A 57,671-nucleotide genomic window follows, 5' to 3' on the forward strand; every position below is an offset into this window, starting at 1 on the left:
ATCGAGATCGCGATGGAAAACACCAGCCGTGAACAGGAACACGTTGAGAAGCATTTAGAGAAAGGATTTGACGCGGTCTGGGTATTCTGCCGAAATCCTCGGGTCCGCGAAGGACTGGAAACTCGAATCGATGAAGCAGGCCTGGACACCGAACACGTCGTGCTTCGTGAGGTCAAGGACCTCGAACAGAACCGGGGCCAGATATTCTGAACCCTGTATACAACCGCAACAAGGACTCACCTCTTCCCAGTCCAGTATCAACAGGTTTGCAACTGAAGCCAGGTCAAAAGCCTGGTATAGACGCCTTGAGCTCTCCTGAGTAATGATAGAAATAGGAATGCCGGTGAATTACGGTTCTTCCATCTATTCCCAGTGTTCTGCATCCAAAGCCGAGGGATGTTACGGATATTCCGGAAATCGGAACATAGTAGCTGGTAACTCGCTTGCCAATCCATCAGACAAGATAGATGTATCTGAAACATGGTCGACTCAATTAGTGGCTTAGTTCAGTTGCTGAGTCAAGGTTAGCTACGTGGGAAGTATCCGAAGTAGACTCCGAGGGCTGCGCGAGTTACCAGTCCTTCACACCGCAGTTATCGTGGAAACAGCCGGGAAAATCCTGTTGTTAGATTTTGGTGTTGCCTTTGACTCGGTTGTGGTGCTGGCAGAGCAGCTGGGCGTTTTCGATATCCGTGTTGCCTCCTTTTGAATGTGGGATTACGTGGTCGGCTTCGTAGTCCTCCCATGAGACTTCTGCTTCTTTCTCTGGTTTGTCCTCGTTCAGGCATTCTTGGCAGAGACCGTTGTCCTGTCGGTATATCTTGATTCGCTCGGCCTCGTTGAAGCTTCGGCGATCATCTACAGCAGTCAGCTCGACTTCTTCGTCTTGGATGTATTCGAAGAATGCCTGGCGGATGATCCGGTCTCGGACTTCGATTTCACCGCCGCTCTGTTGACGGTTGTCGGAGAACATGATGATATCTTGATCGTCGTCATCTCGGTCTTTCCAGCGTTCGTGGAATTGGACTACGAAGTCATGGATGGCTTGCTTGGTGTCTTCGTCGAGGACGTAGTATTTGTTGAGGTGACGAATTAGCAGCCATACTGAGATGGTAAAGTACTCTGTTTTGAATTCCTGCATTCCGGAGCCGTCGCTCACCATCGGATCGTCTTTGAAGATGTCGTAGAAGATGTTCATGGTCTGGATGACATTCTCTGCCTCTGTTTTGTCGTCGAAGGACCAGTCGGAGATTCCGTCTTCCTCCAAGTGTTCATCAATAAAGTCTTTCACCTCGGTTTCCTTGATGTCGGTAGGCCTACCGTTTTCTTCGAGTATCAAGAACCGTGTGAGAAGAGCCAGGTGCTGCATCCGGCTGTTGTCCCGTTCAAGAACCTCGAAGAACGAATGCTTGTCTGGGTTACTGCTGATAGGCTTATAGGCATCGTAGTTGAACCGTTGGTCGTCCGCGTATTTCACGACGAAGTTCCGTGCTGTACTGGAGAGCCGGGAATGGGCGACCTCCATGTAGTTGAGTGTTTCACCCTGTTGAAGCCGCCAGAAAATCTCGGTTGCGATCCGGAGGTGTTCCGGGTTACGTGGATCATCGATATCTTGGACTATGTCGGCGTCATAGACCAGTTTGTCGACAAACCGTCGGAGATCAGAGGAGAGTTCCGAGTAGGTTGAGCCGGGAAGATCTTCGTGTACGTCCTCTAGTGTATCCGGCAGCTTGAGCTCGTTATCGATGAATTTCTGGGCGGTGGTAATTCTTTGTTGTCCGTCGATGACTTCGTAGACTGTGCTGTCATCATCGAGTCGGACTTCTCGGAGAACGATTCTCGGAATGTAGTATCGTCGGAATATACTGTCAAGCAGGTCCTTCTGCTTTTGAGGTGACCAGACGTTCTTTCTCTGGTATGGCGGTCGGGCTACGAACTCTTCCGAGTAGTCGCTGAACTCCTTTATCCGGAATTCTTTAGAAATAAGATTGTATTTGGTCTTCGGATCGAAGCTTGGCATAGGTAAGCTGTCTTGCTACACTAATAAATAACTGGTGAGCGTGATACGCCTCAAGGAACACGGTATTAGCTGTTGAGTGCTCGCCGAACGTGTTTTCTCTTCACGGTTTGGTAGCCGTCTTCCTGGGCAACCGCAATGGCCTCCTCAGCGATGTCGCCAGCAAATCTCTCGAGAGTCTTTGCCAGTTTATCAGCCGCTGATTTAGATACCCGTTTACTGGTTTGGTCGTGGATTAGATGATGCAGTGACCGTGTTGAGAACTCCATAACATTGGTTTTGAGGATAGAAGGTATTTAAATATTGAACACTATACTTCGCTTGGAAACTCAAACGAAGGAAGGAGAGGGATCGTGGAACACTAAACGGACTGGAGCAAGCCCCATCCGAACCACCCCAGGAGGGTGCCTCGTCCTCCAACCGCACTGAGGCCTGAAACGGCCAAGAGAAACACCGAGTACCCGGACAGTTAACGGAAGGTTCAAAGCTCTTTCAGAACACCTAATCCATTTGAAACCGGGTGTCACCTCTCCTTCCTTCAAACCTTAGAGGTGAACTAGATTATGTCTACTAAAAAATACGTTAACGTACCCAAACAGCTTCAAAACCTGGAAGACACGGAACTCTCAAGGGAGAACGTCGACGCTATACACCGGTTTATCGATGAATGCGCCGCAGAAGGCCTAAGCGAAGTACGTCAAAGCCGTTTGATCACCGCGTTGAAATCACTGGTGCTCAACTTCTCACCCCAAGACTTCCAACTAGAGAATGCAACAGAACAGGAACTTAAGAAGGTGATCGCCTCGTTGAACCGGAGTGACTACGCCGACTCCACGAAGCATACGATGCGAGCCACAGTAAAGAAGTTCTACAAAATCGAGAACGGTGGAAACGAACACCCGGAGAAAGTAGACTTCTTCAAGGCCTCAACCAGCAAGACCTCCACGGTTTCCCGGGACGACCTATTCACCAAAAAAGAATTGAAACAGTTGTTCCAGGGCTTCATCAACAGTCGTGACCGCGCCTTCACAATGGTTCTATACGAGACCGCGGCAAGACCCGGAGAACTTCTTACCCGTAACATCGGTGACTTTACCAGTAACGAGAAAGGCGACTTCATCTTCCTCGAAGGAATCAAAGGAACTCCAGACAGGACTAACCAACTCGTAAGAAGCGGTAGACCCTTGCGTGAATGGATTAGTCAGCATCCGCTTGGCGGTGAACTAGGGAATATAGACGACCCCGGTGTTCCGTTATGGGTGAAGACACAGCAGCAACAATGCAAAAAATGCGGGAAAATGCCCCGGAAACATTCTGACTCCCAGTGTGTCTACCAACCTGATAAACAGGACCGTTGGAAGTACGCCAGTTTCCTCAGGCGTTTCCAGGATGCGTGTGAACGCGCCAGTATTCCGGAGAACAAACGTCGACCATACAATTTACGGCATACTCGTTTGACCGAGGTGGCGACCTTCATGGGCTACGAACAGTTGAACAAGTTCGCCGGCTGGAAACCCGGTTCAGATCGTGCGAAGGTCTACGTCCATTTGAACAACGACGACGTCAACAAAGCCATCAGAGACGAATACGGACTCGACGTCGAGGAAGACCAAGACTCCATGACTCCATGCTCGTTTTGCGGAACCGAGAACCAGGACGTGCATACAGAGTGCCGGAACTGCGGACGACCACTCAACCTCGAACAAGAAACCCAGAAAGAGGAAAAACAGGAAGTTCTCGAACGGTTGGCCGAACTCGAAGAAGAAGGCGTCCTGGAGAAACTGAGACAGCTTGACCAACTAGATTGACTTCTTCTGGCTATCCAAAATACAGTAGGTACCTGAAGAAAGGGAATTCGCGACTCCTCATGTCTATAGAGAAAATTTATTAATCTCAGAGAAGGTTGTGAAACCATGGACGAAGCCGATCTGATTGCAGAGTTATTTGAGGAATTCACCACGGTATACGATGCTGATAATGTGCAATCAGATTATAGGCTTAGTACGGATTCCCGGCCAGATATTGCTGTTTTCGATGAAGACGACAATCCGTTATTGATTGCGGAAGCGAAGACCCATTCCAATAAAAAGAGCCAGTGGAAAGCATTTGACCGATTAAGGCATTACCAGTCTCAAGCCAATCCTCCTTTTCTGGGCTTCTTAACCGGCGATATCAACTATATCTACAAGGAGTATAATGTAGATGGTTTCAAACTTCAGATAAGCTCTGGAACCCCGCCGCAAAGTCCTGCCGATTTAGAAGACCGGCGAGGGTTCAAGACTAATACTGAACTCCGTTTCTGTTACGAACAATCAAACCGTCTGTGTAAAGAAGAATTGGGGGAAGAGATCTCTATAGCAGATTTCCTTCGAGAAACTCAGCGTATAGCAATCGCTGAAGAACACCAGCAGGAGATAACGGCATGGGAACAACGTTTCATTCAACAGATTGACGAGATAGATCAGAACATCCGGGAGAAGTATCCGTTTTACAACTCCGCTTCTGAGAACAGCTTAGATCAATCTCGGATCATTCAAGGAGTTCTCAACGGATATAGCATACGCCAAACGGACGACACAGTAATATCAGAGTTTGTCGCTCAGATTCCGTCTCTCCTTAAGGACCAATCCTCACATGGGACGCCTATCCCTTCTGCTAAATATATCTCGGAACAGTTGGATATTAGCTCAGATGATCGGATACTTGACCCCGCTATGGGCTGGGGAAATATACTGCGAGAAATTGCCCAGGCAAATCCTGAAGCTGACAGCCAAGGGATCGAACTCAACCAGAAAATCGCTCAAACTGCGAGCTCGCTCAACACCTTAACAAAGTCCGATATCTCGATCAAGGTTGCAGATGGTATAAAGACTGCCTGGAGAGATGACTCGTTCCACTCCGAATTTGACCACGTTGTACTTGATCCGCCGATCGGACTGAAGCTCTCAGAAGAGGAACTTATCGAAGAACTAAGCAACTGGGAAAACGCCAATATTGAAGATGTCTTCCTCGACTCCTCTCTAAACTATCTCAAAGAAGATGGTTTACTCACCGCGATAGTCCCTCTTGGCATACTATCGCGTAATCATTCAGCAAGACTCCGAGACAAACTCAAGAAAGAGTACTGTATTGAGTCAATCATTGAGGTTGAGAATGGTTCGTTCTATGACTCAGTTCGTTCAGATCTAGCGGTCATCCAGATCAGGAACCGAGAGCCAGAGGTTTCGGATACAACCGAGTTCTTAGTATTAGATCGGCTAAAAGATTCAAACATAGAGAACTTTGAGCCAGATATCCAACAGCGGTTGGAGCTCCCGGTATCTGAGATTCCGGATAAGGTATTAATCCCAAGCAAGGTTATTTCCCAGCAAGAGGTTCACAGCAGGCTAAACGAGATATACTCTGATTTTGTATCTCTCAATTCAATCAGTTCAGGATTCCGTCGAGGGGTCAGATTGTCATCAGAGCAGGTAACTCCTGAAGGGGACATCCAGTATCTGAAAATTTCGGATGTTACCGGTGAATCTGAATCACGCCGATTTATCGATGAAAACGAAATCGAAGATGCCGCTACTGCAGGTCCAACAGACCTGTTGATTAGTGCAGCAGGAACCATAGATATCGCATATGTCCCAGAAAGAGAGGTTGTCCCTCACTCAAACTGGGTTGTTGTCCGCTTTGAATCCGAGTCCTTGGCTCGGGCCTTCCAAGGGTTCTTCAACACTCCTGTGGGTGGCGATCTGCTGAACTCACTTGCAACAGGCACAACCATCCCTCATCTCTCAATATCTGTTCTAAACGATATCCAGGTCCCTGATTTCCGGAACCACAACTCAGTAGACGAGGTTGTCTCTGAATTAGCCAAAATTGAACAGCTAAACCAAGGCCGTGTAAACCACAACATCGCGGTTCGGATTGAGGAACTCCTTCGGGAGGGGATGTAAGATGGGGGCCGCAGATCTTGGAGAAACGTTCTATTCGAACAAACTCCAGATTCAAACTGATAGGTGTAAATCAATTATAAGAGAGGTCAGGGAAACTGTTCTGAAACAAGGGATTACAGGAGACAAGCTAGATTTAGTCGGTGATATAGAGCGCGAAATCGAGACAATGGAAGACAATACTCAGGAACTGTTTGACAACCCGGATCGGATTAACGATATCAACCGGCATCTCCGTCGAATTCTCCTCGATATCGCTAAGGACTTCGACTATGAGCAGAAGCTTTTCAATGAGAACAACAACCTGCAAGACGATATCTCGACCCTATTCCATTGGTTTGAGCTGATTGTGAAGCCGAATCTGGGCTCAGACTATCATGAAGTAACCCATGACTACGCGATACATGAATGTCGTAGCAAACGAAACGATGTGGAGCACGGACCATCAGGAGATAGGATTCGTCCAGATTTAATCAGCATCGGGATTCTATCTTGGTATGCCCTACATGAAATATTGATGAACTGGGAGAGAGCGCAGCGTCAGGCAATGCACGGACACCTGACCCGGATCGACCAAGATACTGAAAATGAATACGGCTTCATCTGCAAACTGAACCACCACGATGGCGCAGGATCCCCCCGTTCCATCACTCAATACGAAGAAGGGGAAGAAGGTAACAAAATCTCATTTGAACCGGACGACGTGACTTCTATTCCTACAGTCGGTGACATTGTAACCTTCTCTCAAACAGATCGAGATGGTACGCCAATAGCAACAGATATCTCCATTTTATAGAGAGTAACCTATATTCAAATGTACTGAGAAATAACCGGTTGTATGACAAGAGAACTGCACCATATCTCCGAAGAGACCCATAACCCAATAGGAACTCTGTGGGGGCGGATCCGATGAGCGGTGAGTGGCCGAAAGAGTTCGACCTCAACATGGAGGAAGAGTTGCTGGAGGCCTGGGAGGCCAGCGACGGAATACGGGAGCTAATCGCTAACGCCTTGGACGAGAGCGCGTTGTCAAACACAGAGGAACCGGAGATCTTCGAGGACAAACAGGGCCGGTGGCATATCCGTGACTACGGACGTGGGCTTACCCACCAAGACTTGACACAGGGAGAGGACGAAGAGAAGCTGAACAATCCCGACAAGGTGATCGGAAAGTTCGGCGTCGGACTCAAAGACGCATTAGCAGTTCTCTACCGTCAGGACGTCGATGTCACCGTTCACTCCCCGTACATTTCGTTTAGTGTCGAACAGGCTTCGAAGGCCGGGTTCGACGATGTGGAAACGCTTCACGCAGTGATACGGAAGACCGAGCATCCGGATCTTGACGGAACCGAAGTAATCCTTGACGGCTGCACCAAACAGGATATCGAGGAAGCGAAGCAGAACTTCCTGACCTATACTGACGCAAAACTACTGGAGAAGACACGGTTCGGAGAGATCTACGAGCCAGCAACCGATGAAGCCCAGATCTACGTAACCGGTTTGAAGGTGGCTACGGAGCAAGACTTCCTGTTCAGCTACAACATCACAAATACTATGAAGAAGATCCGGGACGCGTTGAACCGTGAACGCTCGAACGTCGGAAGAACAGCCTACACCTCCCGTGTCAAAAGGATTCTCCAAGACTGTGAGTCGGGCGACGTTGCGGAACGATTGGTGGACGACCTCGAAAAAGTCCAGGAAGGAACCAACCATGATGAGCTCTCATGGAAACCGGTCCAGGTCCACGCAGCAAAGGTACTGAACGCACGTGACGAGGCCATGTTCGTTACCGCAGAAGAACAGGGCCAGCTCAAAGACCTGGTAGACCGGGCACGAGGCGACGGCAAACGGATTGTAACAGTTCCCGACAGTACTAGAAGGGAGCTTCACTCTACTTCAGATATTGAAGGAGGAGAAATACGAGATGTCGATGTCTTCCAGGACGAATGGCAGGACAGCTTCGAGTTCGAATGGGTAGACGAAACCGATCTCACAGAGCAAGAAGCACAGGTCTGGGAGCTCAAGGACAAAGTGCTCTCACTCGTCCAGTTAGAGGACAAGATCGACGAGGTCCGGATCTCTGAAACCATGCGAAGCCTTGACTCCGGATGGAAGGCACAAGGACTTTGGGAGCCTCAGGAGCGGCGCATCGTAGTCAAGCGGAATGTCTTAGACAGTAAACCAGGTTTTGTAGGACTGCTGCTTCATGAGGCAGCACATGCCAAGAGAGGAGCTTCTGACCAGACACGGGAGTTCGAGGGGGACCTCACTGATCTTCTCGGAATCACAGCAACCGCCGCCATCGAAGCACAACCCGCTTCCGACGAGGAGGATATGAGTCCTGTCTCAGATCTGGATTGAAACAGGTTCTTAGGGACGAGATCCCCAATCATTTCCGACCCCCGTGGATAAGTTGGGAGCTTATCCAACCGGTATTTCATAGTAGAAACTCAGAGCGTAATTTCCTTTGGATGCTGGTGTCATCCGTCACAGTACCTGTTCTCCCCAATTTACTCAAATCTATTATTTCTCTGGATGAGCAGTGTACACCAAGACTGTGCGTCCCGATGATAGGAAATTCTGGTTTTTGTTGAATAACCGTGGTTCTAATCCTGATTTTCTCACTGTAACTGAACTCGGGCTAAGCGAATAAGCTGGGAGTTCACGGTGTGGGTCTTTATAAAATAGCAGATAGTACTACGAGCCGAGGAGCTCGGAACCGCCAGCGAACGAGAATGCCAGACGGAGACGCGTTGGGGTGAAGGTTGCGTGTGAAATTATGCTGGATGGATGAGGGTTTGCGGGGTGTGTGACAGGAAATTTCGCACGTTTGACATGGTTGCCTTCCCAAGCTCATAGCCCGGGTTCGACTCCCGGTCGGCGCATCTCTCCGTATCTCCCGTTCGTAATTTCACCCACCGAGAGCGCGGCGTCAATTCACGAGAGGCGGTGCAGGACGTCCGTCTCGTTCATCGCAGAGTGAAGATCGGACACGTCCTCGAAGGTGAAGAAGTCGACGCGGTCGCGAATCGGTTCGAAGCCGGTCTGGTCGATGCGTTTTTCGAACTGACCCTTTCGGGTTTCGTCGGCGACGATGACGAAGTTGGCGTGGTAGTCCTGAAGGTCCAAGAACTTGTGCAGCGAGTTCTGGAAGTCGGTGGAGAACTCAACCTCGAAGAGGCTGTCGGGCATCCGCCGGTCGTTGAACCACAGAACGTCGACCGTGCGGGCGCGCCGCAGTAACTCCGGATAGCCGAACTCGGGAAAGTTCCCCAGACTCCGCACGTCGTCCAACCTCCGGTCCAGAAACGCCCTGTTCTTGTCCTGGGAGGGCACCCACGTCTCGACGCGCCGCGCGTTTCCGGCCTCCGCCAGCAGGCCCTGGAAGTACCAGTGGTCGTACTGCTCTCGCTCCTTCGCCGGGACGGATTCGGTGTAGACGTGTTCGGGCAACTCGTCCCGGCAGTCGCTCAATGCCCAGAGGCCGGGGCGAATCTTGAAGAACCGGTCGCGGTTCTGTACGATTCGACGGATGCTGGCGTTCGGCGTCTTGGTCCCCCACTCGCTTCCGTCGACGCGCGGGGCGCGCTGATACAGGTGTTTCAGCGTCGCGTACCCCCCGTTCTCCCGCATCACCCGTTCGACGGCCTCGTACTGATACATGGTCGCGACTCCTACCGACGACGGATAAACGTTTGCGAGCCGAGATGTGGCGCGGAGTTCGAAGCCGGACGGAGAACGTCACCTCCGAAACCTGGTAGTTCGGTCCACGCGACGATTCGGCCGACGGACGAGCGCAGACTCCTCGCCTCGGCGAACACGATTATGGTCGCTCCGACCGACCCACGACCATGCAGAAGGAGGAGGGTGCACGGGACGACCTGCCGGAGGAAGACGTTCCGCGCGACCGGTTCGAGACGAGGCTTCCGGCGCGGACCGCGTTCGGCCGCTGGTTCTTCTTCGAGGCGAACCGCGGCGTGATCACGGCCATCGTCCTGCTCGGCGTCCTCGTCTCGTTTCTCGGGGCCGGGTCGACGGGCCTGGTCACCTTCCGGAACGAGGACAGCGTCGTCCTCCTGTTGAGCGTGCTCATCGGCGGCAACTTCACGCTCATCACCATCAACCAACTCGTCCTCTCCCGGGAGTTCGGCAAACCCCACGTACTCCGCGAGCGCAACGAGGGAATCGCGGAGTTCCGTCGGGACGTCCAGCGACTGGCCGGCGTGAGGAACAACCCGATAGACCCCTTCGAGTTCGTGCGGACGATTCTGGCGGCGATAGACGAGCGAGCGCGGGTCATCGAGAGCGTCGGAGTCGAAGCGACCGACCCGAGGTTGCGCGAAGACGCCCGGGAGTACGCCGAGGCGGTGACCGAAGACGTGGCGATGGTCGACACCGTCCTCGCCGAGGAGAAGTTCGGGACCTTCCGCCCGCTGGTCACGATGCTCTACTACCGCACCGCGTGGCAGCTACACGGCGCGAAGCGAATCCAGTACGAACACGGCGGCGCGCTCCCCGACCGCGCCGCCGCGGCGGTCGACGACCTCGGAGACCTCCTCCAGACGTACAACGTCGCCCGGGAGTACCTCCAGACGGTGTACCTCCAGGACCAACTAGCGAAGCTCTCGCGGTTCCTGCTCTACGTGGGCGTTCCGACGCTGCTCGCCATAGGCCTGGTCATGCTCGTCTACACACGGGGCGGCGGAGTCACCGTCCCGCCCGACGCCCTGCCGATGGTGATCAGCGTGACCGCGACGCTGGCGTTCGCACCGCTGACCATCGTGCTCGCGTACGTGATCAGGGTCCCGACCATCGTGAGTCGGATGCCGATGCTCAACCCGTTCATCACGGACGGGTGAGCGCCCGTCACCGAATCTCGGCGCGTTCGAGTAGTTCGGCCGTCTCCGCCTCGCCGAACTTCATGGGCCGGCGCCACCACGGTCCCTTGCCCGAGTCGCTCGACAGTTCCGTGACGACCGCGTTAGCTGTCGACCCGCGCTCGGGCGAACTCAGCGGCACCGCCGTCTCGTACAGTCCCGACTCGGCCTCGTCGCCGACCAGCAACACCGCGGCGTCGAACTCCTCGCGCTTGACGTGGGCGTTACTGGCGAACGCTTCGCGCTCGTCCGCGGGCAGGTCGGCGTACGCCTCGCCGGAGACGGGGTCGCGGGCGAGGCGGAACTGCCCCACGATGTAGGCGCCCCAGTCGGGGGCGATCCACTCCTCCTCGGGGTCGCCGCGGGTCGTGAGCGTCGCGTAGAAGAGCGCGTAGTCACCCGCCTCTAGTTCTAGCAGGGGCCGGGCCTTCACGCCGTAGGGGTCGCCGTAGGTGTAGCCGTCGCACTGGGGGTACTCGGCGAACTCGGGGTCGAGGTGGACCGGCGTCTCGGCCGCGCCCGCGGGGAGTTCGGTCTCTAGACCGAGGTCGGCGTACGTCGGCACCGCGACGCCGGTCGGCGCGTCCTCGGGAATCGGAACGAACTCGAAGCTTCCGTCCGGGTAGATGGGGCCTCGAACGCCGGGGGCGTTGGTGTTGGCCCCGACGTTGATGGCGACTGCGCGCGGCATACCGACACCTCCGGGGCGGAGCGAGAAATGACTTTCACACCGGCGCGGGCGGCGGAGTCCGGTCGGCGGAACCGGAAGCGTCGGGACTCACCGCGCGGTTATCGGCCTGACGCAGCTTCGGCAGTACGTGTACCCCGTCTCGTTCTCCTCGCCGCAGTTCGGACAGACCAGCGTCCCCGGGTCGTCGGTCCGGCGCTCGTCGAACTCCGTGACCTCTTCGAGCGCGACCCGGTCGGCGTTCGGCGGCGTCGAGCGGAACAGCGGCGCGTCGTCGTCGCTCCGCAGGTACCGGTAGAGGAGCAACTGGACGAGCGAGAACAGCAGCACGTACAGGACGATCCAACCCCAGACGCCCATATCGTGCCATACGTTCTCATGGTACTTTGGTCTTCTGACGGCGGACCGTCAGGGCTTAACCCCGTCGGCCGACACTCCACCGCATGAAGCGACGGAGGCGGATGCGGTATCTGGCATGGGTGGCGTTGCTGCTCGGGGTGGCGTTCGGCGCGCAAGGACTGGCGGCCGACCGCGGGCTCTCGGCGTCCTCGGCCGCGGGCGGTCCGTACGAGGGCCACACCCTCATCGGCGTGCAGAGCTACGGCACCGACGGGCGGGCGGTGGTAGTGAACGATGACGGCGATGTCGTCTGGGAGTACGCGCCCGAGGACTCGCGGGTGTTCGACGTCGAGGAGTTGGCGAACGGCAACCGCCTCGTCGCGGTGACGACGAAGCTTCCGCCGGCCGAGTGCCCCGCCGAACACTTGGACCAGCGGTCCGACCACTGCATCGAGGCGAAGGTCCAGGAACTCGACCCCGAGACGAAGCAAGTCGTCTGGGAGTACTCGTGGTTCGACGAGAAGATTACCCACCACGAGGTTCACGACGTCGACCGACTCGACGGCGGGAAGACCGCGGTCGTGGACATGGGCAACGACCGGGCGTTCGTCGTGAACCGCTCGGGCGACATCACCTGGGAGTGGCACGCCGAGCGACATCTCGGCGCGGGGACCGCGTTCCGCGAGCGGTACGGCGGCCCCACGAACCCCGGCGGCGAGGCCGACTGGACGCACGTCAACGACATCGACGAACTGGCCAACGGGAACTTCCAGCTCTCGATCCGGAACTTCGACGCGGTGATCGAGGTCGACCGCGAGACGAAGCGAATCGTGAACGTCACCGGCGCGCCCGGCGACCACGGCGTGCTCCACCGCCAACACAACCCCTACATGCTCCGGAACGGGACGCTACTGGTCGCCGACAGCGAGAACGACCGCGTGGTCGAACTCGACCCCCAGACGGAGGAGGTCGTCTGGCAGTACGGCGGTCGGGGCCTGCTCCACTGGCCGCGGGACGCCGACCGCCTGCCGAACGGCAACACGCTCATCGTCGACACCTTCAACAACCGAATCGTGGAGATAAACGGACGCGGCGAGGTCGTCTGGGAGTACGAGGGCGTGATGATGCCCTACACCGCCGACCGCCTCTCGGTTCCGGAGGAGGACCACGAAACCGTCCCCGGGTCCCAACTCCAGAGTCGCTACGTCGGCACGGGGGGCGTCGAGAGCCTCCTCAAACAGGCCGAGGCCTACGCCGCGTTCGTCTTCCCGGCGTGGGTGAAGTTGCCCGAACTGCTGACGCTGGCCGCGGCGGTCCTCTCGGTCCTGGGACTGTTCGCGGACGGCGCGCTCGGCCTCGTGCGCAGGCGATGAGCGAATCGCGAGAGAACACTCGGCGGAATCCGCGAGAGAACACTCGACCGGGTCCACGTGAGAACGCTCAGGCCGGCCGAATCCGCAGGATGCGGTCGTCCTGGGGCGCGGGGGTCCCCCGTCCGTCGCGGTTGCTCGTCGTGAGATAGAGGTCGCCGCCCGGGCCGGCGAAGGCGGTCCGGAGACGGCCGTACTTCCCGTCCAGCAGGCGCTGCTGTTCGACCACGTTCCCCCGGTCGTCGATTCGCACCCGGCGGAGGTGCTGGCCCGCCAGCGTCCCGAAGAAGAAGTCTCCCCGCCAGTCGCCGATAGGGCCGTCGTAGAACGTCGCACCGCCGGGCGCGACGGTCGGCGTGTAGGACGTCAGGGGGTCGGTGAACCGCTTGCGGTCGCTCGCTCCGGTCACCTTCGGCCAGCCGTAGTTCTCGCCCGCCCGGAGGACGTTGATTTCGTCGGCCTCGTCGGGCCCGTGTTCGGTGGCGTACAGGGTTCCGTTGCGCCACGCTAACCCCTGCGGGTTCCGGTGGCCGTAGGTGTACACCGCAGTCCCGAAGGGGTTGTCCGGATGCGGCTTCCCGTCGGGCGTGAGTCGCAACACCTTCCCGGCCAGCGAGTCGCGGTCCTGGGCCTGGCTCCCGTGGCCGGCGTCGCCGGTCGTGACGTAGAGCGCGCCGTCGGGACCGAACGCGATGCGGCCGCCGTCGTGGTTGTACGCGCCGGGGATGCCATCGAACACCACCGACTCGCGGGCGAAGTCCTCCGAGACGCGGTGTCGGACCACCCGGTTTCTGAGGCCGTCGGCCGACTCGTAGGTCTGGTAGGTGTACGCGAGGTCCGACTTTTCGGGGTGGAACGCCAGGCCCAGCAAGCCGCCCTCGCCCCGGTGGGCGACGACGTCGGTGAGGTCGGCCAGCAACTCCTTGCGGTAGTTCTCCCGCGTGACGCGCTGTATCCGGCCGGGACGCTCGGTGACGTAGAGGTCGCCGTCGGGGCCGAACGCGACGCCCCACGGAATCTCCAGTTCCATCGTCACCGTCTGGATGCGGAACTGGGTGGCCTCGGTCGTGGTGGTGGCCGATTGACTCCGCGCGGGCTTCAGACAGCCAGCGGCACCGGCGAGGGCGGCCAGGGACCCCAGATACGCGCGTCGCTTCATGCCCGAACAAGAGGGCGCGGCCAGAAAAAAGTAGCGCGGTTCGGGCCGCGAGTGGTCGGGCGACGGTCGGAGAATCGCAATCGGTCGTACGGATGCGGACGACCGGTTATGCAAATGGGGACGACCGGCGACGGTGCCCGTCGCCGGTCGTCGTTACCTGCGCGAAAAGGGGAATATGAACGGAAACGGAAGGGACCATCCGGGGACCACCGGACGGCGTGGTACGCGTTCTGGACGCTACGCGGGCGACGTTACGCGGAACAGACCCGCCAGGTCGTCGCGCTCGTGTACGACCACTTCTCGATCTCCAGGTCGACGGCGGAGTCCTTGAGCTTGACCATCAGGGCGCCGATCTCCTTGGCGGAGAGACCGACTTCGTCGGCGATGAACTTGCTCTTGAAGTACATCTCGCCGTCGGCGGCTTCACGCGCGAGGAACGCCTTGAGCCGCTGTTCCTTCGACTGCGGTTCGGGGGCTTCGGAGGGCTTCGTGGTTGCGCTCATGCCTCACTCCCCGCTTTGACCGGAGGGGTGTTATAAAGGGCAGATGATTAGTGTCGTTTTCCGAGCGTTCACCTCAATCGGAAAACACGTGGGCGGAAAATGAGGTGAAAGCCACTTTTTACGACGTTTTCTTCGCGCCTTAGATAGTTCAAAAGTCCCTCTGGGACTTCGTTTCACTTCCTTCGAGACTGTCGTCCATCGTCTTGCGGATGGATGACAATCGACACGGTCGTGCGGCGCTCCGGCGGAATTCGAACCGGAAATCGCGGGCAGTTCGAGACGGCGCGCGCGGTCGCCGGGTCGGTCGAAACCACCTGCGCCACCGACCGGGAGCGACCTACGACCGCTCGTGGACCCAGAACTGCTCGTCGGTCGTGACCTCCTTCTTGAAGATCGGCACCTCGTCCTTCAGCCGATTGATGCCGTCCTCGACCGTCCGGAACGCCTCCTCGCGGTGGCCCGCCAGCACGACCACGAACACGATGTCCTCGCCGTACTCGATGACGCCCGTCCGATGGTGCATCACCACCTCGAAGACGCCCTCGCGCTCCTCGAGTTCGGCGGCGATGGCGGCCATTCGCTCCTCGGCGACCCCCTCGTACTTCTCGAACTCCAAGAACTCGGTCGATTCGTCCTCGGGGTCCTCCTTCGCGCGTACCCGGCCGGTGAAGGTGGCGATGGCGCCCGAGTACGGCGCGGCCTCCGAGTCCTTCGCGCGGGCGACCAGCGACTCTAGCGTCTCGTAGGGTTCGATAGCCTCGAGTTTCGCGAGGACCTCCTCGGGGTCGACGTCGCTCGCTTCCACGGCTTTCACGAGCGTCTCGCCCCGGCACTCGGCGCCGTCGAGGGTCACAGTCGGCACGTCGGCATCCGGGAATCCGACCAGCAACGCGTAGTCGTGGTCGGGTGCGAGGTCTTCGAGCACGCTCGTCAGCGTCCGGCCGTCGCCGGAGGCCGACCACTCGTTTTCGGAGAGCCGGTACTTCGCGCTCGCGGGTGTTTCGCCCGCGCCGACGTCAGTTTCGCGGCGCTCGACCTCCGCGACGCGAGCGGTTTCGCCGAGTCGGGAAGCCAGCCTGTCGGCGACCGCCCGAGACGCCGAGTCGGGGCCGACGACGCCCAGCACGTACATAGCCGAACCATGGGCCGGGGCGCGCAAGTAGGCTTCGGTGACCCGAGCGCGCCCGGCAGTTGGCAACCCTTAAGGCCGCGTCCGGGCTACTCGGCGACAGAATGAAAGTAGTCGTCTCCATCGGCGGGAGCGTGCTCGCGCCCGACCTCGGGTCCGAGCGGGTGCAGGCGCACGCGAACGTCATCGAGGACCTCGCCGCCGAAGGGTGCACCGTCGGAACCGTCGTCGGCGGGGGCGGTGTCGCCCGCGAGTACATCGGCGCGGCCCGCGACCTCGGCGCGAACGAGATCGAACTCGACGACATCGGCATCGACGTGACGCGGCTGAACGCCCGGCTTCTCATCGCCGCGCTCTCCGAGCAGGCCGCGCCCAGTCCGCCCAAGGACTACGAGGCGGCCGGCCGCGCGATGCACCGCGGCGACATCACCGTGATGGGCGGGGTGACCCCCGGCCAGACCACCGACGCCGTCAGCGCCGCCCTCGCGGAGTACGTCAACGCCGACTTGCTCGTGTACGCGACCAGCGTCAACGGCGTGTTCAGCGACGACCCCAACGAGAACGCCGACGCTCAGAAATTCGACGAACTCGACGCCGGCGAACTGGTCGACGTCATCGCCGGCATCGAGATGACCGCCGGCAGTTCCGCGCCGGTCGACCTGCTGGCGGCCAAACTCATCGAGCGATCGGGCGTCCGAACCATCGTCCTCGACGGCACCGAACCCGAGCGGGTCGCCGACGCGGTCCGATTCGGCGAGCACGACGGCACCGACATCATCCCCGAGGGCACCGACGACCAGATGACCTACTGGGTGAGCGACGAGCGATGAGCGACGACGCGGAAGACCGGGCGATGCACCCCGACGACGACCCCTACGTGCTCCAGGGACCCCAGCCCCACGCCTTCTGGGCCGAATCGGTCGCCGAGAAGGTGCTTGACCGCGTGCGCGAGGACCCCGACCGCGACCCCGACGACCCCATCGTCATCAAGGGCGGCATCTCGCCCTCCGGGGTCCCGCACCTCGGCAACATGAACGAGATCGTCCGGGGCTACTTCGTGGCCGAAGCTCTGCGCGACCGGGGCCACGAGGTCCGACAGGTGTTCACCGCCGACGACCGCGACCCCCTGCGGGGCCTCCCGCGAAAGCTCGCCGACCTCGACGGCGAGGTCGTGGACCTCGGGGACGTGAACGCCGGCGCGCTCGGGCGGAACCTCGGCAAGCCCTACACCGCGATTCCGGACCCCTTCGGATGCTGTGACTCCTACGGCGACCACTTCGCGAACCTCATCCAGCGGAGCGCCGAACTGCTCGGCATCCCGGTCGAGATGGTCTCGAACACCGACCTCTACGAGTCGGGCGAGTTCGAGGACGCGACCCACTACCTGCTGGAGAACCGCGAGACGGCCCGCGAGGTGCTCGCCCACTACCAGGACAAGGTCGACGAGGACTACGTCCCGTTCAACCCCGTCTGCGAGGAGTGCGGCAAGATAACCGAGACGGTGACGGCCGTGAACCTCGGCGAATCTCCCGAAGAAACCACCGTCGAGTACGTCTGCACCGACATGGAGGCCGGCGACCAGACCATCGACGGCTGCGGCCACGAGGGCACCGCCTCGCTTCGAGAGGGCAAACTCCCGTGGCGCTTCGAGTGGCCCGCCCAGTGGCAGGTGCTCGGCGTCGACCACGAGCCGTTCGGCAAGGACCACGCCGAGGGCTCGTGGCCCAGCGGGTCGGACGTGGCCCGGAACGTGCTCGGAATCGATCCGCCGGTCCCGATGGCCTACGAGTGGTTCACCCTCGACGGCGAGCCATTCTCCTCGTCGTCAGGTCACGTCGTGATGGTTCAGGACGTTCTGGAGACGATAGAGCCGGAGGTGTTGCGGTACTTCTTCACCAAGAACCCCAGCAAGGCCCGGGACTTCAACGTCGAGCACCTCGACTTCCTCGTCGACGACTTCGACGAACTGGAGGCGACGTTCTACGACGAGCGCGAGGCCGAGGAGAAGGAAGTCGAGATAGCCGACGCGTCGTACCCGCCGGTGATTCGCCCCTCCGTGGCCGCCCGATTCGACGCCGACGGCGAGCCAATTTCGGACCGCGAGCGCGACAGCGTCCCCGTCACCGACCCCGACCGCCGCGCCCGACTCGGCGACGTCATCACCGACACCTTCCGCGAGCGAGTGCGACTACCCTACACCTTCGCAGCCGTGCTCGGGATGACCGACGACCCCGAGCTTCGAGAGGAAATCGCCCGCCGGGAGGGCCACGTCGCCGACGACGCGCCGGAGTGGGCCGTCGAGATGGCGCTGGGCCGAGTCAAGCGCGCCCGCGAGTGGGCCCGCCGGACCGAAAACGAGTTCGACTACGACCTGAAGCGGACCGAGATGCCCGCCGTGGACCTCGACGCCGAAACCGAGGCCGCGCTCGACGAACTCGCCGACTTCGTCGAAACCCACGACGACCCCGACGAGATACAGGGCGAGATATACGAAACCGCGAAGCGTCACGACATCGACATCGGCGAGTTCTTCTCGGTCGGTTACCGGCTCTTTTTCGACGACGAGCAGGGACCGAAACTCGGCCCGTTCCTCGCGAAACTCGACCGCGAGTTCGTGCTAACCCGGCTCCGACGGCGGGGTTAGGCTGTTCCTACGGAGTCGTAACGACTGCATAACAAAGTGACTCGTCGCCGTTAATTTACGTTGAAGTCGGCCGACGCGGTACAGTCGGTCCGATAGATAGGAGATACTTATGTCCCTGATCGAACTCAACTTGGAGAAACCGGCGCTCAAGCGCGTCGAGGCAGCGGAACCGAAACAGATCGAATCGTCGCAGGGCTCGTCGGGCACGTCGAGCAGTCACCAGTCGACCGACAAGCAATCGAGCGGTCAGCAGCAGTCCCAGTCCGAGAGTTCGCAGTCGCAGTCGAGCGACCAGCAGTCCCAGTCGGGAAGCTCTCAGTCCGGCGGCAAGAGCCGCATCCGAAAGTACGGCCGCCGGTTCGCCGTCCTCGGTGGCACCGCCGCGGGCGTCGCCGCCGCCCGAAAGATCCGCCAGCGCCAGAAGAAGAAGGGCTCTGAGCAGCAGAACCTCGAAGAGGACTGGCAGACCGCAGACTCCCCGTCCGGGTCGCAGTCCTCCTCGTCCAAGTAGCGTCGACGGCGTTCCCAAACGCATTTGACCGCCGCGTCCTTTTTTCCGTGCGATGAACGACACCCTCGTGTGGGTACTCGTCGGGATCGCGCTGTACTGGCTCGGAGCGCTGTATCTCGACTCACAGGGGCTGCTTCCGGCGTACGTCGGAACCCAGGGGCCGATTCTGACGATTCACACCAAGCGCGGCAAGCAGCTGTTGAACTTGCTCGCGCGCCCGAAGCGCTTCTGGCGGGCGTGGGGGAACTTCGGCCTCGGCATCGCGCTCGTCGTGATGGTCGGGACGTTCCTCCTGCTCGTGGTTCAGGCGGTTTCGGTCATCCAGAATCCCCCCGCGCCGTCGGTCGCCACCCAGCCGCGTAACGTCCTAGTCATCCCCGGCGTCAACCAGTTCCTCCCGCTGTCGGTCGCGCCCGAAATCATGTTCGGCCTGCTCGTCGGCCTCGTCGTCCACGAAGGTGGTCACGCCATCATGTGCAGGGTCGAGGACATCGAGATCGAGTCGATGGGCATCGCGGCGCTCGCCATCCTCCCGGTCGGCGCGTTCGTCGAACCGGACGAAGAGAGCAGGCGGGAGGCCGACCGCGGGAGCCAGAGCCGGATGTTCGCCGCGGGCGTGACGAACAACTTCGCGATTGTGCTGGTTTCGTTCTTGCTACTCTTCGGTCCCGTCGTCGGTTCCATCGCGGTCGCGCCCGGCGCGGCCGTCGGGGGCGTCATGCCGGGGTCGGCCGCCGACGGAAAGCTCCAGGCCGGCGACCGCATCGTCGCGGTGAACGGGCAGGCGGTCGAGAGCAACGAGGACCTCGGTCGGACGCTCTCGACCGTCGAGGGCCGGACGGTTTCGGTCGAACTGGCGGGCGGCGGAACCGCGAGCATTCGGCGCTCGTTGCTGATCGCCGGCATCTACACGAACTCGCCGTTCGCCGGCACGCTCGACAAGGGCGACACCATCGCCGCCGTCAACGGGACGAACGTCCACACCGAAGAGGGCTTCTACGACGCCGTCGCCGACCGGAAGGTGGCGACGCTCCGGACCGAGAACGGAACGACCGCGACCGGACCCGTCGGCGCGCTCGTGACCGTCCAGTCGAGCGGCCCGAGCGCGAAGGCGGGCCTGCCGACCTCGGGGACGGTGGTCGTGACCGAGATAGACGGCGAGCGCATCACCAACTCGTCGGACCTGAGCGCCACGCTCGACCGACGTCGGCCGGAACAGACGGTCACCGTCGAGGCCTACGTCAACGGCACGCCCCGGACCTACGACGTGACGCTCGGCCAGAACGCCAACGGCGAGGCCATCATGGGCGTCTACGTCATGCAGGGGACCAGCGGCATCACCCTCAGCAGTTTCGGCGTCCAACTCTACCCGGCCGCGCAGTACCTCTCGCTGTTGGGCGGGCAGTTTGGTAACTTCGCTGGCGGGAGCCTCGGCCCCGTGGCCTCGTTCCTCTCGGGCATGCTCGGCGTCCTGTTGTTGCCGTTTGCCAGCGTCTCGCTCCAGACCACGTACAACTTCGCCGGCTTCGTGGCGTGGAACGGCGGCTTCTACACCGCCGCGGGCGGGCCGCTGTCGTTCCTCGGCGACTGGGGGCTGTTCCTGTTCGCCAACGTTCTGTTCTGGACCGGGTGGGTCAACCTCAACCTCGGGTTCTTCAATTGCATCCCGGCGTTCCCGCTCGACGGCGGCCACATCCTCCGGATGAGCACGGAGGCCATCGTCTCGCGGCTCCCGACGAACCAGGGCCGCGAACTCACGACGATGGTCACGACGACCATCGGCCTCGTGATGCTGGTGAGCCTGTTGCTGATGGTGTTCGGGCCGCAGTTGTTGTCCGGGTGAGCGGGTTCGGGGACCCGGCCTTCGTCGGAAAACGTTTATATACTCGTTGAAATGTCGTTGATTGAGATAGTCGCACGCACAGCACCAACTTTTTGACTCCCTGAACTCTATCGAGGGCAATGAGCCAAGGGACCGACCCCGAGGAGCGGTCCGACGCGTCGCGGGTACAGAGCGGAATCGAGGGACTACGCTGGAGTCCCGCGCTCCGCGGACCGGTCGAACCTCCCCAACACCACGACCACGACGACGAGGTGGCGAACGACCATCTCGCGTCCATCTACACCGACCGGCGCGAGCAGTTCGCGGCGGCCGTGCCGTTCATCGAACAGGGACTCGAACGCGGCGAGCGATGCCTCTACGTCGCAGACGAGAACTCCGAAGAGGCGGTGCTGGCGGCGATGCGAAACCGCGGCGTCGACGTGGACGCCGCCATCGATTCCGGACAGCTCTCCATCCATACGAAGGCGGACACGTACCTCAGAACCGGTGACTTCGACAGGGGCGCGATGGTCGAGTTCTGGGAGGATACCCTCCGGCGAGCGAAGGACGAAGAGGGGTACGCGGGCGTCAGGGCGGCGGCGGAGATGACGTGGGCGCTGGACGGCGACGCGAGCCTCGACGAACTGACCGAGTACGAGGCGATACTCAACACCGTCTACTCCGGCGAGGACTACGCCGTCCTCTGTCAGTACAACCGCGAGCGGTTTCCCCCGGAAGTCGTCCGCGACGTCGTCCGGACCCACCCGCACCTCATCGCCGACAGCACGGTGTACCACAACGTCTACTACACGCCGCCGGAGGAGTACTTCGGTCCCGACGACGCGGCCCGGGAGGTCGACCGGATGATGGGGACGCTCCGGGAGCGGACCGAAGTGAAGACGGAGTTGAAGGAGCGCCAGCGGTACCTGCGCAAGCAGAACGAAATCACGGCCAGTCCGGACCGCACGTTCGAGGAGAAGCTTCAGGCGCTGTTCGAACTCGGCTGCGAGCGCTTCGACCTCGAACTCGGCGCGATGGCCACGGTCGACCCGGAAACCGACCGCTTCGAAATCGAGTACACCAGCGGCGACCACGAGCACTTCGAGCCGGGATTCGAACTCCCGCTGTCGGAAACCTACTGCACCGCCGCCACCGAGGCGAAGGGGCCGGCGAGCGTCTCCGACCCGCGGGCGGACGGGTACGACGACGTCACCGTCAACCGAAAGTTCGGGCTGAAAGCGTACCTCGGCACCTACGTCGAGGTCGACGGCGACTTCGACCGGACGTTCTTCTTCGTCTCCTCGCAGTCCCGTAGCGAACCGTTCTCCGACGAGGAGCGGTCGTTCAACCGACTGTTGGGCCAGTGGGTGAAGTACGAACTCGAACGCCGTCAGCGCGAGCGCCACCAGCGGGCCCTGTACGAGATCACGGCCGACGCCGACCGGACGTTCGAGGAGAAACTCCAGGCGCTGTTCGAACTCGGCTGCGAGCGCTTCGACCTCGAACTCGGCGGACTGGCCCGAATCGACCCGGAGTCCGACCACTTCGAGGTCGAGACCATCAGCGGCGACCACGAGCACCTGGTGCCGGGCGCACAGGTCGCGCTCTCGGAGACGTACTGTCGCGTCTTCGTCGACGAAACCGACGTGAAGGGCATCACCGACCCGCTCGACAGCGGCTTCCAGGGGACGCTGGCGTACGAGGAGTTCGGCGTGAAAGCATACCTCGGGACCCGCCTCGAACTCGACGATGGCCCCGACCGGACGCTCTTTTTCGTCTCGACGGAGCCGCGCGAACGAGGGTTCTCGGAGGCCGAGCGGACGTTCCACCACCTGATGGGCCAGTGGGTGCAGTACGAACTCGAACGCTCAAACCGAGAGGAGCAACTCGAATCCAAGAACGAGCGCCTCGAATCGTTCGCGAGCATGCTCGCCCACGAACTGCGCAACCCCGTCACCATTGGCCAGATTTACGGCCAGCAGTTGCCGGACGAGGCCGACTCAACGGCCGTCGAGCACGTCACGGATGCGTTCGACCGCATCGAGAACATCATCGACGTGATGCTGGTGCTGACCCGCGACCGCGAGGCGATCGACGAGTGTTCGTCGGTCCGACTCGCCGACGCCGCTCGAGAGGCCTGGGACGACGTGGATACCCCCGACGCGACCCTCGACGTCGGGGTCGGGTGCGCGATACCGACCGACGAAACCTACGTCCGCCACCTGTTCCGGAATCTGTTCGAAAACTCCGTCGAACACGGCGGGTCGGACGTCACCGTCACGGTCGGCGACCTGCCGGACGGCTTCTACGTCGAGGACGACGGGGTCGGCATCCCCGAGTCAGACCGCGAGGACGTGTTCGAAGCGGGCTACACGACCGCCTCGAACGGCGGTGGGACCGGACTCGGACTGGCGTTCGTCCGCGAACTCGCCGACACCTACGGCTGGAGTTGCGGCGTGACCGAAAGCGAAGCGGGCGGCGTGCGCTTCGAGTTCCGGAACGTGGACGCCGACACCTCCGACGCGTAGTCGCTCCCCCCTGCTCCTCGCGGGCGAACCGAACGGCTCACTCCTCGCCGTCGAGTCCCATCCGCTCGTAGAACTCCTCCGGCGTGTCCGGAACGCGCTCGAAGTCGCCGAAGTCGCGCTCGTAGTGGCGAATTAGCTGTTCGACGATCCAGGCGCTGAACTCCTCGTCGAAGCGCCACTCGTCGTCGCGGTCCTCGACCTCGAAGCGGTCGTCGGTGGCGAACGCCGCGAAGACGTGGTAGAAACCCAGGATGACGTCGGCGAAGTCGCGGGCCTTCCCGCCGCTCTCGCGGCGCTTCTCGGCGAGTTCCTCGCGGCCCGCGTCGGTGAGTTCGAAGTACTTGCGGTCGGGTTCGTCCGCGCGCTCGATGCGCTCGGCCCAGCCCTTCTCCTCGAACTTGTAGAGAATCGGGTAGACCGACCCGTAGGAGGGCTCCCAGTGCCCGCCGCTTATCTCGCGTATCTCCTTGAGTATCTCGTACCCGTATCGCGGCTTCTCGTCGAGCAGTTCGAGCACGAGGTACGAGATGAGCCCTTTCGGCGGGCCGCTCTTCCGCATTGGTGGGGTATTTAAATCGCGGTTTTGAAAGACTTTCGGTCGGGGGGACGCCCGCCGCGAACGACCGGGTCGGTCCGGAGGCTGGAACCCGCGAGTGCGACTCAAAAACTCCTTAGGCCGTCGGTACCGAGGACGAACCATGACGAGAAAGCCACCGGCGACGAACGAAGGCTGGTACGCGCTACACGACTTCCGGACCGTGGACTGGGACGCGTGGCGCGACGCCCCCGAGCGAGTTCGGGAGCGCGCGCTCGGAGAGGGGACGGGATTCCTCCGGGCGCACGAGGACGTGACCGACGCCGAGGACGGCTCCTCGGCAGTCTTCACCGTCTTGGGCCACAAGGCCGACCTGCTCGTCCTGCACTTCCGGCCGGAGGTCTCGCAACTCGACACGGCCGAGCGGGCCTTCGAGGACACCGCGTTCGCGGAGTTCACCGAGCGCACCGGCTCGTACGTCTCGGTGACGGAGGTCGGCGGCTACAACTCCGAGGAGATGACCAAGGAACCCTCGGAGATAGAGGACACCGGGCTGGCCCGGTACGCCGAGAGCAAGCTCTACCCCCAGATCCCGGACGCCGAGTTCGTCTGCTTCTACCCGATGAACAAGCGCCGCCAGCCGGACCAGAACTGGTACGACCTGCCGTTCGACGAGCGCGCCGACATGCTCGACACCCACGGCGAGATCGGCAAGACCTACGCCGGCAAGGTCAAGCAGATAATCACCGGCTCCATCGGGATGGACGACTTCGAGTGGGGCGTCGACCTGTTCGGCGACGACCCGACCGATATCAAGGAACTGCTGTACGAACTCCGGTTCGACGAGAGCAGTTCGAAGTACGCCGAGTTCGGCACGTTCTACTTCGGCCGGCGGTTCCCGCCCGAGGACCTTCCGGCGTTCATGGCCGGCGAGACGGTGCCCGCCGAGGCGGGCGGAGCGGGCGGCCACCCCCACGGCGAGTCCGAGAGTCACCACGCCCACGGCGAGGGCGAGGGGAGCCACCACGGCTCCGGCGGCCATCACGGCGACTCGGGTGGTCACCACGGAGAGTCGGGACACGGCGCGGACGACGACTCCGACTCGGGGAGCATCCGCGGCGAACTCGAAGACCTCGACATCTACGCCGGTCAGCCCCACGGTGAGGACGTGTACGCGATGGTGCTGTACTCCGAAGCCGACCCCGAGGAACTGTTCGAGGAGGTTTCGGGCCTGCGGAAGAACTTCGACCACTACGACACCCACGTCAAGACCGCCGTCTACCAGAGTGAAACCGACCCCGAAGACGGCCGGGCGGCCGTCGTGAGCATCTGGGAGACCCAGAGCGCCGCCGACACCGCCGGCGGCTTCCTCGCGGACCTCCCCGGAATCGTCGCCAGAGCGGGCGAAGAGAGCGGCTTCGGCACGATGGGGATGTTCTACACCACCAAGCCCGAACACCGCGAGGACTTCGTCGAGAAGTTCGAAACCGTCGGCGGCGTGCTCGCCGACACCGAGGGCCACGTCGATACCGACCTGCTGGTCAACCGCGAGGAGGAGAACGACATGTTCATCGCCAGCCAGTGGGAGTCGAAGGAGGACGCGATGGGCTTCTTCCGGAGCGACGCCTTCAGCGACACCGTCTCGTGGGGCCGGGACGTGCTGGCCGACCGGCCGCGCCACGTCTTCTTGGCCTGAGCGTCCTCACTCGCGAAGCCGAATCGACTCTTCTACGCGGATTTCCACTGCTCCTACGAGGCGCGCTCGAAGCGGTCGGCGACCGCTTCGAGCGCGCGCCAGCCCAGGCCGGCCGCGAGCGCGAGCACCGCCGCGGCCAGCAGGCCGAGCCAGAGCCACACGACCGCGCTCACCGACGCGTCCGGCGACACCCCCGGCGCGGCCAGCACCGGCAGGGCGAACAGCGGCGCGAGGACGCTCCCGACCGCGGCCGCGGCCGACGCGACGAACAGGCCCCGCTGTCGGCGGGAGAACCGGACGCCGACGTTATCGCCGGGCGGGATGGCGAGTCCGAGCGCGGTGGTCGTGAGTCCGACCAGCGCGACGACGTAGAGGAACAGCAACGCCAGCCCCTCGACGAAGCCGTCGCTGCCGGGCGGCGACGGCGGAAGCGTTGCATACCGGACGACGGCGGAGCCGAGGAGCGCGACGCCGACGCCGGCGACCGGGAGTTGGAGGACGCCGAGACGGGAACGGAGTGTCACGAGCGGAGATTCGACAGCGATGAGATAAGTTTTGTGCGACCGCTCGGGTGCCAACGGCGGTGATTTTCGGCGTTCGACGCGTTCGCCTTCGTCTATCGTCGCGTCCGGTTTCGGCTATCGACGCGTACCGCCGCAACCAAAACCCCCATCAAGACAGAACGAGAAGGATTCGATAACGAGGCGACGGAGGCCCCCTGTATGACCAAACGACACGTAACTCTCCCGGACGAGATGGAGGCCGGACTCGAAGCGTTCCTCGGCGAGGTCGACGAGCGCCTGTCGAACGCGGGCCCGGACGAACCCGAGCGGACGTGCGAAGTGGTCGAGGAGGTGCTGGTCGACCTCCACGGCGACCGCGACGCCTACGACCGCTGGCAGGCCGGCGAGTCGGTTTCGCCCGCCGAGCGCGTGCGCCTCCAGAGCTACGACCCCTGCAACGCCACGCTGGAGAGCGAGTACTACGCCGAGAAGAACGAGGAGAAGTTCCGGCGCTCGAAGCACCTCCAGTGGCTCTGGCGGCAGTTCGACGCCACGCCGATGGCCGACAACGTCGAGTTCGCCCTGCGCTTCCGCCGGATGCTCGCCGACCACCTCTTCGCCGACTGCGGGGACAACTGCCGGTTCTTCAAGGGCATCTCGTTTACCTACGGCCACAACATCGAGGTCGGGGACAACACGGTCATCCACGACGACGTCCATCTGGACGACCGCGGAAAACTCACCATCGGCGACCGGGTGTCCATCTCCGACGACGCCCACGTCTACAGCCACGACCACGACGTAATCGACCAGACCGCCATCGAGAACTACCACACCGTCATCGAGGACGACGTGCGCCTGACCTACGACACGATGGTCCGGGCGGGCGTGAAACTCGGTGAGAACTCGGTGGTCGGCGCGAAGTCGGTCGTCCAGAACGACGTGCCCGCCCACCACATCGCCGTCGGGTCGCCCGCCAAGAGCGTCAAGATAAAGCCCGGGTGGGAGGACGTCGCCGAACCGCTGGACGCGGAGGTCGAAACCGACAAGGAGGCCCGGAAGATCGAGTACGAACTCCCGGACGACCTGGACGTCTTCGACGAGTTCGGACGCGATTTGCGTCCGCCGGAGTAGGACGTCCGTCCGTTCTGATTCTCGACTGAGTTCGACGATTAACAGCCGCAAGTGCCGGTACGGACGAGAGTGGGTCTGCGGGCGATTCGGTAACTTAGTGATTGAAGACTAATTCGGTGATTGGGTGATCGAAGTGTCCCGCTTGCACGATACAAATGAAACTGCAGCCACACGCCTCCCCAGCCGATTCCCTCGTTCGCTGGCGCTCACTCAGTCATCCACCGGAGGACAAACCGCGTCCTCCGAGCCTGCACTCGCTCCGCTCGCGCAGACCTCGCGCGAATTGTCGGCTCACGAGGCGCCGGGAGAGCTTCGCTCTCCCGAGCCTGCGCTCACTGCGTTCGCGCAGAAGCCGACAGCGCGCGCCGTGACCAAAGGACGACGTTTCGAATCTTCCCTTCTGCCGTGGCGCGTGTAGGCCCGTCGGACCGACGGTCCGACGGTGCCTCGCGCGAGGGACGACTGAGCGACTGCAAGGAGCGAAGGAGTCGGCTGGGGAGGGGTGTGGCCTGCGGTGGCGGTGCACTACTCATTTGAGTCGTGTGAGTGGCGGTCTGCGGTGCGGTTGCAGTCGAATTTCGGTCGTGGTCGAAGGAGTAACGGTCTGCGGTACGGTTGCAGGTCAAATCCGGTCGTAGTCGAAGAAGTAGCGGTCTGCGGTGCGGTTGCAGTCGAAGTTCGGTTTTGGCCGAAGTGCTATCGAAGCGTAACGACTCGCGACTACGTTCCAATTTTCCATCACGTCGAAACGACTCGGTCGACCGTGAACAACGCCCGAAGAAAAACCACCACAGGCTGGCCGCCTTCGACACGTTTGTAACCGCGAACCGATACCGTTCGAGACGTGTCACTCCTCTCGGCGCTGACGACGGCCATCCTCCCCGTCCTCACCGTCGCGGCGGTCGGCTACGCCCTCGGCCGAGCCCGCGAGATCGAGGTCGAAGCGCTGGGGACCGTCACCATCTACGTGCTGACGCCCGCGCTGGTGTTCCACAGCCTCGCCACCTCGTCGCTGTCCGGGGCGGTGGCGGCGAAACTGCTCGTCGGCGTCGGCCTCTTCACCGTCGCGATGGCCGGGGTGGCGGAGGGCGTCGGCCGCCTGCTCGGCGAGGACGAACCGGTGCTGGGCGCGCTGGTGCTCTCCTCTGCGTTCCCCAACGCGGGCAACTACGGCATCCCGCTGTCGGCGTTCGCGTTCCCCGTGGTGGGGCGCTCGACAGCCGTGCTGTTCATCGCGGGCCAGTCGGTGCTGATGTACACCGTCGGGGTCTACCTCGCGTCCCGCGGCGAGGACACCGACTTCCGCGCCTCGGTCGCGGAGGTGTTCCGCCTGCCGCTTGTGTACGCCGTCCTGGCCGCCGGCCTCGCCCGCTGGTTCGGCGTCGTCCCGGCGACCGACACCGCCGCGATGGAGACGCTGAAACTGGTCGGCGACTCCGCCATCCCCGTGATGCTGCTCGTGCTCGGCATCCAGTTGGCCAACACTCGCCAGGGCGCGGGGCTGTCGCGGGTCGGCGTCTCGAACGGACTCAAACTGGTCGTCGCGCCGCTGGTCGGGGTCGCCGTGGCAGTCGTCCTCGGCCTCGCCGCCAACAACTCGGCGGTCGCGCGGGTGTTCGTCCTCGAATGCGGGATGCCCGCCGCGGTCACCCCGCTCATCCTCGCCATCGAGTACGACGACCCGGTCGACGGCCTCTCCGGGCCCGAGTACATCAGCACCGCCATCTTCGCCAGCACCCTCGCCAGCGTCGTCACGCTGACCGGCCTCATCGCCGTGCTGAAGTCGGGCGCGCTGGTCTGAGCGGTCCGAGCGGACGCGGGCGGGCCGACGCCGCGCCGCGGCGTCGGCCCGCCGCCGAAACCACCGAGGACGGAAGCGCGAGTGAGAGCGCACCGCCACGCTCAGGTGGCCCGCCGCCGTGCGCCGAACCATGAGCGAAGAGACCGTGCGGGCCTACTACGACGCCATCGACGCGAAGGACTTCGAGACGTTCGCCGACTGCTTCGCGCCCGACGTGGTCCACGAGCGCCCCGACCGCACCATCGAGGGTCGCGAGACGCTGGTCGGATTTATGCGCGACGACCGGCCGCAGAAGGACACGTCCCACGAGGTCCGGCGCGTGTTCGCGGGCGCAGGCAGCAGCGGAGCAGGCGGGACCGACGGCGACGAAATCGACGGCGACGGCGGTGCCGTCGCCGTCGAGGGACGACTGCTCGACTCCGGGGGCGAACCGCTGTTCTCGTTCGCCGACGTCTTCGACCTCGAAGACGGTCGAATCGTCCGGATTCGAACCTACACGCACTAAGCGACCGCTCTCACTCCAGTTCCCCGGCGAGCACCTTCGCGGCGGTGAGCACCGAGTCCCACACCGGACCGAACGGCGGCGTGTACGAGAGGTCGAGGTTCTGGACCGCTTCGACGGTCATCCCTGCGTGGAGGGCGGTCGCGACGGTGTCGATGCGCTTGGCGACGCCCTCCTCGCCGACCATGCTCGCGCCGAGCAGGCGACCCGTCTCGCGGTCGCCGACCATCTCGACGGTGATGGGCTTGCCGCCGGGGTAGTAGTCGGCGCGCGACTCCTCGGTGATTACCTTCGAGACGGGGTCGTAGCCGGCCTCCGCCGCAACCTCGGGGTCGAGGACGCCCGTCCGGGCGACTTCGAGGTCGAACACCTTCACCGCCGCCGTGCCGACGACGTCGCCGACCTCGGTGGGGTCGTCCGCGACGGTCCGGCCGACGGCGCGCCCGGCGCGGTTCGCGGTGAGCGCCAGCGGCACCCAGTCGGCCGCGTCGGTGACCGCGTTGTGGGCCTCCGCGCAGTCGCCCGCCGCGAAGACGTCCTCGGCGCTCGTCCGGCCGTATTCATCGGTTACGATGGCGCCGGTTTCGCCCGTCTCGATGTCCGCCGATTCGGCGAGTTCGGCGTTCGGTTCGACCCCCGTCGCGAGCAACACCAGTTCGGCGTCGTGGGACTCGCCCGCCGCACGGAGGCCCGCGACGCGACCCGCCTCGTCGGTCGCGATCTCGTCGACCACCGCGTCGAGGTGGAGGTCGACGCCCTGCTCGCGGAGATGGTCCTCGACCACCTCCGCCACGGCCTCGCCGAACGGCGCGAGGACGTGGGGCAGCATCTCGAAGACGGTCACGTCCAGGCCGCGGGCGTCGAACGCCTCGGCCATCTCCAGGCCGACGTAGCCGCCGCCGATGATGGCGACCGACTCGGGGCGCTCGTCTCGGAGGTACTCGCCCGCCTCGGTGCCGTAGCCGTCGTCGGCGGCGGTTTCCCGGGCCGCGGCACTGCCGCGGCCCGGAGATGCGTCTCCCTCGACAGGACCGTCTCCCCCGACCGGACCGCCGCCCGCGACGTAGTTGCGGACGGCGCGGGCGGTGTCCATGTCGTGGAACGTGAACGCGCCGTCGGCGTCGACGCCGTCGATGGGCGGGACGACCGCCCGCGCGCCGGTCGCGACGAGGAGGTCGTCGTACGCCTGTTCGTAGGTTCCCTCGTCGGTGCTGACGGTCACCGTCCGCGCCGCGGTGTCGATGGAGACGACTTCGCTCCGGGTCCGGAGGTCGATGTCGCGCTCTTCGCGGAACTCCTCGGGCGTGACGGCGACGAGGTCCGCCAGTTCCGCGACGTCGCCCTTGACGTAGTAGGGCAGGCCGCACGCGCCGTAGGACACCCACTCGCCCTTCTCGAAGACGACCACCTCGCGGTCGGGGTCGTCTCGCTTGGCCTTGCTCGCCGCGCTCATCCCGGCCGCGTCGCCGCCGACGACGACGAACGTCTCTCCCATGTGCGGGCTACGGGGTCAGCACGTAAAACGGGGTTGTGCGATTCTCGCGAGACGGAGACGGAGACGGACCGGAAAACATACGCTACCGCACTGACACCTTACCGCCGGTTACCGATGCCCTCCGGACGACCCGACGACCGCCCTGCGCTTCGCCCGACCGAACGACCATGAGACGCCGCCGAATCGTCGCGGCGCTGGCCTGCGGTGTCGGCGCGCTGGCCGGTTGCTCGACCACGCCTCGCTCCGTCCGAGAGACGACGCCGGAGCCGACGCCGTCGCCGAACGTGACGACGATCACAGAGACAAAGTCGCTCCCTACCCCGAGTGGCGTATCCGGCCGCACGGCCGCCCGGTCGTTCGTCGAAACCCACGAACGGCGGTACGTGTACAACGAACTCGTCGGCGGGTTCGCCGGTTCGCACCCCGCCATAGACATCGCCGTCGAACCGGCCCGAGTCGCCGTCGCCCACGCCACCGAACGCGGCTACTACTTGCTGTCGACATGCCGCGGGTCGGCACGGTACTACGACCCGGACGGCTCGCCGAGCACTGCGACTCGGAACGCGTCGAGCGTCGCCCACTTCGTCGGCCCGAACGTCCACCGGCGGATTCCGTTCAACGCCTATCGGTGTCGAGAACCGGTCGTGGCGGCGTCCGGCACGGACGGAACCGACGCGCCCGCGGCGCGGTTTCAGCTCTACGACTTCGACTCGCCGCCCGACTACGACCAGCCGGAGAAGGGTGGCCGCACGGTCGACGTGACCGTCGCCGACGGCGACGGAGCGACGGTACTGAGCCGGGAGTACCGGACCTCGTTGCCGCTCACCATCCAGCCGCACGTCACCGCGACGCCGGGCACGTACACGATTTCGGCGTCGCTCACGGACGGCGGGAGCGTCGAACGCGAGTGGTCGCTGTCCGAGTCGGTCGACCCGTCGTGGTGGGCGCTCGCCGTTCTCGTCACGAACGGGGGGAGCCTGACCGTCCGGACGCTGTACCCGAACGACGCGGTCGGGTTGCCTTCGAGTACGCTGTGCGAGCGCTCGGACGGTCGGTAGGAGCGAAGCGGATTTAGCGGACGACCGTCGGTCTCCGGAACCGCCGAATCCGTCCGCTTCGGCCCGAACGCACCGGTCGCCGGCCATCAGTTATAAATTCCTGATATGACATGTGTTCCGTCATGCAGTCGAGTGGGCTCGGGGTCCTGAAGCTCACGCTGTTCTTCCTCGTCGTGCTGTTCGTCGTGTTCGTCGGCGGTGTGCTCGTCGCGGCGGTTTCGCTCCCGATTCTGTTGGCCTTCCCGACGGTTCGGCGGCAGTTCGTCGCGTTCACCGAGGACGTGGGTGGGACTCGGGTCGAATCGACGCTCGACTGGCGGTTCGTCGGCGTCTACGTGTTGTTCGTCGAAATCTACGGGCTGGCGCTGATCGTCGTGGCCGCCACGCTCGCGGAGTGGGTCGAAAGATACGGCCGGTTCGTGTCCACGGGAACGGTCGACCCGCTCCTCGCACTCGTCGTTGTCGCGCTCGTCGGACTCGGAGTCGCAGTGGCGGCCCGCCGAGTCGCGTCGAGAGAGCAACTGCGAGTCGTCGGCGAATGGACCGCCTTTCTTTGTCTACTCGCTGGACTCGCCCTCGTCGTCGCGGTCGTGGTTCCGTGGCTCCTCTTCGACCTGATCGGTGCGCTTCTCTGGTGAGAGAGGGCCGAAGCTACTCCTTCTCGCCCGACCCGAGCGCGCTCTCGCCGACCTTCTCGTGGCCCTCGATGCGCTCTTTGCCGCCCATGTAGGGCCGCAGCGCCTCGGGAACCGTGACGGTGCCGTCGTCGTTCTGGTAGTACTCCAGAACGGCGACCATCACGCGGGGCAGCGCCAGTCCCGAGGCGTTGAGCGTGTGGAGGTACTCGGCCGACTCGTGGCGCTCGGGGCGGTAGCGCAGGCCCGCGCGCCGGGCCTGGAAGTCCTCGAAGTTCGAGGCGGTCGAGACTTCGAGCCAGCGGCCGCCCTCCTCGGGACCGTCGTCCATGTCGTCGCCGGGCGCCCACACTTCGAGGTCGATCTGCTTGGCGGCCTTGAACCCGAGGTCGCCCGTGCAGAGTTCGAGGACGCGGTAGGGGAGTTCGAGTCGCCGAAGGACCTCCTCGGCTTCGTCGAGCAGCGCGTCGAGGCGGTCGTAGCTCGTCTCGGGTTCGACGAAGTTGACCATCTCGACCTTGTTGAACTGGTGGACCCGGACGATGCCCCGGGTTTCGGTGCCGTGCTCGCCCGCCTCGCGCCGGAAGTTCGGCGTGTAGGCCTGGTGCTTCAGCGGGAGGTCCTCCTTCAGGAGGATGTCGTCGGCGTACATGTTGGTCACCGGCACCTCCGCGGTGGGACAGAGCCAGAGGTCCTCGTCTTCGATCTTGTAGGCGTCCTCGGCGAACTTCGGCAGTTGGCCCGTCCCGGTCATCGACTCGCTGTCGATGGGGATGGGCGGGAATATCTCCTGGTAGCCCTGCTCGCGGTGGACGTCCATCATGAACTGCATCAGGGCGTGTTCGAGCCGACAGCCCTCGCCCTTGAGGAAGTAGTAGCCGCTCCCGGTGGTCTTGGCCGCTCGGCGCTCGTCGATGATGTCGAGTTCCTCGCCGAGTTCGTAGTGGGGCGTCACCGCCGCGGGCAGTTCTCGGAGGTCGTCGAAGCCCTCCCGGCGGAGTTCGACGTTGTCGTCCTCGTCGTCGCCCTCGGGGACGCTCTCGTGGGGGACCTGGGGCACTTCGAGGAGGATAGCTTCGAGTTTCGACTCCAGTTCGGCCGCGCGCTCCTCGACCTCCTCTATCTCGTCCTTGAGCGCGCCCGAGCGCTCGATGGCCTCCTGGGCCTCCTCGTCCTTCCCGGCCTGTTTGAGTTCGCCGATCTGCTGGCTTACCTCGTTTCGCTCGTGGCGCAGGTCGTCGCCCCGCGCCTTGAGTTGCCGCCACTCGTCGTCCATCTCCAGGATTCCGTCGAGGTCCACGTCGTCGGTTCCGCGCTTCCTGAGTCCCTCGCGGACCGCCTCCGGATGGTCTCGAATGTAGTTCCGGTCGAGCATTCCTACTCTCCACATCCCGCTCCCGGCAAAAAATCGTATCGTTCGTGGGACAGCCACTGGCAAGGCGTGTCGGGCGGGCGAATCGGCCGGCGGCGACCGAGCGACGCGGCTCCCGCGGCCCGCCGCGTCGACCCGGCGAAAGCGGCTCAGCCGACGAATCCGTCGTACCGCAGCGTCACCCAGTACGACTGACCTCGGTAGTCGACGATCCACCTCCCCGAGTACTCGTCCTCCTTGTACGCCTTGTGTCGCCGGAATCGCTCGACCACCGAGCGAAACGCCTCGTCGTCGTCGCTCTCGGCGTAGTAGGTGTCGTTCGTCGCGCTCTTCACGACCTTCCGTTCGGCGTCGGTGAGTCCCGTCAGTTCGAACAGATAGGTCTGCTTCAGTCGGTCGCCGAACGCCGCCGCGCTTTCGGCGACCTCGGTGGCGGTGTACCGATAGCGCTCGATGGTCACGTTCCGGGTTCGGGCGGCGTCGACGAGGTATCGCTCGCCCTCGTAGACGACGGCGTCGTACTCCGAGTCGGACGCGAGCACGGACGCCTCGAACTCCGCGGGCGTGTGGGTCACGCCGACGCCGAAGTCGTACCCCTCGGTCCGGCGGTCGGAGCGCGGCGGTAACAGGTCGTCGAGCGCGCGCCGGTCGGGGGCCGGCAGGCGCTCGTACTCGACCGCGCGCCCGCTCGCAGTCGACTCGGTCGCGTTGTAGTCGATCTCGTAGCTCACGTGGACGGCCTGCCGGGTTCCCGTGACCTCCGAAGACAGTTCGTAGAAGCGGCCGTCGTACCGGTATATCTGCTCGACGTCGACGGATGGCCTTCTCCCCTCGCCGGTCGCCGACCCGTTCTCGATGGCGCTCCGCACGATGGCGTCGGCCGCCCTCGGTTTCGCGGCCTCGGACGGAGCGACGGAATGGCTCGCGTAGCGGGCGAGTTCCGTCTCGTTCACGGGTCGCATCTCCAGCGACCCGACGGACGAACAGCCGGCGAGGAGCGCGAGCGCGAGGAGGAGGCCGCTGGCGAGGACCAATCGTCGGTTCATACCCGCCGGATGCGCCGTCGTGGCAAGTGTTTTATGGAACCTGCGACGGAGAACCGACGAAACCGACGAGGTAGATTTCCCCGAACGAACCACTTTTCTCCCGGCCCGACCACCCACGGGATATGCACGCAGGCGACTTGGCCGAGGTCACGCAGGGCGACTGCTCGGACCTCTACTACCTCGACACCGGGATGTACGACACCGACGAGTACGGCGCGGTCTACATCTACGACGCCGAGCGCCCGGCCGTGGTCGAAACCGGCATCGGCACCCACGTCGACTACATCTTCGACGCGCTTGACGAACTCGACATCGCGCGGGAGGACGTGGAGGTCATCGCGCCCACGCACGTCCACCTCGACCACGCCGGCGGCGCGGGCTTCCTCGCGGAGGCCTGCCCGAACGCCGACGTCTACGTCCACGAAATCGGCGCGCCCCACCTGGTCGACCCCTCCCGGCTGGTCGAGGGGACCAAGGCGGCGGTCGGCGACCAGTGGGAGTACTACGTCGAACCCGAACCCGTCCCCGAGGACCGCATCGTCGAACTCACCGACGGCGACAGCATCGACCTCGGCGACCACAACCTCGACGTTCACTACGCGCCGGGCCACGCGCCCCACCAGGTCGTCTTCCACGACACCGACGACGACGCGCTGGTCGCCGGGGACGCCGCGGGCATCTGGGTCCCCTCCGAGGAGATGATCCGCCAGACCTCGCCGCCGTCGAACTTCGACCTCGAACGGTGCATCGAGGACGCCGAGATGATTCGCGACCTGGACCCCGAGGTGTTGCTGTACACCCACTTCGGTCCGCGCGAGAACGAACCGGGCGCGATGGACGAGTACGTCACGGTGCTGTCGGGGTGGGTCGAGCGCGTCGAGGCCAAGCGCGAGGAACTGGGCGACGACGAGGCGGTCGTCTCGTTCTTCGCCGACGAGACCCAGATGATAGACACGTGGGGCGAACGGAAGGCGGCCGAGGAGGAGAAACTCAACACTCGCGGCGTGCTGGCGTATCTCGACTACCGCGAGGAGTAGGCGTTCCGCGGCGGTCGTCGGGGAGAAAGCGTCGCTCGCAGGAAGCCGACGGCTGTCCGTGCGGTCTATCCGGAAAGGCAAAAGAGCAGAAGGAAACCGCGAGCGGGACGGCTCGCGGCTCTCCTGCCGAAGCCCTCAGCCGTGATGGCCTCATCGGGCGGCGTCGTTGTCACTACTTCTGGCTCTCCGACCAAGTATCTTCGGACCCGCGCCGGTCGACCGACCGCCCGGACGACCCCTCGGAGTGCAGGAGCGACTGGGTCGACTGGAGTTTCAGTCGAATCTCGCCGTCGCGCCGCCGGGTGGCCCAGACGATGGCGTCGACGGCGGCGGCGAGTTCGTTCAGCGTCGCCTCGTCGTGGGCCGTGTAGTCGAACCCGAAGAGGGCGAGTCCGCTCTCGGTGCGGAGCCCCGCAATTCGCTCCAGCACCGTCGACACCCGACTCGCGGGCGTCGATTCCAGGAGGGGACCGAGCGACCGGACGACGAGGTGGCGGCGACCGGCCGACGGGACGCTCGCGTCGGTCAGGTCCGACAGCGCGAGCACGAGGCGTTCGAGGTCGTCGGCTCTCGGGAGCGATACCGTCGGGACGTCCCGGTAGAGCGCGGAGACGTACTGCTGGGACGCCGCGTCCACGAGTCTGAGTTCCGGGGTGCCTTCAGGCGGATACGCACGCCGATACCTCCGGACGGTCTCGGCCGCGCCTTCGGTCGTCGTGACGACGACCGCGGTCCCGTCGCCGTCGTCGCACTGTGATAACGCGCGCAAGCAGAGGCCGCTGGTCGCCGGGTCGACCGTGCCGGCCAGCAGCACCACCGCACCGTCGGCTATCGCGTCCGGGAAGTCGTCGATCTGTGGGTCCGTCGCATCCTCGCGGTCCGTGTCAGGGAGGTCTGTTTTAGGTGTCATGGGTTCTCCGGGGGCGCCGGCCGTCCGTCGAGGTACCCAGCGTTCGCTGGGGACGGGGCCACCTGCGGCACGGCGCGTCTCAGAGCAGTGCCATCGGCGGACGCCCCCGGTGGGTGGCGAACCGATGGGTGAGCGGAGAAAGGACGGGACGGAACCCCGAGTACGGTTTCGGGTTCTACCGTCCGCGGTAAATAGGTTTCGTCGGCAGGTTTCCGAAACGGCGGACTCGCGGTCGAACGACCCGCGACCGTCAGCGATTTACCCGCCCGTACCGACACGTATTCTCGATTCTCGAATGGGGGACAAGGTAAGCGAGACTGTCAGAATCGGCATCGTAGGTGCAGGAAACAGAGGACAGAACCACGCCGCACGATACGAGAAGATACCGGGCGCGGACATCGTCGCGGTCGCGGACGTCGACGTGCCGAAGGCGCGGGCGCTCGCCGAGGTCGAGGGCGCCGAGAGCTACGCCGACCACCGGTCGATGCTCGACGAGGCCGACCTCGACGCGGTGAACCTCTGCGTCCACGCGAGCCTCCACGAGTCCATCGCGGTCGACGCGCTGGAGGCCGGCACCGACGTCTTCTGCGAGAAGCCGATGGCCGACGGGTACGCGGCCGCCCGGGGGATGTACGAGGCCGCCGAGCGCACCGGCAACCGCCTCGCGGTCCAGAACCAGTTGCTCTACACCAAGGAAACCCGCGCGGCGAAGGCGCTCGTCGAGGCGGGCGAACTCGGCGACATCTATCACGGCGTCGCCGCCAGGTCCCGAGGGTGGGCGTTCGGCGACGACCCCGAGGAGATCGCGCTGGGTGCGCGCCAACGCGGGACACCCTACGTGGACGGCTACGGCACGCCGGCGTTCGTCCGCGAGGAGAGCGCGGGCGGCGGCGCGGTCTACGACCTCGGGAGCTACACGGTCGGTCAACTGCTCTACCTGCTGGGGTCGCCGACCGTCGAGCGCGTGCGCGGGGCGACCTTCGACACGACCGGCGACCGCTACCGACCCGGCGACCCGGCCGGCGAGGAGTACCGCCGCCGGGTCGAGGAGAGCGGCTTCGACGTCGAGGACGTGGGCGTCGGCTTCGTCACCTTCGAGGACGGGACGGTGCTGTCGGTCCGCGCCAGTTGGTCGCGCTACCTCGACGAGGAGGGGAGCGCGCTCGTCGGCACGCGGGGCGGCGTCCGCCTCGACCCCTTCGAGTTCTTCACGACGATAGCCGACGTCGAGATGCGCGCGAGCCCCGACCTGGAGGAGTACCTCTTCCGGCGGCAGTACCTCGACGGCGAGCGCGGAGAGGCGGCCTACGAGGCCGGTATCACGGCCGACCCGCTCTACCACTGGGTCGAGGAACTGCTGGGCCGGGCCGAACCGACGCCGACCGCGGAACTCGCCTTGGAGGCGATGGCCGTCGCCGACGGCATTGCGCTGTCGTCGGAACTCGGCCGCGAGGTCACCCGCGACGAGGTGGTCGAATCCGACGAGTTCGAAGCCGAGGAAGCTGTCGACTCGGCGGCGGAGCAGTCGGAGTAGCAGGGCGGAGAGCGGTCCGGGTAGGCCGACGGCCGAGCGGTCCGGATAGCCAGATGTCGAGCGACCCGGCGGCGCATCGCGCCGCCGGGTCGCTCGGTCGCGTTTCGATGAACGCTTTCAATGAACGTGTTCGAGGAACGCGGACGAACCTCCGCGGCCGCGATAAACGCGGATGAACCGCCGCGGCGTTCTACAGTAGCTTAATGCCGCGGGACCCTCATTCGGTGGTATGGAGTGGCGTGACGCGGAGCGGGCCTACGACGACCCGGTCATCGGCCGGTCGACGGTGCCCCGAATGTTCGAGGAGAGCGCGGCCCGGCACGCGAACCGCCCGGCCCAGCAGTACAAGGGCGGCGTGTACGACCGCTCGCTCGCCGGGAGTGCCGTCGCCGCGGCCCCCGACGGCGAGTTCCGGGCCATCGCCTACGCCGAGATGCGCGACGTCGTGCGCTCGCTGGCGGCCGGGTTCCGCGAACTGGGCGTCGGCGCGGGCGACCGCGTCGGCATCTTCGCCGACACCCGGATGGAGTGGGCCCAGTGCGACTTCGGCGTGCTGGCGGCCGGCGGCGTCGTCACCACCGTCTACCGCGGGTCGTCGCCGAGTCAGGTCGAGTACCTGCTAGGCGACCCCGACGCCGACGGCGTGGTCGTCGAGAACGCCGAACTGCTCGACCGGGTACTGTCGGTGGCCGACGGCCTCGACCTGGAGTTCGCCGTCGTGATGGACGAACTCGCCGAGGAACCCGAGGCCCCCTTCGACGTGCTGACGCTGGGTGAACTGTACGAGCGCGGGAGCGAGGCCTACGACGACGAGTCCTACGAGTCGTGGCTCGACTCCCGCGACCCCGAGGACCTGGCGACGCTCATCTACACCTCCGGGACGACCGGCAGGCCGAAGGGCGTCGAACTCACCCACGCGAACTTCCGGGCGAACGTCAACCAGTGTTACCGGCGGTTCGGTCCCCGGCCGGACAAAGGCGGCCTGCCGGTCATCGACGAGCACTCCCGGACCGTCTCGTTCCTGCCGCTGGCCCACGTGCTCGAGCGACTCGCGGGACACTTCCTGATGTTCGCGGCCGGCGCGACGGTCGCGTACGCCGAGAGCCCCGAGACGCTCCAGGAGGACTTCGGGAAGGTGCGGCCGACCACCGGCACCAGCGTCCCCCGGGTGTACGAGCGCATGTACGACGCCATCCGCGAGCAGGCCGAATCCTCGCCCGCCAGGGAGCGGTTGTTCAACTGGGCGACCGAGGTCGGCCGGGAGTACTTCGAAGCCGACTCGCCCGGCCCCGCGCTCCGGGCCAAATGCGCGGTCGCCGACAGACTCGTCTTCCGGAAGGTTCGTGAGGGACTCGGCGGCAACATCGACTTCCTCATCAGCGGGGGCGGTAGCCTCTCGCCCGACCTCTGTGCGCTCTACCACGGCATGGGGATGCCCATCCTGGAGGGCTACGGCCTCACCGAAACCGCGCCGGTCGTCTCGGTCAACCCCATCGAAGAGCCGAAGGTCGGCACCATCGGCCCGCCGGTCGAGGACGAGGAGGTGCGGGTCGACGAGTCGATGGTCTCCCAGGAAACCTTCGCCGACGCCGAGGGCGATGTGGGCGAACTCCTCGTGCGCGGGCCGAACGTCACCGCCGGCTACTGGAACATGCCGGAGGCGACCGAGAACGCGTTCGTCGAGGCCGACGACGGGGGCGACCCGTGGTTCCGCACGGGCGACATCGTCGAGATTCGGCCGGACGGCTACATCCGCTTCCGCGAGCGCGCCAAGGAACTGCTGGTACTGTCGACGGGCAAGAACGTCCCGCCCGGACCCATCGAGGACGCCTTCGCCGCCAGCGAGGTGGTCGAGCAGTGCGTCGTCATCGGCGACGGCCACAAGTTCGTCTCGGCGCTCCTCGTCCCTAACTTCGAGGAGGTGCGCCGCCGGGCCGACCGGGAGGGTATCGACCTGCCCGACGACGACCGCGAACTCTGCCGGAACGACCGCGTCCGCGAGTGGCTGGAGGCGGAGGTCGAGGCGGTGAACGAGCGCTTCGAGTCCTACGAGCGCATCAAGCAGTTCCGGGTCGTGCCCGAGGAGTTCACCGAGGACAACGACCTGTTGACCCCGACGATGAAGAAGAAGCGCCGGAACATCCTGGAGCGGTTCGCCGACGACATAGACGAGATATACGAGCGCGAGTACGAGGCTGCCTGACGGGACCCGCCTTCTGACGCCGTCACCCAACTCTCGCGTCGATTTCGTCGGATACCCCTTCGACGTCGGGGAGGTGTGCGAGCGTGAACGTCCGGTCGACGCGCATCTTCCTCTCCTCTCTCGCACCCCTACAAGTATCGCCCGGTCGCGCAGAACGATTCGGCGGCCGTCAGTCGACCTGTCAGCCGACGGCCGGCACCCTTATCCGACCGGTCGTACCCCGCTCGAACGATGCCGGACGAATCGACTCGACGGCGGTTCCTCGCGGCCGGCGCGACCGGACTCCTCGGATTCGCGGCCGGGTGTACCACCGACCTCCCCGTGCGAATCCGCGAGGGCGAACCCGCGCCCGAGACGTCCCGGAGTTCGTCGAACTCCGGGGCGTCTCGGCCGACCGGCGAGAGCGCGTCGCAGGGGTCGTCGGGCGGCGACTTCTCGGCGAGCGTCCGCGAGCGCGCCCGAAAGACCGGCGCCGAAACCCAGCGGTCGGTGGTGAAACTCCGGCGCGGAAACCGCGGCGGCACCGGGTGGGTCGTCGACGAGGGGTACGTGGTCACGAACTCCCACGTCGTCCGGGGCGGCGATACCTTCGAGGTCGAAACCTACGACGGGCAAACCGCGACCGCGACCCGAGTCGGCTACCACCGGGACCTCCGCCCCGACGTGGCGCTGCTCCGGGCCGACCTGCCCGACGTCCCGGCGCTCTCGCTCGGGTCGGTCGACGCCCTCGACGCCGACCAGCCGGTCGTAACGGTCGGTCACCCCGCGCGGTTGGGCGACTGGGTCATCAGCCTCGGCCGGTTCGCGGGCTACCGCGAGTCCGTCGACTGGGTGCTCTCGACCGTCCCGGCCGACAATGGCAACAGCGGCGGCCCGCTGGTCACGCTGGACGGCGAGGTGGTCGCCTGCGTCAGCGGGACGACCAGGCGCGCGAGCAGCCGTCTCGACCGACCGGAGAAGGTGTTCACGTCGTTCCCGCGACCTGACGACCTCACGGCCGGCGCGCCCGCCGGCACGGTCGAGCGGTGGGTCCGAGAGTGGCGGTCCGAGTGACGCCGGTCGTCGCGATGCGGCGGTCGTCGTCGCTCGGACCGCAAAGAGGCAACTCCTGCCCCGACCGCCGGCCAGCAACCGACCGGTTTTAAATCCCCCAGCCCCATGCAAACGCACGTGGAGGAACACGGAACATGAGCGCAGCGGGAAGCGGTGGAGCGGAGCTCGTCACGCTCGTAGCCGCGATTATCGGCCTGGGCGTCGCCGCGCAGGTGCTCGCCGACCGGTTCCAGGTGCCGAGCGTGCTGTTTCTCATCCTCGCGGGCATCCTGTTCGGCCCCGAGGGCATCGGCCGCTGGCTCCCGTACGTCGACCCGCTCATCCGCCCGAACTCCTTCGGCGGCGCGCTGGGGGCCATCGTCGGCCTCTCGGTCGCCATCATCGTCTTCGAGGGTGCGTTCCACCTCACCGCCGAGAAACTCAGGGAAGCGCCGGCGGCGACGTTACGACTCGTCACCGTCGGGGCGCTGATAGCGTTAGTCGGCACCGCGGTGACGGTGCGGTACGCCCTCGACCAGCCGTGGGACGTCTCGGTGCTCGTCGGGTCGCTGCTGGTCGCCACCGGCCCGACGGTCATCACGCCCATCCTGGAGGTCGTCCCGGTCCGCGACCGGGTCGAGGCAGCCCTCGAAACCGAGGGCGTCGTGAACGACGTGACCGCCGCCATCCTGGCGGTCGTCGCGTTCGAAGTGGTTCAGACGCCGAACCCGACGCTCAACTTCGTCATCACCGACTTCTCACGCCGACTCGGTATCGGCGTCGTCATCGGCATGGCGGTCGCGGGCGTCGTCTGGTACCTGCTGCACCACGTCGACCTCTCGCCGGACAACGCACCCCAGAACGCTCGACTCATCACCCTCGCGGGCGCGCTCATCTCCTACGGCTTCGCCAACGCGCTCGCCTCGGAGTCGGGCATCGCGGCGGTCGCGACCGCCGGCATCCTGCTCGGCAACGGCGACCTGCCCTACGAGGATGAGATCACCGCGTTCAAGGGCGACATCACCCTGCTGGTGCTGTCGTTCGTCTTCATCGCGCTGGCGGCGCTGCTCCGGTTCGAGGACCTGCTCGCGTTGGGCATCGGCGGCATCGTCGTTGTGGTCGCGGTGGCGCTCCTGATTCGACCGCTCGGCGTGCTCATCGCGACTCGGGGCGACCGCTACACCTTCAACGAGCGGTTGTTCATCAGCGCGGTCGGGCCGCGCGGAATCATCCCGGCGTCGGTCGCCACGCTGTTCGCGGTGCAGTTGCAGGCCGACTTCCCCGAAGCGGCGAACGTGCTCGTGGGGACCGTCTTCCTGGTCATCCTCACGACCGTCGTGTTCGAAGGCGGGTTCGCCCGTCACATCGCGGAGTACCTGGAAGTGATACCCATGCGTGTAATCGTCATCGGAGGCGGGAAGGTGGGCCGCGCGCTCGCCGAGCGCCTCGAAGACCGCGGCGAGAACGTGGTACTGGTCGAGAAGGAAACCGAGATGGTGAAGCTCACCCGCGACGCGGGCTTCACCGTCCGGAAGGGCGACGGGACCGACACCGAAGTCCTGCGGAAGGCGGGCGCCGACAACGCCAAAATCGTCGTGGCCGCGACCGGCGACGACGACGTGAACCTGCTGGTCGCCCAGTTGGCCGAGTCGAAGTTCGACGTCGACACCATCATCGCCCGGGCGAACAACCCGGACAACGTCGACGCCTTCGAGGACCTCGGGGTTCGGACCATCGACGCCTCGATGGCGACGGCGTGGGCCATCGACAACGTCATCGAGCGGCCCGCGCTCTCGAACTGGATGACCGAACTCGGCCGGACCGGCGACGTCCAGGAGATAGAGGTGACCGCCGAGGACCTTGTGGGCAAGACCATCGAGGAACTCGACGACGAACTCCCGAACGGCGTCCTCATCGCACTGGTGGGCCGCGACGGCAACAGCGAGGTCCCCAACGAGGATTTCACCCTGCAGGACGGCGACCACATCACCTTCCTCGGCCGGACCGAGGCGGTCCGGGAGGCCATCAACCGCTGTCATCCGCACGCCTGAGTCGCCCCAACGTCACCCGTCGCGACCCGCGACGGGCCGGACGGCGACCGTCCCGTCGGCCTCCACCCGAATCCGGTAGCCGGCGTAGTCGAACTCGACTCGACCGACGACTTCGCGTCGAGTCCCGTCGAACGACGGTCCAAAGAGACGGTCCAGTGCGTCCGGGTCGACGAAGCGCGCGAGGGGCGGGAGTTTTAGCGGGTCCGTGTCTTCGAGTTCGGCGACCGTCTCGACCACCGATCGGCTCACCGACTCGGCCTCCGGGTCGCCGGCAGCGTCGCGGTGGTTCTCGTTCGTACGGGTGCGGTTCCGGTTCGTATCGCTATTCGGTTTTGACATGGTTCGAGATTTCAGCGTAGCGTGAACGTTCGGCGTGCGATCGGGAACCCGGGCGACGGCCGGTCGAAACGGCCGCTGCTTAGTCGCCCGCGCTGATGCTCCGGAACTCGAAGTCGGGCGACCGCGATTCGAAGCGGTCGAGCGCGAAGGCGTCCAGCGGGAACGGCGCCGGCTCACCGTCGACCAGCGCTCGAACCGCCGTCGCCGCGACCGGCGCGGTCATCACGCCCCGGCCGTGGAACCCCGTGGCGACGACGAGCCCCTCCGGACCCGCTTCCGGGCGGTCGATTATCGGGCGGGTGTCGGGCGTCGCACCGTCGACGCCCGCCCACCCGTTGACGAAGCGGGCGCGGTCGAACCGACGGAGGAACGACGGGACGAGTTGCGCGACGTGGTCGCGGAACGCCTCGTCTTCGCTCCCGCTCGCAGATTCGGGGTCGTCCTCGGCGAACGACCAGCCGCCGACCAGCAGGTCGCCGTTGTGCTCGGGTCGGAAGTAGACGTGCTCGCCGGGGACCCAGCCCATCGGGAAATCGGCCGCCAGTGCGTCGCCGGGGTCGAGGACGACGCACTGGGTCCGGTAGGGTCGCACGGGGAGCCGGACGCGCTCGCGGAGGAAACGCTCGGTCCGCCAGCCGGCGGCGACCACGACGTGCGGCGCGTCGAAGTCCCCGGCGTCGGTTCGGACGCCGGCGATTCGACCGTCGTCGACCCGTAACCCGGTCACTTCAGTGTCGGTCAGCACGGTCGCGCCGCGGTCCTCGGCGTCGTCCTTCAGCGTCACCGCGAAGGTGTAGGGGTCGACGAATCCGGTGTCGTCGTGGCGCACCGCGCCCGCGAACGCCGAGCAGTCGAACCGGGGGTGACGGTCCTCGACCGCGTCCGGGTCGAGGAACGAGACGGAGACGCCCTCGCCGTCGAGTCGCTCGACCCGCCGGCGGGCCTCGCCCTCGCGCTCCGACGGGACGAGTTCGAGGCTCTCGCGCTCGGCGTACGAGAAGTCGCCGGTGCCGTCGTACTCCCGGAAGAACTCGTTGGCGTGGTCGGCTATCGACGGTTCGTCGCTGTACGACGGCGACATCGTCACCTCGCCCGCCGCGAGCGCCGTCGCTTCCGCGGCGACCCGCCCGCGCTCGACGACCAGCACGTCCCGGTCGGCGGCCAGTTCCCGCGCGACGGCGCAGCCGACGACGCCGCCGCCGACGACTATCGCGTCGTAGGCTTCCCCGACCGGGGAGTCCGGTCTGGCCGCGGCGGTCGCATCCGCGTCGGTCATCGCGACTCGATCGCCCGAATGCCATCTTCGAGCGCGTCGACCGCCCGTTCGAGTTCCTCGTAGGTGATGGTCAGCGGCGGCTGGAACCGAATCACGTTCTTGTAGAAACCGCCGACCCCGACGAGCACGCCGTGTTCCTCGCGGGCGTGGTCCTTGACCGCGTCGGCGACCTTCTTCGCGGGTTCACCCTCCGCGGTACCGGCGTCGCGGTCGCTCGCGTCGGTCTCCTCGTCGGCCATCGGGCCGACCAGTTCGACGCCGTACATCAGCCCGAGGCCGCGCGTCTCGCCCACGAGGTCGTACCGGTCTTCGAGTTCGGCGAGGCGGTCGCCGAGCCACGCGCCCTGTTCGGCGGCGTTGTCGACGATGCCGTCCTCCAGGGCGTCGATGTTCGCGAGCGCGGCGGCGCAGCAGACCGGATTGCCGCCGAACGTCGAGAGGTGGTCGCCCGCCTCGAAGCTGTCGGCGACCTCGGCGGGCGCGGTGAACGCCCCGAGCGGCAGGCCGTCGGCGATGCCCTTCGCCTGCGTGAGGATGTCCGGCTTCACGTCGAACTGCTCGCACGCGAACATCGTCCCGGTCCGGCCGTAACCGGTCTGGACCTCGTCGAGCACCAGGAGCGCGCCGTGGTCGTAGGCGATGTCCCGCACGCGTTCGAGGTAGCCTTCCGGCGGGACGACGATACCGCCCTCGCCCATCACGGGTTCGACCACGACGGCCGCGACGTCGTCGGACGTCTGGGTGGCAATGACCCGTTCGAGTTCCGCGGCGGCCGCCTCGGCGAACTCCGCCTCGGGGAGGTCGCAGTACGGCGACCGATATCGGTAGGGCGCGGGCGCGTGGACCACGTCGTTGATGGTCGGGGCCATCCCGTCCTTGTACGCTTTGTTGCCGGTGAGCGCGAGGCTGCCGAGCGTCCGGCCGTGGAACGACATCTCCAGGGCGACGACCTCTTTGCTCCCGGTATGTTTCCGCGCGAGTTTTATCGCGCCCTCGACCGCCTCGGTGCCGGAGTTGCAGAAGAACGTCTTCTGCAAGTCGCCGGGCGTTATCTCGGCGATGCGCTCGGCGAGGTCGGCCACCGGCCGGTTGCGATAGAGGTACGAACACGTGTGGACGAGGTCGTCGAGTTGATCCTTGGCGGCCGCGACCACCTCGGGGTTGTTGTGCCCGGCGTTGGTCACCGAGATACCCGAGAAGCAGTCGAGGTACCGCTCTCCGTCGGTCGTCTCCATCGTGGTTCCCGACGCTCGCTCGACCGTGAACGGGTCGTACCCCTTCGCGATGGGCATGACGTACTCGTCGTACTTCTCGGCCGCGTCGCCGCCGGGTCGCTCCTGCTCGGTCATGGTCTACTCGTACCGGTGGTTCACCGCGCGGAAGGCGTCCTCCGCCACCTCGAGCGCGTGCTCGATCTCCTCGTCGGTGTGGGTGTAGGTGGTGAAGAAACGCTCGCCCTGCATCGGGTTCCCGAACAGCACCCCGTCGGCGGCGGCTTCGAGCCACCAGTCGGCGAACTGCTCCTCGTTGGCCTTCCAGGAGTCGCGGTAGAAGTGGATGTCCTCGTCGGTCATGTACACCTGGCCCATCGAGCCGACGTGCTGGACGTTGGCGTCGATACCGACGTCGTCGGCGACCTCTTGGAGGCCGTCGAACAACTTGTCGCCCAGTCGGTCGATGTGCTCGTACACGTCGCGTTCGTCGAGTATCTCGAGGGTCTTCAGGCCGGCCGCGGCCGACACCGGGTGGCCGTTGTACGTGCCGCCGTGGAACGCCGAGGAGTTCCACTTCGAGGCTTCTTCTTTTTTCGGCGGGATTATCTCCTCCATTATCTCGGCCTTGCCGCCGAAGCCGGCCATCTGGTAGCCGCCGCCCGCCGCCTTCGCGAACGTCGTCATGTCGGGCGTGACGCCGAACCGGCCCTGGGCGCTCTGGGGACCGAGTCGGAAGCCGGTCATCACCTCGTCCCAGATGAGGACGATGCCGAGTTCCTCGGTCAGGTCGCGGAGGAACTCGTGGTAGCCGTCGCGGGGCTTGAGACAGCCGCAGGAGAACATCACCGGTTCGATGATGACCGCCGCGACGTCGTCAGCCTGCTCACGGAGGATGCGTTCGGTCGCCTCCTTGTCGTTGAAGGGGAACGCGACGACCGTCTCGCTCACCGCGTCCGGGATGCCGGTGCCGTACGAAACCGTGTTGGGCGCGTCGGCCGGGCCGAGCGCCTCCTCGCTAGCGTAGACGCTCTGGAGCGCGTAGTCGTGCGCGCCGGCGTACCCACCCTCGGGCTTGGCTATCTTGTCCCGGCCCGTGTACGAGCGGGCGACCCGCATCGCGTGCATGGTCGCCTCGCTCCCGCTGTTGGCCAGTCGAACCTTCTCGATGCTGGGGGTCATCTCCGCGACCTTCTCCATGAACTCTATCGCCACCGGCTGAGGCGTGGCGGTCAGGTCGCAGGTGTCGACCTGCTCCTTGACGGCCTCGCGCACTTCGGGGTGGCCGTGGCCGAGGATGACGGGACCGAGCGCCAGCAGGAAGTCGAGGTACTCGTTGTCGTCGACGTCGTAGAGGTACGATCCGTCGGCGCGGTCGACGTAGAACGGGTACGGGTCGAACGCCCTGACGTTCGACTCGACGCCGAGGGGCGTGACGCTCGCCGCCCGCTGGTGGAACTGCTCGCTGGCCGGCGTCCGCTCCCGCAGTCGCTCCGCGTGGTCCGTATCTTGCTCTTTGTCACCGAGACTCATCGTCTCACACGACGGAGCATGACCCAATAAATCTTTGGTGGAAAGGCCAGAAATACGAAAATGTTCTGGGAAAACCCAGAGAGACGAGTAAGTGTCGCGGCTACGAGCGCGAAAGCGGGAGTACGAGCCCCTTGAGACCGCCGCCCGTCTTGCGAATTTCCCGGACGTCGAGTTCGACCACGTCGATGTCGCGGTCCCGCAGCGCGCCTCGGACGCGGGGGTTGCCCGACGGCAGCAACACCCGACCCGGTTCGACGACGATGGTGCTGGTCGCCCGGTTTCGCTGTTCGCGCATCGGCACCTCGACGGTCTCGATTCCCCGGTCGTGGAGCACCTGAAGAAAACTCGACGGGACGGCCTGGGGGTAGACGAGCGCGAGATCGGGCGCGACCATCCCGAACACGAGCGCGAGGTGGGTCTGTCCCGTGCTGTCGGTGCTGCCGAAGATGGGCACCTCCACCACCTCGATGTCGTAGGTTTCCAGCACGGTTCGGACCTGCCGGATGCCCTCGGTGTTGGCCGTCCGCGAGCGGCCGATGGCCACCGTCTCGTCGTCGATCCACACCATGTTGCCGGCTTCGAACCCGCCCGGCCCGTGGACCGTGTGATAGATGGGGATGCCGAGTTCGACGCCGCGCTCGGTGATGCGCCGCTCCTCGCCGTGGCGCGTCTCCTCGACCATCTTCCCGACCACGAGACCACCCTCGACGGCGAACCCCACGTCCCGGACGAACAGCGACTCCGCGAGGTTCTCGCAGGCGTCGCCGAGTCGGTAGACGGTCACGCCGCTGTCCTCCAGTTCCTCGACGAGCGCCTCGTGTTCGGCCGCCGCCGACTCCTGTCTGGGAAGGCCGTCCCAGTTCCACGCGTCGGGGTCGACCACGGTGCTGAATTCGGGACCGGGTTCGTGAACGAGCGCGCTCTCCAGGCAGCCAACCTCCGAGCGTACCGACGGCGAGAGGTCCCAGCCGTCGGTCATTCGGGGAGGTTGAGCCGCTGTTCTTCTTTGACGCTCCGGAGCGCCACGTCGGTCGCCGTGGAGATGACGCCCTCGTAGGTGCCGATGCGACTCAGCAGGTCCGTGAGGTCCGACCGGTCGCCCACCCGGACCTTCAGCAGCAGGTCGGCCTCGCCGGTGAGTTCGTGAATCTCCTGGATAGCCGACTCCTCCGCGAGCCGTTCGGCGACCTCCGAGAAGTGACCCGCCTCGGTGTGTATCCTGATGAACGCCACGTCGTCGAGTCCCAGCAGTTCGGGGTCGAGCACCGCCCGGTAGTCCCGGATGTACCCCTCGGCCTCGAGCGAGTTCACCCGCTCGTGGATGGTGGCGCTCCCCATGTCGAGCCGGCGGGCGATCTCGGACAGCGCCGTCCGGCCGTCGGCCTGGAGTATCTTGAGTATTTTCACGTCGATGTCGTCGAGGGTCATGTCGGTCATTTGTTTTCCAGCGTTCGTATTCGTTATGTTTTCTCTCACGGTATCACGTCCCACTCTCGTCCGCCTCGCTCCGACTCCCGTCCGCGAACGGTCGCACCGCGGCTTCCTCCCGCGAGGTCCGGAGGGCGTCGACGTCGACCGAACAGGTCGCCGCGGTCCCCTCGTCCCGGGGGAGCGAGAGCCGGGTCCCGTGGGGTCCCACCACGTCGTCGCAGGGTGCGAACACCGCCGAGCGTCCCGTTCCGGTCAGGTCGCCGTCCGAGCGCGCGCCCACGACGCTGACCTGCGCCACGTACAACTGGTTCTCGACGGCTCTGGCGGCCGCACACCGGCTGACGCGCTGGTAACCCGCTTCGGTCGCGGTCCACGACGGGACCGCCACGACCTCCGCCCCGCGGGCCGCGAGGCTCCGGACAGCCGCCGGGAACTCGACGTCGTAGCAGACCGCGACGCCGAAGCCGACGTCCCCGTACTCGACGACCGGAAGCGGACCGTCGCCTGGACGCTTGCCCGCCCGCCGCTCCTCGGGGATGAGGTTGGCCTTGTCGTAAGTCCGGACGTCCCGACCGGGAACCGCGACGGGACACCGATTGTACGTCTCGCCGCGCTCGACGATGTTGTACGACCCGCCGACGACGACGGCGTCTCTGTCGGCCGCCGCGTCGGCCAGGAACGCGTGGAGTCGGTCCCGACCGTCCGGGCCGAGGGTCGCGACCGCGTCGCCGTCGGTCCGGAGGCAGTCGCTCACGAACAGTTCGGGGAGGACGTACAGGTCCGCCCGGCCCGCCCGGTCGAACAGCGACTCGGTCCGGTCCAGGAGCGCGTCGAGCGACGTCGCACTCCCGAGTTCGTACTGACAGAGTCCGACTTCGACGTTCCCGGGACCCATCTACCGCGTACCTACGACCGCCGGGACAAAAACTTTGTCCGAACCAGCGAGTATCTCACGAGAAATCATCGGCTCACTACCGAGATAGAACAAAACTTATTTTGTGGGGCCGTGATGACACGGTACGGAAACGCATGGCAAGCGAACACAACACGCGAGAGCGGGGAGAGCCGAGGTCCGCGCTCCTCGGGCGGATACGCCGAAACCGCTGGACCGGCCTGTTGGTGAACGTCACCCCCAGCGCGGTCTGGCTGTTCCTGTTCTTCCTCGTTCCCCTGGCCGTGATGTTCTACTACAGCTTCGGGCAACGCGGGGCGTTCGGCGAAGTGCTCGTCGCCCCGGAGTACCTGGGCCTCCAGCAGTACCGGCTCTTCTTCGTTCCCGACGACGCGTCGGTCTTTGAGGCGATCTGGTTCACGGTCGCGTGGGTCGTCGAGGCGGTGTTGCCCTTCGGGATCGAACTCGCCGCGGGCGAACCCACGCCCTACGTCCAGTTGACGCTGAAGAGCATCGGGTTCGGCCTGGTGGCGACGCTGGTGGCGTTCGTCGTCGGTTATCCCGTCGCCTACTACGTGGGCCGCGTCGCGCCCGAGGAGTACCAGGACCTGCTACTGGTGCTGATAATCCTCCCGTTCTGGGCCTCGTTCCTCGTTCGAATCTACGCGATACAGATACTGCTGTCGGGCAACAGCGTGCTCACGAACGCTCTGGGCTTTCTCCCGTGGTTCCAGGCGGGTCAGTCGCTGATGAACTCCCGGTTCGCGGTTCTGGTCGGGTTGGTGTACATCTGGATTCCGTTCATGATACTCCCCGTGTACGCGAGCATCGAGGAGATAGACTTCACGCTGCGGGAGGCCGCCATGGACCTCGGCGCGACGCGGTTCCAGGCGTTCCGTCGCGTGGTGTTCCCGCTGTCGATGCCGGGCGTCGTCGCCGGGAGCCTACTGGTATTCATCCCGAGCACCGGCGCGTACGTCATCCCCGACCTGCTCGGGGGGACCGACAGCCAGATGATCGGTAACTTCATCGCCAACCAGTTCGGCGCCGCGGGCAACTGGCCGCTCGGCGCGGCCGGGTCGTTCACGCTGATGGGAATCATGCTGTTGGCCATCGCCATCTATCAGCGGTACGGGAGCGCTGATCTGGCGTGAGCACCGAATCGAACCGGAGTCCGTTTGCGCGGTTGCGCTCGCGGGTGTTCGCCCGGAGCGGCGCGCTCCTGGCGGCCGAGACGGCGCTCGTCTACCTCTTCCTCTACGTCCCCATCGTGGTGCTCATCGCGTTGTCGTTCAACGACTCGCGGTACGCCCTCGTCTGGCAGGGGTTCACGACGGAGTGGTACGAGGCGCTGCTGGCGGGCGAAACCGTCGCGCGCGTCAACCCCGATGCGGCCTGGTCGGCGTTGGTCCACTCCGTCGAGATAGCGCTCGTCACCGTGGTCGTCAGCGTCGTCTTCGGAACGATGCTGGCGTTCGCGCTCGACCGCTACGAGTTCCCCGGCAAGGCGTTGTTCACGGGCGTCGTCTACATGCCCATCATCATCCCGAGCATCGTGATGGGCATCTCGCTGCTGCTGTTCTTCAACATCGTCGGGATGACACTCGGCCTCCACACCGCCGCCATCGGTCACATCGCGTTCGACATCAGTTTCGTGGCCATCGTCGTCCTCGCGCGACTCCAGAGCTTCGACCGGACGCTGGAGGAGGCCGCCAAGGACCTCGGAGCGAACGAACTAGAGACGTTCCGGCACGTCACGCTGCCGCTGTTGAAACCCGGCATCATGGCCGGCGCGCTGCTCGCGTTCGCGATGAGCTTCGACGACTTCGTGGTCACCTTCTTCATCATCGGCAACCAGAACACGCTCCCGATATTCTTCTTCTCGATGGTGCGTCAGGGCATCACGCCCGGCGTCAACGTCGTGGCGGCGCTCATCATCGTGGTCACGATGGGAATCGTGGCCGTCGCGCAGTGGTTCGAGGGGCCCATCTGGTAGAAAAAATTTCGGAGTACCACCCTCAATATCCACAATCTTTATGTTATACACGCGCATTTAGCCGAAAAGAGTCGGTGTGACAAAGATGGTCAAGCAAGATAAGACTCGGGGCGACAGGCGAAGGTTCCTCAAGACGACGGGTTCGCTCGCGGCGGTCGGGCTGACCGGACTCGCGGGTTGTACCGGCGGCAACGGCGGCGAGGGCGGGCAGAACACCACGACCTCGACGACCGCCGGCGGGACGACCACGGCGGCGTCCGACGGCACGACCACCGCGGCCAGCAGCGACCCGCGTCAGAAGTACAACCTGAAGGAACTCGACTACAAGCTCGAGAATCAGCTCAACATCTTCCAGTGGGGCGACTACTGGCCGGACGGGACGGTCCAGGACTTCGAGAAGGCCTACGGCGTGAAGGTCAACGTCTCGAACTACGCCTCCAACGAGGAGATGTTCAACAAGCTCAAGGCCGGCGGAACCGCGCAGTACGACCTCATCTTCCCCAGCGACTACATGATCAACGTCCTGGTGAAACAGGGGATGATTCAGAAGCTGGACAAGAAGAAGATTCCCAACTACGGCAACCTCAGCAAGAAGTTCACCGACACGCCGTACGACCCCGACCCCGGGACGTACTCCGCGCCCTACCAGTGGGGAACTTCGGGCATCGGGTACAACAAGGAGATGCTCGGCGGCGACGTGAGCATCAACTCCTGGGACGCGATGTGGAACCAGCAGTGGAAGGGCCAGATGACGATGCTCAACGACATGCGCGAAACCATCGGGGCGGCCCTGAAGCGACTCGGTTACTCGCTCAACACGAAGGACGAGGCCAAAATCGAGGAGGCGAAGGAGATGCTCGTCAAGCAGAAGAGCCTCCTGAAGACCTACGACTCCTCGAACTTCACCACCAACCTCATCAACAAGCAGGCCAGCCCGGTCCACGGGTGGTCCGGCGGCGTGTTCCAGGCGTACTGGGAGACGCACAAGAACGGCTCCTCGCCCATCGGCTACACGGTGCCCAAGGAGGGCGGAGTCATCTGGGTGGACAACGGCGCCATCACCAAGAAGGCCAAGCACCCGAACGCCGCCCACGCGTTCATCAACTACTACCTGAACGCCAAGATAGGTGCTCGCATCACCAACTGGACCTACTACGGCAGTCCGAACGAAACCGCAGAGAAGCACATCAGCGAGGACATCCTCAACAACAAGAGCATCTACCCGAGCCAGAAGACGATGAACCAACTCGAGTACATCCAGAACATCGGGCAGGCGACCCAGCTATACAGTCGCGCGTGGACCGAGATACAGAACGCCTGATAGCATGACGAGTTACGACGTTCGGCTCGACGGAATCACCAAGCGCTTCGGCGACGTAATCGCCGTCGACGACGTGAGCATCGACATCGAGTCGGGGAAGTTCCTCACGCTGCTCGGCCCGTCGGGTTGCGGCAAGACGACGCTGCTGCGGTGCATCGACGGGTTCGAGACGCCGTCGGAGGGCGGCGTGTACATCCGGGGCGAGCGGGTCAACGACGTCCCGCCGTTCGAGCGCGACACCAGCATGGTGTTCCAGTCCTACGCGCTGTTCCCGCACATGACGGTGGGCGAGAACGTCGCGTTCGGACTCCAGATGCAGGGCCTCCCGAAGAACCGGGCGACCGACGGCGGCACCGCGACCGACGGCGGCACCGCCGCCGAGACGAGGTCCTCCCGACGGGGCGGCGTCGGCGGCGCGCTCAGGCGACTGGTCAGTCGAACCGGCAGCGAGGAGATAGACGCCCGCGTCGCCGAAGCGCTCGAACTCGTCGAACTGCCGGGCTACCAGGACCGGGACATCAGCGAACTCTCCGGCGGCCAGCAACAGCGGGTCGCGCTCGCGCGGGCGCTGGTGACGGAGCCGACCGTCCTGCTGCTCGACGAACCGCTCGGGGCGCTCGACCTGAAGCTCCGCAAGAACATGCAGGTCGAACTGAAGAACCTCCAGGAGGAGCTGGGAACCACCTTCGTCTACGTGACCCACGACCAGGAGGAGGCGCTGACGATGAGCGACGAGATCGCGGTGATGAACGACGGTCACCTCGAACAGCTCGGCACCGCGACCGAGATCTACGAGGAACCGGAGACGGAGTTCGTCGCGGACTTCATCGGCGAGACGAACCTCGTCCGGGGCTCGTACGCCGAGACGGCCGACGGCCCGGTCGTCGAGTCGAACGGATTCGAGTTCCGCGTCCCCCGCGAACCCGAGGCCGACGGCGAGGTTTCGTTCGCGGTCCGACCGGAGAAGATACGCCTCGGCGCGGAGGCCGAGGGGCTCGACAACGCCTTCGAGGCGGAGGTGGTCGACGAGATATACAAGGGCAACCTCGGGAAGTTCGAGGTGACCCTGGAGAACGGCCAGCCGCTGACCGTCGACATGCAGATAACCGACCGCGGCGAGTACCTCTCGACCGGCCGCACGGTGACGGTCGGCTGGACGGCGGACAATGCGGTCGTGCTGACCCGGTGACCGAGGAACCGACTTCGAATCGTTTCGGACGCAGTTATCGAACGACACCAGTTTTCAGATGACAGAATACGACGACTCACTGGCAGCGAATCACGAATCGGCCATCGAAGAGGCGACCCGCGACGTCGAGTTCGGCGTCGTGGTCGGCGGCGAAACCGCCGCGGCGGCGGACGGCGAGACGTTCGCCCCCGAGGACCCCGCCGTCGGGCGACCCATCGCCGACGTCGCGCGGGGCCGCGAGGCGGACGTCGACGACGCGGTGGCGGCCGCGACGGACGCGTACGAGGGCGAGTGGGGCGAGACGACGGCGATGGAGCGCGGCGACGCCATCCGGGAGTGGACGGCCGTCCTCCGGGACCACCTCGACGAACTCGCGCTCCTGGAGACCCTCGAAGTCGGAAAACCGCTGTACGCCGCGCGGGCGGACGTCGAAACCGGCATCGACTTCTTCGAGTACTACGCCGCGGCGGCGGCGGGCGAAGAGGGGTCGGTTCCCGAAGTCGGCGACGACTCGTTCGCGTACGTCCGCCGGGAACCCTACGGCGTGACCGGCCAGATACTCCCGTGGAACTACCCGGTGCTCCTGATGGGCTGGAAGGTCGGCGCGGCGCTCGCGGCGGGCAACACGTCGGTGACCAAACCCGCCGAGCAGGCGCCGCTGGCGGTGATTCGGGCGGCACAGCTCGCCGAGGGTATCCTGCCGGACGGCGTGCTGAACGTCGTCCCCGGCTTCGGCGAGGAGGCCGGGGCGGCCGTCTCGGGCCACCGGGGAATCCGAAAGGTGTCGTTCACCGGTTCCGTCCCGGTCGGCAGCGAGGTCATGCGGGCGGCGGCCGACGACGTGACGCCGGTCACGCTCGAACTCGGCGGCAAGAACCCGTTCGTGGTGTTCCCCGACGCCGACGTCGAGTCCGCCGCCGAAACCGCCGCGGTCGCCGGCCTCTACAACAACGGGCAGTCCTGCGACTCGGGCACTCGCCTGCTGGTCCACGAGGACGTCGAAGACGAGTTCCTCGACCACTACCTCGACGCCGTCGAGTCCCGGACGGTCGGCGACCCCCTGCGGGACGCGAACCAGGGGCCGCTCTGCTACGAGGCCCACCGCGAGAAAGTCGAGGAGTACGTCGAACTCGGCAAGGAGGAGGGCGCGACGGTGCTCGCCGGCGGCGGTCGGCCCGACGACGAGGAACTCGCCGACGGCTACTACGTCGAACCGACGGTTTTCGGCGACGTCGACCCGGAGATGCGCATCGCCCGGGAGGAGGTGTTCGGGCCGGTCCAGTTCGTCACCACCTTCTCGACCTACGACGAGGCCGTCGACATCGCCAACGACGTCGACTACGGTCTCACGGCCGGCGTGTTCACGACCGACGCCTCGCGGGCCCACCGCGCGGCCGCGGATATCGAGGCGGGGAGCATCTGGGTGAACCAGTACTTCGGCACCGTCCCCGGCACCCCGTTCGGCGGGTTCAAGCAGTCCGGCATCGGCCGGGAGTGCGGCAAAGAAGCGCTCTCGGAGTACACCCAGAGCAAGTCCGTCCACCTGGCGCTCGACGGCCCCGAACTCTGAATCCGTTCGGTCCGTCTCCGGTCCGGGTGTCACGCCCCGGGCCCGGTGCGTTGCGTGACGAAACGCCGAGCGGTCCGGGACGACTTCGACCCTTCGCCACGATAGACGAAGTCTTTCCGACTTATGCGCGTTTTCTCAGAAAGATTTTTGGCTCCGGTGCCCATTCGATAGAGTGACTCACGCATGAGACAGCTCTACATAGACGGCGAATGGGTCGACGCCGAGTCCGGCGAGGGCATCGAGGTCGAATCGCCCGTCGACGGCGAGGTCATCGACACCGTCCCCGATGCGTCCGCCCAGGACGTACGGAAGGCGGTCGAAGCCGCGCGGCGCGCCGAGCGCGAACTCCAGGAGATGACCGCGTTCGAACGCGCGGCGGTGCTCGACGAGGTGACCGACTACTTCGAGGAGCACGAGGACGAGATCGCCGAGCTCATCACCCGAGAGGAGGGGAAACCGCTCCACGAGTCCTACGAAGAAACCGAGTACGTCATCGAGTCGAGCGACGACTACGCCCACGACGCCATCCGGCTGTTCGGCGACGTGGTTCCCTCGGAGTTCCGGGGCCGGTTCGCCTACACCCAGCGCGAACCCTACGGCCCCTGTGCGGTCATCAGCCCGTGGAACTTCCCGCTGGAGGTGCCGGGTGGCTCCATCTACTCGGCCATCGCCACCGCGAACCCCGTGGTGTTCAAGCCCGCCGAGGAGACGCCGCTGACCGCCTACCACATCGCGAAGGCGTTCGACCAGTCGAGTCTCCCGGACGGGGCGTTCAACCTCGTCACGGGCGCGGGCGAAACCGGCCAGTCGCTGGTCGAACACCAGGATATCCGGCTCATCG

At 64.6% G+C, this 57,671-nt stretch carries 50 protein-coding genes (2 of these 50 only partly in view); 29 read left to right on the plus strand and 21 right to left on the minus strand.

Annotated elements, in window-relative coordinates; genetic code table 11:
* Positions 1-210, plus strand: partial view of a putative type IV secretion/conjugal transfer ATPase gene (locus tag NGM07_RS09615; protein ID WP_253519957.1) — the final stretch only. It extends 1,428 nt beyond the left edge of the window; only the last 210 of its 1,638 coding nucleotides appear in the window; its start codon lies beyond the left edge, outside the window; the stop codon is at positions 208-210.
* Positions 211-625: 415 nt separating this feature from the next.
* Here the strand turns inward: NGM07_RS09615 and NGM07_RS09620 are convergent, their stop codons facing one another.
* Both NGM07_RS09620 and NGM07_RS09625 read right to left on the minus strand, forming a co-directional pair.
* Complete coding sequence (locus NGM07_RS09620) at positions 626-2,020, minus strand: HNH endonuclease family protein (protein WP_253519959.1); 1,395 nt, start codon at positions 2,018-2,020, stop codon at positions 626-628.
* A 65-nt stretch (positions 2,021-2,085) separates the two neighbouring features.
* Complete coding sequence (locus NGM07_RS09625; protein WP_253519961.1) at positions 2,086-2,286, minus strand: histone; 201 nt, start codon at positions 2,284-2,286, stop codon at positions 2,086-2,088.
* Between the two features lie 294 nt (positions 2,287-2,580).
* Here NGM07_RS09625 and NGM07_RS09630 point away from each other — a divergent pair, with 294 nt between their 5' ends.
* From NGM07_RS09630 to NGM07_RS09645, 4 genes are all read left to right on the plus strand, one after another.
* Positions 2,581-3,825 carry a tyrosine-type recombinase/integrase gene (locus NGM07_RS09630; protein WP_253519963.1) on the plus strand — a complete coding sequence of 415 codons (1,245 nt, stop codon included), beginning with the start codon at positions 2,581-2,583 and terminating at the stop codon, positions 3,823-3,825.
* Positions 3,826-3,930: 105 nt separating this feature from the next.
* Entirely contained in the window at positions 3,931-5,961 is a 2,031-nt protein-coding gene (locus NGM07_RS09635) for an N-6 DNA methylase (RefSeq protein ID WP_253519966.1), read from the plus strand.
* A gap of 1 nt (position 5,962) precedes the next feature.
* Positions 5,963-6,754 (plus strand): magnesium transporter CorA family protein, encoded by a 792-nt coding sequence (locus tag NGM07_RS09640; protein WP_253519968.1) that lies wholly within the window; start codon positions 5,963-5,965, stop codon positions 6,752-6,754.
* A gap of 113 nt (positions 6,755-6,867) precedes the next feature.
* On the plus strand, positions 6,868-8,319 hold the full coding sequence (locus tag NGM07_RS09645; RefSeq protein WP_253519971.1) for an ATP-binding protein: 1,452 nt from the start codon (positions 6,868-6,870) through the stop codon (positions 8,317-8,319).
* A 576-nt stretch (positions 8,320-8,895) separates the two neighbouring features.
* Here NGM07_RS09645 and NGM07_RS09650 read toward each other — a convergent pair.
* Positions 8,896-9,621 (minus strand): type II restriction enzyme NmeDI-related protein, encoded by a 726-nt coding sequence (locus tag NGM07_RS09650; RefSeq protein ID WP_253519974.1) that lies wholly within the window; start codon positions 9,619-9,621, stop codon positions 8,896-8,898.
* A gap of 188 nt (positions 9,622-9,809) precedes the next feature.
* Between NGM07_RS09650 and NGM07_RS09655 the strand changes: the two genes are divergently transcribed.
* Complete coding sequence (locus NGM07_RS09655; protein WP_253519976.1) at positions 9,810-10,817, plus strand: DUF7972 family membrane protein; 1,008 nt, start codon at positions 9,810-9,812, stop codon at positions 10,815-10,817.
* A 7-nt stretch (positions 10,818-10,824) separates the two neighbouring features.
* On the opposite strand, the gene NGM07_RS09660 is transcribed toward NGM07_RS09655, so the two are convergent.
* Positions 10,825-11,526 carry an Nmad3 family putative nucleotide modification protein gene (locus tag NGM07_RS09660; RefSeq protein ID WP_253519979.1) on the minus strand — a complete coding sequence of 234 codons (702 nt, stop codon included), beginning with the start codon at positions 11,524-11,526 and terminating at the stop codon, positions 10,825-10,827.
* Between the two features lie 87 nt (positions 11,527-11,613).
* Positions 11,614-11,883, minus strand: coding sequence for a zinc ribbon domain-containing protein (locus NGM07_RS09665; protein WP_253519981.1), 270 nt, complete (start codon positions 11,881-11,883; stop codon positions 11,614-11,616).
* An 83-nt stretch (positions 11,884-11,966) separates the two neighbouring features.
* On the opposite strand from NGM07_RS09665, the gene NGM07_RS09670 reads away from it, so the two are divergent.
* On the plus strand, positions 11,967-13,235 hold the full coding sequence (locus NGM07_RS09670; protein WP_253519983.1) for an aryl-sulfate sulfotransferase: 1,269 nt from the start codon (positions 11,967-11,969) through the stop codon (positions 13,233-13,235).
* Positions 13,236-13,302: 67 nt separating this feature from the next.
* Here NGM07_RS09670 and NGM07_RS09675 read toward each other — a convergent pair whose 3' ends face one another.
* From NGM07_RS09675 to NGM07_RS09685, 3 genes are all read right to left on the minus strand, one after another.
* On the minus strand, positions 13,303-14,391 hold the full coding sequence (locus NGM07_RS09675; RefSeq protein ID WP_253519985.1) for a PQQ-dependent sugar dehydrogenase: 1,089 nt from the start codon (positions 14,389-14,391) through the stop codon (positions 13,303-13,305).
* Positions 14,392-14,642: 251 nt separating this feature from the next.
* Positions 14,643-14,894, minus strand: a complete 252-nt coding sequence (locus tag NGM07_RS09680) for a DUF7123 family protein (protein WP_253519987.1) — start codon at positions 14,892-14,894, stop codon at positions 14,643-14,645.
* A gap of 337 nt (positions 14,895-15,231) precedes the next feature.
* Complete coding sequence (locus tag NGM07_RS09685; RefSeq protein WP_253519989.1) at positions 15,232-16,026, minus strand: molybdopterin synthase; 795 nt, start codon at positions 16,024-16,026, stop codon at positions 15,232-15,234.
* Between the two features lie 101 nt (positions 16,027-16,127).
* Here NGM07_RS09685 and pyrH point away from each other — a divergent pair, with 101 nt between their 5' ends.
* The 5 genes from pyrH (at position 16,128) to NGM07_RS09710 (ending at position 23,528) form a co-directional block, all read left to right on the plus strand.
* Positions 16,128-16,853, plus strand: coding sequence for a UMP kinase (gene pyrH, locus NGM07_RS09690; protein ID WP_253519991.1), 726 nt, complete (start codon positions 16,128-16,130; stop codon positions 16,851-16,853).
* Positions 16,850-18,667: a lysine--tRNA ligase gene (gene lysS, locus NGM07_RS09695; protein ID WP_382194206.1), complete on the plus strand. Its 1,818-nt coding sequence runs from the start codon at positions 16,850-16,852 to the stop codon at positions 18,665-18,667. Before pyrH ends, lysS begins: the two co-directional genes overlap by 4 nt.
* Positions 18,668-18,776: 109 nt before the next feature.
* Complete coding sequence (locus NGM07_RS09700) at positions 18,777-19,178, plus strand: hypothetical protein (RefSeq protein WP_253519994.1); 402 nt, start codon at positions 18,777-18,779, stop codon at positions 19,176-19,178.
* Positions 19,179-19,230: 52 nt separating this feature from the next.
* The gene (locus tag NGM07_RS09705; protein WP_253519997.1) at positions 19,231-21,021 is read left to right on the plus strand and encodes a site-2 protease family protein; all 1,791 of its coding nucleotides are present in this window, start codon (positions 19,231-19,233) and stop codon (positions 21,019-21,021) included.
* A gap of 119 nt (positions 21,022-21,140) precedes the next feature.
* Positions 21,141-23,528: an MEDS domain-containing protein gene (locus NGM07_RS09710; protein ID WP_253520000.1), complete on the plus strand. Its 2,388-nt coding sequence runs from the start codon at positions 21,141-21,143 to the stop codon at positions 23,526-23,528.
* A gap of 37 nt (positions 23,529-23,565) precedes the next feature.
* Here NGM07_RS09710 and NGM07_RS09715 read toward each other — a convergent pair whose 3' ends face one another.
* Positions 23,566-24,087: a helix-turn-helix transcriptional regulator gene (locus NGM07_RS09715; protein ID WP_253520003.1), complete on the minus strand. Its 522-nt coding sequence runs from the start codon at positions 24,085-24,087 to the stop codon at positions 23,566-23,568.
* Between the two features lie 139 nt (positions 24,088-24,226).
* On the opposite strand from NGM07_RS09715, the gene NGM07_RS09720 reads away from it, so the two are divergent.
* Entirely contained in the window at positions 24,227-25,759 is a 1,533-nt protein-coding gene (locus NGM07_RS09720; RefSeq protein ID WP_253520006.1) for a heme-binding protein, read from the plus strand.
* A 53-nt stretch (positions 25,760-25,812) separates the two neighbouring features.
* Here NGM07_RS09720 and NGM07_RS09725 read toward each other — a convergent pair whose 3' ends face one another.
* On the minus strand, positions 25,813-26,283 hold the full coding sequence (locus NGM07_RS09725) for a hypothetical protein (RefSeq protein ID WP_253520008.1): 471 nt from the start codon (positions 26,281-26,283) through the stop codon (positions 25,813-25,815).
* Positions 26,284-26,481: 198 nt separating this feature from the next.
* On the opposite strand from NGM07_RS09725, the gene NGM07_RS09730 reads away from it, so the two are divergent.
* The 3 genes from NGM07_RS09730 to NGM07_RS09740 all read left to right on the plus strand — a co-directional run bounded on the left by NGM07_RS09730 (position 26,482) and on the right by NGM07_RS09740 (position 29,702).
* Entirely contained in the window at positions 26,482-27,396 is a 915-nt protein-coding gene (locus tag NGM07_RS09730; RefSeq protein WP_253520011.1) for an acyltransferase, read from the plus strand.
* 844 nt (positions 27,397-28,240) lie between these two features.
* On the plus strand, positions 28,241-29,197 hold the full coding sequence (locus NGM07_RS09735; protein ID WP_253520013.1) for an AEC family transporter: 957 nt from the start codon (positions 28,241-28,243) through the stop codon (positions 29,195-29,197).
* Positions 29,198-29,327: 130 nt separating this feature from the next.
* Positions 29,328-29,702, plus strand: coding sequence for a nuclear transport factor 2 family protein (locus tag NGM07_RS09740; protein WP_253520015.1), 375 nt, complete (start codon positions 29,328-29,330; stop codon positions 29,700-29,702).
* 10 nt (positions 29,703-29,712) lie between these two features.
* Here NGM07_RS09740 and NGM07_RS09745 read toward each other — a convergent pair whose 3' ends face one another.
* On the minus strand, positions 29,713-31,194 hold the full coding sequence (locus NGM07_RS09745; RefSeq protein WP_253520017.1) for an FAD-dependent oxidoreductase: 1,482 nt from the start codon (positions 31,192-31,194) through the stop codon (positions 29,713-29,715).
* Positions 31,195-31,361: 167 nt separating this feature from the next.
* On the opposite strand from NGM07_RS09745, the gene NGM07_RS09750 reads away from it, so the two are divergent.
* Positions 31,362-32,252 (plus strand): Ig-like domain-containing protein, encoded by an 891-nt coding sequence (locus NGM07_RS09750; RefSeq protein ID WP_253520019.1) that lies wholly within the window; start codon positions 31,362-31,364, stop codon positions 32,250-32,252.
* Between the two features lie 122 nt (positions 32,253-32,374).
* Complete coding sequence (locus NGM07_RS09755) at positions 32,375-32,890, plus strand: hypothetical protein (protein ID WP_253520021.1); 516 nt, start codon at positions 32,375-32,377, stop codon at positions 32,888-32,890.
* A gap of 13 nt (positions 32,891-32,903) precedes the next feature.
* Here the strand turns inward: NGM07_RS09755 and serS are convergent, their stop codons facing one another.
* Together serS and NGM07_RS09765 are read right to left on the minus strand one after the other, a co-directional pair.
* Positions 32,904-34,262, minus strand: a complete 1,359-nt coding sequence (serS, locus tag NGM07_RS09760; protein ID WP_253520023.1) for a serine--tRNA ligase — start codon at positions 34,260-34,262, stop codon at positions 32,904-32,906.
* 146 nt (positions 34,263-34,408) lie between these two features.
* Positions 34,409-35,305, minus strand: coding sequence for a hypothetical protein (locus NGM07_RS09765; RefSeq protein WP_253520025.1), 897 nt, complete (start codon positions 35,303-35,305; stop codon positions 34,409-34,411).
* A 122-nt stretch (positions 35,306-35,427) separates the two neighbouring features.
* Here NGM07_RS09765 and NGM07_RS09770 point away from each other — a divergent pair, with 122 nt between their 5' ends.
* Positions 35,428-36,342, plus strand: a complete 915-nt coding sequence (locus NGM07_RS09770) for an MBL fold metallo-hydrolase (protein WP_253520027.1) — start codon at positions 35,428-35,430, stop codon at positions 36,340-36,342.
* Positions 36,343-36,514: 172 nt separating this feature from the next.
* On the opposite strand, the gene NGM07_RS09775 is transcribed toward NGM07_RS09770, so the two are convergent.
* Positions 36,515-37,252, minus strand: a complete 738-nt coding sequence (locus tag NGM07_RS09775; protein ID WP_253520029.1) for a DUF7504 family protein — start codon at positions 37,250-37,252, stop codon at positions 36,515-36,517.
* A gap of 295 nt (positions 37,253-37,547) precedes the next feature.
* Here NGM07_RS09775 and NGM07_RS09780 point away from each other — a divergent pair, with 295 nt between their 5' ends.
* From NGM07_RS09780 to NGM07_RS09795, 4 genes are all read left to right on the plus strand, one after another.
* The gene (locus NGM07_RS09780) at positions 37,548-38,786 is read left to right on the plus strand and encodes a Gfo/Idh/MocA family protein (RefSeq protein WP_253520031.1); all 1,239 of its coding nucleotides are present in this window, start codon (positions 37,548-37,550) and stop codon (positions 38,784-38,786) included.
* 229 nt (positions 38,787-39,015) lie between these two features.
* Positions 39,016-40,989, plus strand: a complete 1,974-nt coding sequence (locus NGM07_RS09785; RefSeq protein ID WP_253520034.1) for an AMP-dependent synthetase/ligase — start codon at positions 39,016-39,018, stop codon at positions 40,987-40,989.
* 231 nt (positions 40,990-41,220) lie between these two features.
* Positions 41,221-42,042, plus strand: a complete 822-nt coding sequence (locus NGM07_RS09790) for a S1C family serine protease (RefSeq protein WP_253520037.1) — start codon at positions 41,221-41,223, stop codon at positions 42,040-42,042.
* A 134-nt stretch (positions 42,043-42,176) separates the two neighbouring features.
* Positions 42,177-44,072, plus strand: a complete 1,896-nt coding sequence (locus NGM07_RS09795) for a cation:proton antiporter domain-containing protein (protein ID WP_253520039.1) — start codon at positions 42,177-42,179, stop codon at positions 44,070-44,072.
* 12 nt (positions 44,073-44,084) lie between these two features.
* Here the strand turns inward: NGM07_RS09795 and ddfA are convergent, their stop codons facing one another.
* The 7 genes from ddfA to NGM07_RS09830 form a co-directional block, all read right to left on the minus strand.
* Positions 44,085-44,321 carry a DdfA family disk-determining factor gene (gene ddfA / locus NGM07_RS09800; protein WP_253520042.1) on the minus strand — a complete coding sequence of 79 codons (237 nt, stop codon included), beginning with the start codon at positions 44,319-44,321 and terminating at the stop codon, positions 44,085-44,087.
* Positions 44,322-44,490: 169 nt separating this feature from the next.
* On the minus strand, positions 44,491-45,687 hold the full coding sequence (locus tag NGM07_RS09805) for an NAD(P)/FAD-dependent oxidoreductase (RefSeq protein WP_253520044.1): 1,197 nt from the start codon (positions 45,685-45,687) through the stop codon (positions 44,491-44,493).
* On the minus strand, positions 45,684-47,036 hold the full coding sequence (locus NGM07_RS09810) for an aspartate aminotransferase family protein (protein ID WP_253520046.1): 1,353 nt from the start codon (positions 47,034-47,036) through the stop codon (positions 45,684-45,686). The genes NGM07_RS09805 and NGM07_RS09810 overlap by 4 nt, the downstream gene beginning before the upstream one ends.
* A 3-nt stretch (positions 47,037-47,039) precedes the next feature.
* Positions 47,040-48,431, minus strand: coding sequence for an aspartate aminotransferase family protein (locus NGM07_RS09815; RefSeq protein ID WP_253520049.1), 1,392 nt, complete (start codon positions 48,429-48,431; stop codon positions 47,040-47,042).
* 100 nt (positions 48,432-48,531) lie between these two features.
* Entirely contained in the window at positions 48,532-49,410 is an 879-nt protein-coding gene (locus NGM07_RS09820; protein ID WP_253520052.1) for a dimethylarginine dimethylaminohydrolase family protein, read from the minus strand.
* Positions 49,407-49,868 carry an Lrp/AsnC family transcriptional regulator gene (locus tag NGM07_RS09825; RefSeq protein ID WP_253520054.1) on the minus strand — a complete coding sequence of 154 codons (462 nt, stop codon included), beginning with the start codon at positions 49,866-49,868 and terminating at the stop codon, positions 49,407-49,409. Before NGM07_RS09825 ends, NGM07_RS09820 begins: the two co-directional genes overlap by 4 nt.
* Positions 49,869-49,911: 43 nt before the next feature.
* Entirely contained in the window at positions 49,912-50,757 is an 846-nt protein-coding gene (locus tag NGM07_RS09830) for a nitrilase-related carbon-nitrogen hydrolase (RefSeq protein WP_253520056.1), read from the minus strand.
* A 134-nt stretch (positions 50,758-50,891) separates the two neighbouring features.
* Between NGM07_RS09830 and NGM07_RS09835 the strand changes: the two genes are divergently transcribed.
* From NGM07_RS09835 to NGM07_RS09865, 6 genes are all read left to right on the plus strand, one after another.
* A complete protein-coding gene (locus NGM07_RS09835) occupies positions 50,892-51,908 on the plus strand; it encodes an ABC transporter permease (RefSeq protein ID WP_253520057.1) in 1,017 nt (338 codons plus the stop codon).
* Positions 51,905-52,750, plus strand: coding sequence for an ABC transporter permease (locus tag NGM07_RS09840; RefSeq protein WP_253520059.1), 846 nt, complete (start codon positions 51,905-51,907; stop codon positions 52,748-52,750). The genes NGM07_RS09835 and NGM07_RS09840 overlap by 4 nt, the downstream gene beginning before the upstream one ends.
* Before the next feature lie 85 nt (positions 52,751-52,835).
* The gene (locus tag NGM07_RS09845) at positions 52,836-54,071 is read left to right on the plus strand and encodes a polyamine ABC transporter substrate-binding protein (RefSeq protein WP_253520061.1); all 1,236 of its coding nucleotides are present in this window, start codon (positions 52,836-52,838) and stop codon (positions 54,069-54,071) included.
* 4 nt (positions 54,072-54,075) lie between these two features.
* Complete coding sequence (locus NGM07_RS09850) at positions 54,076-55,260, plus strand: ABC transporter ATP-binding protein (protein WP_303657243.1); 1,185 nt, start codon at positions 54,076-54,078, stop codon at positions 55,258-55,260.
* 58 nt (positions 55,261-55,318) lie between these two features.
* Positions 55,319-56,830, plus strand: a complete 1,512-nt coding sequence (locus NGM07_RS09860) for an aldehyde dehydrogenase family protein (protein WP_253520063.1) — start codon at positions 55,319-55,321, stop codon at positions 56,828-56,830.
* Between the two features lie 183 nt (positions 56,831-57,013).
* Positions 57,014-57,671 carry the 5' portion of an aldehyde dehydrogenase family protein gene (locus NGM07_RS09865; RefSeq protein ID WP_253520064.1) on the plus strand. It continues 767 nt past the right edge of the window, so 658 of the gene's 1,425 nt are visible here — the first part of the coding sequence; its start codon is at positions 57,014-57,016; its stop codon lies off the right edge, out of view.

This window comes from Halorussus vallis (assembly GCF_024138165.1).
GTDB lineage: Archaea > Halobacteriota > Halobacteria > Halobacteriales > Haladaptataceae > Halorussus > Halorussus vallis.

Coding starts and splice junctions, on each gene's coding strand:
- NGM07_RS09835 (WP_253520057.1), top strand. CDS start 50,892: ATGGCAAGCGAACACAACACGCGAGAGCGGGGAGAGCCGAGGTCCGCG.
- serS (WP_253520023.1), bottom strand. CDS start 34,262: ATGCTCGACCGGAACTACATTCGAGACCATCCGGAGGCGGTCCGCGAG.
- NGM07_RS09845 (WP_253520061.1), top strand. CDS start 52,836: ATGGTCAAGCAAGATAAGACTCGGGGCGACAGGCGAAGGTTCCTCAAG.
- NGM07_RS09860 (WP_253520063.1), top strand. CDS start 55,319: ATGACAGAATACGACGACTCACTGGCAGCGAATCACGAATCGGCCATC.
- NGM07_RS09710 (WP_253520000.1), top strand. CDS start 21,141: ATGAGCCAAGGGACCGACCCCGAGGAGCGGTCCGACGCGTCGCGGGTA.
- NGM07_RS09730 (WP_253520011.1), top strand. CDS start 26,482: ATGACCAAACGACACGTAACTCTCCCGGACGAGATGGAGGCCGGACTC.
- NGM07_RS09770 (WP_253520027.1), top strand. CDS start 35,428: ATGCACGCAGGCGACTTGGCCGAGGTCACGCAGGGCGACTGCTCGGAC.
- NGM07_RS09625 (WP_253519961.1), bottom strand. CDS start 2,286: ATGGAGTTCTCAACACGGTCACTGCATCATCTAATCCACGACCAAACC.
- NGM07_RS09790 (WP_253520037.1), top strand. CDS start 41,221: ATGCCGGACGAATCGACTCGACGGCGGTTCCTCGCGGCCGGCGCGACC.
- NGM07_RS09650 (WP_253519974.1), bottom strand. CDS start 9,621: ATGTATCAGTACGAGGCCGTCGAACGGGTGATGCGGGAGAACGGGGGG.
- NGM07_RS09720 (WP_253520006.1), top strand. CDS start 24,227: ATGACGAGAAAGCCACCGGCGACGAACGAAGGCTGGTACGCGCTACAC.
- NGM07_RS09635 (WP_253519966.1), top strand. CDS start 3,931: ATGGACGAAGCCGATCTGATTGCAGAGTTATTTGAGGAATTCACCACG.
- NGM07_RS09700 (WP_253519994.1), top strand. CDS start 18,777: ATGTCCCTGATCGAACTCAACTTGGAGAAACCGGCGCTCAAGCGCGTC.
- NGM07_RS09630 (WP_253519963.1), top strand. CDS start 2,581: ATGTCTACTAAAAAATACGTTAACGTACCCAAACAGCTTCAAAACCTG.
- NGM07_RS09620 (WP_253519959.1), bottom strand. CDS start 2,020: ATGCCAAGCTTCGATCCGAAGACCAAATACAATCTTATTTCTAAAGAA.
- lysS (WP_382194206.1), top strand. CDS start 16,850: ATGAGCGACGACGCGGAAGACCGGGCGATGCACCCCGACGACGACCCC.
- NGM07_RS09815 (WP_253520049.1), bottom strand. CDS start 48,431: ATGAGTCTCGGTGACAAAGAGCAAGATACGGACCACGCGGAGCGACTG.
- NGM07_RS09665 (WP_253519981.1), bottom strand. CDS start 11,883: ATGGGCGTCTGGGGTTGGATCGTCCTGTACGTGCTGCTGTTCTCGCTC.
- NGM07_RS09780 (WP_253520031.1), top strand. CDS start 37,548: ATGGGGGACAAGGTAAGCGAGACTGTCAGAATCGGCATCGTAGGTGCA.
- pyrH (WP_253519991.1), top strand. CDS start 16,128: ATGAAAGTAGTCGTCTCCATCGGCGGGAGCGTGCTCGCGCCCGACCTC.
- NGM07_RS09745 (WP_253520017.1), bottom strand. CDS start 31,194: ATGGGAGAGACGTTCGTCGTCGTCGGCGGCGACGCGGCCGGGATGAGC.
- NGM07_RS09825 (WP_253520054.1), bottom strand. CDS start 49,868: ATGACCGACATGACCCTCGACGACATCGACGTGAAAATACTCAAGATA.
- NGM07_RS09810 (WP_253520046.1), bottom strand. CDS start 47,036: ATGACCGAGCAGGAGCGACCCGGCGGCGACGCGGCCGAGAAGTACGAC.
- NGM07_RS09785 (WP_253520034.1), top strand. CDS start 39,016: ATGGAGTGGCGTGACGCGGAGCGGGCCTACGACGACCCGGTCATCGGC.
- NGM07_RS09675 (WP_253519985.1), bottom strand. CDS start 14,391: ATGAAGCGACGCGCGTATCTGGGGTCCCTGGCCGCCCTCGCCGGTGCC.
- NGM07_RS09820 (WP_253520052.1), bottom strand. CDS start 49,410: ATGACCGACGGCTGGGACCTCTCGCCGTCGGTACGCTCGGAGGTTGGC.
- NGM07_RS09670 (WP_253519983.1), top strand. CDS start 11,967: ATGAAGCGACGGAGGCGGATGCGGTATCTGGCATGGGTGGCGTTGCTG.
- NGM07_RS09775 (WP_253520029.1), bottom strand. CDS start 37,252: ATGACACCTAAAACAGACCTCCCTGACACGGACCGCGAGGATGCGACG.
- NGM07_RS09640 (WP_253519968.1), top strand. CDS start 5,963: ATGGGGGCCGCAGATCTTGGAGAAACGTTCTATTCGAACAAACTCCAG.
- NGM07_RS09830 (WP_253520056.1), bottom strand. CDS start 50,757: ATGGGTCCCGGGAACGTCGAAGTCGGACTCTGTCAGTACGAACTCGGG.
- NGM07_RS09685 (WP_253519989.1), bottom strand. CDS start 16,026: ATGTACGTGCTGGGCGTCGTCGGCCCCGACTCGGCGTCTCGGGCGGTC.
- NGM07_RS09715 (WP_253520003.1), bottom strand. CDS start 24,087: ATGCGGAAGAGCGGCCCGCCGAAAGGGCTCATCTCGTACCTCGTGCTC.
- NGM07_RS09795 (WP_253520039.1), top strand. CDS start 42,177: ATGAGCGCAGCGGGAAGCGGTGGAGCGGAGCTCGTCACGCTCGTAGCC.
- NGM07_RS09740 (WP_253520015.1), top strand. CDS start 29,328: ATGAGCGAAGAGACCGTGCGGGCCTACTACGACGCCATCGACGCGAAG.
- NGM07_RS09705 (WP_253519997.1), top strand. CDS start 19,231: ATGAACGACACCCTCGTGTGGGTACTCGTCGGGATCGCGCTGTACTGG.
- NGM07_RS09680 (WP_253519987.1), bottom strand. CDS start 14,894: ATGAGCGCAACCACGAAGCCCTCCGAAGCCCCCGAACCGCAGTCGAAG.
- NGM07_RS09765 (WP_253520025.1), bottom strand. CDS start 35,305: ATGAACCGACGATTGGTCCTCGCCAGCGGCCTCCTCCTCGCGCTCGCG.
- NGM07_RS09660 (WP_253519979.1), bottom strand. CDS start 11,526: ATGCCGCGCGCAGTCGCCATCAACGTCGGGGCCAACACCAACGCCCCC.
- NGM07_RS09805 (WP_253520044.1), bottom strand. CDS start 45,687: ATGACCGACGCGGATGCGACCGCCGCGGCCAGACCGGACTCCCCGGTC.
- NGM07_RS09655 (WP_253519976.1), top strand. CDS start 9,810: ATGCAGAAGGAGGAGGGTGCACGGGACGACCTGCCGGAGGAAGACGTT.
- NGM07_RS09750 (WP_253520019.1), top strand. CDS start 31,362: ATGAGACGCCGCCGAATCGTCGCGGCGCTGGCCTGCGGTGTCGGCGCG.
- NGM07_RS09850 (WP_303657243.1), top strand. CDS start 54,076: ATGACGAGTTACGACGTTCGGCTCGACGGAATCACCAAGCGCTTCGGC.
- NGM07_RS09645 (WP_253519971.1), top strand. CDS start 6,868: ATGAGCGGTGAGTGGCCGAAAGAGTTCGACCTCAACATGGAGGAAGAG.
- NGM07_RS09755 (WP_253520021.1), top strand. CDS start 32,375: ATGCAGTCGAGTGGGCTCGGGGTCCTGAAGCTCACGCTGTTCTTCCTC.